This window comes from Rhodanobacter sp. C03 (genome assembly GCF_002001175.1).
In the GTDB taxonomy this organism is placed as follows: Bacteria; Pseudomonadota; Gammaproteobacteria; order Xanthomonadales; family Rhodanobacteraceae; genus Rhodanobacter.
The window spans coordinates 57672-105655 of sequence record NZ_MUNT01000016.1; the positions used below are offsets into that span (position 1 = coordinate 57672).

Below are 47984 nucleotides of genomic sequence, written 5' to 3' on the forward strand. Positions count from 1 at the left end.
GTGGCACGCGCAAGGCACGGCAGAATGTGGCGATCTACCGGCAGCAGGCGATCGGAACGAATCGAGTAATCATGCGTTGGCTGCCGCATCGTGGGGGTGCGCTGGACTATGCCGACTGGGTTGCCTCGCATCCGGAGCGCCCATTCCCTGTGCTGGTGGCGGTCGGGGCTGATCCGGCGACAATGCTGGCGGCGGTGGCGCCGGTGCCAGACACGTTGTCTGAATTCGAATTCGCCGGTTTGCTACGTGGCCAGCGCACCCGCGTATGGCGCAGCGAGCTGACCGGCCTTGATGCGCCGGCCGGTGCCGAAATACTGTTGGAGGGTTTCATCTACCCGGGCGACACCGCGTTGGAGGGGCCGTTCGGTGACCACACGGGCTACTACAACGCGCAAGATCACTTTCCCGTATTCACGATCGAACGCATGCGCTTGCGCCGGGACGCGATCTACCATGGTAGTTATATGGGACGCGCGCCGTACGATGAGCCATCTGTGCTATCGATGGCGTTGAACGATATCTTCGTGCCGATTCTGCAGAAGGTATTTCCGGAGATCGTCGATTTCTTCCTGCCGCCGGAAGCATGTTCCTATCGCATCGCGGTGGTCAGCATCCGCAAACAGTACGCTGGTCACGCACGGCGAGTGATGATGGGCGTGTGGTCCTATCTGCGCCAGTTTACGTATACCAAGTTCGTGATCATCACTGACGACGACATCGACGTACGCGACTGGTCGGCCGTGATCTGGGCAATTTCCACCCGTGTCGATCCAGCACGCGACACGATGCTGGTCGAGAATACTCCGATCGACTATCTGGATTTTTCGAGCCCTTCCGCCGGCATCGGCTCGAAACTCGGTCTCGATGCGACCAACAAATGGCCGTCCGAAACGGTGCGTACATGGAGTAGGCCGATCGTGCCGGATGCCGCCGTTGCACAGCGCATTGACGTGATGTGGGCCGCAATGCAGGCCACCCGCGTGGCCGGTTAGGCGTCGCAGGCTTCCAGCTCAAGGGCTCGCAGTGGGCGTAGCGGTCCGCGAGCTCGACCTGCATTGTGCGGTAGGGTGCTTCCACTGGCCATGGCGGAGTGCCAACCATGCCCACTGTGAAAGTACCGACTGTGCCGAACCGCAGCGATGTCGGCGAGCATGAGTTTCACCAAGCCAACTACCCTATCTGATGACCATGCCCGATTTGACGCACATCAAGGCAACTGCTACCTGCACGCGCCATGATGCGGTCTGTTCGATTTCCCAAGGTGCGTGCGTATGCAACTGGTCTGTCCCGCAGGCAATTTGCCGGCATTGCAGGCGGCAATTGATGCCGGTGCGGATGCGGTCTACGCGGGCTTTCGCGATCAGACCAACGCGCGTGCCTTCCCTGGTCTCAATTTTAGTGACGAAGAGCTGAGTGCAGGGATCGACTACGCGCATGCGCGTAGTCGCAAGGTCTATCTGGCGCTCAACACCTATCCAGATAGCGTACGGCTGGCGCACTGGCAGGCGGCTGTGGACAAGGCGGCGGAATTTGGTTGCGATGCGATCATTGCGGCTGAGATGGCGGTGCTCGACTACGCCACACGTACCCATCCAGGGCTGGCGCGACATCTATCGGTGCAGGGTTCGGCTACCACTGCGCCCGCGTTGCACTACATGTACGAGCGCTTTGGCATCAGTCGTGCCGTATTGCCACGGGTACTTTCTATCCAGCAGGTGGAGCGACTGTGCATGAATTCGCCGGTGCCTTTGGAAGTCTTCGGATTCGGCAGTCTATGCATCATGGTTGAGGGGCGCTGTCAGCTGTCGAGCTATGTCACTGGTGCTTCGCCGAACCGTCACGGCGTGTGTTCGCCGGCCAGCTTTGTACGCTGGGAGGAGGAGCAAGACGGCCGACGCAGTGTCCGCCTGAACAAGGTGCTGATTGACCGATTTGAGCCCGCGGAGCCAGCGGGCTACCCCACAGTGTGCAAAGGACGCTTTGACGTCGGCGGTGAGGTATTTCACGCACTTGAGGAGCCGACCAGTCTCAATACCTTGGAGTTGCTTCCTCGGCTCGCTCAGGCAGGGGTGACGGCTCTGAAGATCGAGGGCCGCCAACGCGGTGTGGCCTACGTGAGTTCGGTCACTCGCACTTGGCGTGATGCACTGGATCGTTACCACAGATCACCGCAGGACTGGCAGCTGCAAGCGGACTGGCAACGCTCGCTGTCAGCACATGCCGAGGGTCACCAGACCACGCTCGGCCCCTATCACCGTCATTGGCACTGAACCGATGAATACGATGAAACTAAGCTTGGGACCATTACAGTATTTTTGGCCCCGCGAGCGCACTTTGGCCTTTTACCGTGAGGCAGCGCAATGGCCCATTGATATCATCTATCTCGGTGAGACCGTATGTAGCAAACGGCGAGAGATGAGCACTGGGGGCTGGATCGCACTGGCTGCGGAACTTAGCGAGAGCGGTAAGCAAGTCGTGTTGTCATCATTGGCACTGATCGAAGCCGAATCTGAACTCGGCGCACTAAAACGGTTGGTCAGTGACGGTAACTGCTGGATCGAGGCGAACGATCTCTCCGCAGTGCAGTTGTGCCGCGAGCGTGGCGTGCCCTTCGTTGCCGGTCCATCGCTCAATGTCTACAACCATCGAGCACTCGCATTACTGATGGAAGATGGTCTGCATCGCTGGGTTCCTGGCGTGGAGCAGGGCGAAGTGCTGTTGCGTGAGCTTCGCGCGGCGATGCTCGCTGAGAACCTCACGATGCCGGAACTTGAGGTGATAGCGTTTGGTCGACTGCCACTGGCTTACTCAGCGCGCTGCTTCACCGCGCGTGCCCTAGATGTTGGCAAAGATCAATGCGATTTTCGTTGTATTGAATACCCCGATGGCATGCCGCTTGCCACTCGCGAGGGTAGACCGTTCCTACGCATCAACGGCATCCAGATCCAGGGCGAGGAAGTCACCGATCTCGGTCCCCAGTTGCCTGCACTTCGCGAACTTGGCGTCGACGTGCTTCGTTTATATCCGCAAGTTAGTGGCATGGCCGATGTCGTGGCGCACTTTCACCTTGCGCGTCGCTCGCCAGTGGCGCCGCCGCGGATCGGTATACGCAACGGCTACTGGCACGGCGAGCCGGGAATGCAGATGCTCCACACCGCTGTCTGAGGGCAGCGGTGTGGGCAGGCGCAATCTTCTCGTCGATCAAAACGCGTAAAGCAGCACTGCAAAGAAATGGCATGTTGTGCCGGCAAGGACAAACAGATGCCAGATGAAATGGCTGTATCGAATCCTACCGTCTAGCACGAAGAACACCACGCCCAGGGTATAAGCCAAACCGCCAGCTCCGAGCCAAAGCAGTCCATTTGCCGACATGTGTAGCCACAGCGGCCGGATGGCGATCATCACCACCCATCCCATGGCGACGTACATAAGGGTGGACACGCGTGGAAATCGCGGACCTACCATGGCCTTGAACACCAGCCCCGCCAGAGCCAGGCTCCAGATTACGCCGAGCATGGTCCAACCCCAGCCTCCGTGAAGCACGCCCAAGGTGATTGGCGTATAGGTTCCAGCGATCAGCAAATAGATGGCTGCGTGATCCAGCGCTCGGAAGATGGCCTTGAGCCGTTGGTGTGAGATTGCGTGGTAGAGGGTTGAAGCAAGATAGAGCAGGACGGCGCTGCTGCCGAATATCGCCGCTCCCACGATCGCCGAGATGCCACCCACGTGCTGCGCATGAATGACCAGGATGGGTAGGGCGGCGATAGCCAGCAACAAGCCAAATCCGTGACTGAGACTGTTGGCGATTTCCTCGCCGAGGGTTTGGTGCCGCGTGATGGCGCTGACTGACGTTCGTGGCATGTGATATTGGCCCTTGCTATGAATTTCAAAATGAATCTATTTGTGCGGCACGGAAGGGACAGATCTGATATCAGAGTCCCTGTCATCAGCCGGGTTTGGAGCGCAGCTCATCGGCTCGACTGAGCTGCCGCCACCGTAGCGATCGCCAGATTTCAGCAAATGCAAATGGTAGGGATAGTCTTGCAAGGGGTGACACGTGGGTGCCCCCGCCCAGGCAGCTGATAGCTGTCAAACCCGCGCAAATACCAAGCTAGCGTTGGTGCCACCGAAGCCGAAGCTGTTGGACATCACGGTGTTCAACGTCGCCTGACGCGTCTCTCGCAGGATGGGAAATCCCTCGACGCGCGGATCAAGCTCGACGATGTTGGCGGACCCTGCCATAAAGCCATCCCTGAGCATCAATAGGCTGTAAATTGCCTCATGCACGCTCGCCGCGCCGAGCGAGTGCCCCGTCAAAGCCTTGGTTGAGGAGATTGCCGGTACGGATTCTCCGAATACCTCGCGGACAGCCCTCAATTCCACAATGTCGCCCATCTGGGTGGCGGTGCCGTGGGTGTTGAGGTAGTCGATTGGCAACGTCACGCCCTGCATTGCCATCCTCATGCAACGCACTGCGCCTTCGCCTGATGGCGACACCATATCGGCTCCGTCCGAGGTCACCCCATAGCCGACCAGTTCGGCATGGATGCATGCTCCCCGCGCCTTTGCATGCTCGTATTCCTCCAGCACCAGCATGCCGCCACCGCTGGCGATGACGAAGCCGTCGCGACCCGCATCGTAGGGGCGCGATGCGGTTTGCGGCTCGTCGTTATAGTTACTGGACAAAGCGCCCATCGCATCGAACTGCGCGGTCATACCCCAGTTCAGTTCTTCGCCGCCACCAGCAAACATTACATCCTGCGCACCATGACGGATCAGGTCTGCTGCCGCGCCAATGCAATGGCCCGAGGTGGCACATGCCGCGGCGATCGAGTAGCTCAGGCCGAGAATGCCGAAAGCGGTGGCGAGTGTTGCTGACACTGTGGAACACATCGTGCGGGGTACCATGTATGGACCGATCTTACGTACACCCTTCTCGCGCAGAAGGTCAGCAGTCTCAATCTGCCACTGTGCTGAGCCACCGCCGGAGCCGGCGATCACACCGCTGCGCGGATGGCATATCTGTTCGATGGCAAGACCAGCATCGGCAATGGCCGCTCGCATCGCCACGTACGCATTGGCCGCTGCATCACCCATGAAGCGTTTCAACTTACGGTCTATCACCGCATTGAGATCGATCTGCGGCACGCCGGCGATTTGGCTGCGTAAGCCGCGAACGGCATATTCTGGAACGGCGCGAATTCCGCTGCGTGCTTCGCTCAGTGCGCAAGAGACAGCATCCGCGGCGTTGCCAAGGCAAGACACGATGCCCATGCCGGTTACCACTACGCGGCGCATCAGAAGCCCTCCGTCGACTGGAACAGGCCAACTCGCATGTCGGTGGCTACGTATATAAGCCGGTCATCGACATACGTTTTGCCATCTGCAATCACCATGGACAGCTTTCCACGTAGCACTCGGCGGATATCGATCTCATAGCGGATTAACTTTGCACTCGGCAATACCTGTCCGGAAAACTTCACTTGGCCCACGCCAAGCGCCCGACCGCGACCGGGCTCACCCAGCCATGGCAGGAAGAACCCACTGAGTTGCCACATCGCGTCCAAGCCAAGACAGCCTGGCATCACAGGGTCACCGTCGAAATGGCAGCCGAAAAACCACAGGTCAGGCCGGACATCCAGCTCTGCAAGGATGACGCCCTTGCCGGAAGCGCCACCATGTTCATCAATACGGGTGATGCGGTCGAACATCAGCATGGGTGGCGACGGTAGACGAGCGTTGCCGGGACCAAAAAATTCACCGCGGGCACAGGCAAGCAGTTGAGCGTAGTCGAACGAAGAAGGTCGGTTCATGGCCATGTTTGCAGAGGAAGACCTAACCAGTCTGCGAGGCTTTCCACCCGGGCACCATGACGCTGGTCAAGGGGGTGCAAACATACGCCAGCGTCTGTTTTAGGCGTGCGGCACAATCGCGCAGTCAAGCTGGCATGACGGCATCGGTGCGATAGTGAGCCCCGAGACTGTGAGTGCGCGATAGGGCTGCCTCAAGCACCCGTTGTGCGAGGCGAGCCTGCCAACCTTCATCGGCCCAAGCCAGACATGCCTTCAGCGCGTTCTGCAAGCCAGTTGCCTCACGTTCCGGTCCTGCGGTCTGCCATAGCAACATGCGCAGAGCTTCCAGCCGCGACTGTGGCAGGCTCGCGGCACGCCCAACCCAGCGATATGGACCGCTGCTTGCTGCTCGCAAATCCATGGTGGCCAACATCAAACCCAGGCGTTGACCACACAGCACGCCTTCGAGCAGCGAGTTGCTGGCCAGTCGGTTAGCGCCATGCACGCCGCTGCAGGCTACCTCACCGACGGCATACAAACCGGGCACACCTGTACGGCCATCTGCATCTGCCGCAATTCCGCCCATATGGAAATGAGCCACTGGCGTCACCGGTATCGGCTGCAGTCGTGGATCGATGCCTTCGGCAAGACATGCCGCCAAGACGGTGGGAAAGCGCCGCTCCCACTCACCATCCACTTCGCGTGCATCCAACCATGCGGAGCCGTCATCGCGGCATGCCTGCCACACGCGACGGGCCACCACATCGCGCGGTGCCAAATCACCCAGCGGATGTTGATCGGCCATCAACAGCTGACCGGTAGCGCCGTACAGACGCGCGCCGGCACCGCGCAGGGCCTCGGTGATCAGCGGCAAACAATGGACGCCCGCAACGTTAAGCGCGGTCGGATGAAATTGAACGAACTCGAGGTCGCGAGTTCGCGCGCCGGCGGACATGCCTAGCGCCAAACCGCTGCCGTCTGCACCGGGAGGATTACTGGTGCGCGCATACAACGCACCGATACCACCGGTGGCCAGCACAACTGCGGCGGCCTCCATTTCATGCCGATGGCCGCGCGTATCGTGGGTACACACGCCGCAGACAGCATCGCCGCGCAGCAGTAGTCCATCCACGTCCATATCGCCGCGCCACTGGATATGGGATGACTGTTGCGCGCGTTGACGTAACGCCTGAACTAGCGCCACACCACTGGCATCACCGCCTGCATGCACGATCCGTGCGGCAAGATGTCCGCCTTCGCGGCCAAGGTGCAGATGTCCGTCCGCATCTCGGTCGAATGCAACGCCCTGCGCCTGCAGCCAGCCGATGGCCGCCGGTGCCTGCGAGCAAAGCCACTGCACCATCGCAGCATTATTGTGGTGCGCCCCGGCGGTGAGTGTGTCGAGGGCATGCATGGCGGGGCTGTCACTTGGATCAAGAGCGGCAGCGATACCGCCTTGCGCCAGCGCGCTGGCCGTGCCGCTGCCATCATGTGCGCGGCAAAGCAGGCGTACCGGCGTTGGCGCCAACGCCAGCGCTGTGGTCAGTCCGGCTACACCACCACCCACCACCACTACAGGTGGCCTTGCGCGCGTCATATCGTTTCCTGCCGGCCTATCGCAAGCATCCGCATCAGTGCCGTCCTGGCCCGTACAGCGATGTCAGTGGGCACCCTGACCTCATGCCGCAGGTCGCGCAGACAGGTGTAGATTTTCTGCAGGGTGATTCGCTGCATGTGCGGGCAGAGGTTGCATGGCTTGATGAATTCGGTGGCTGGGAACTGTGCACGCAAGTTGTCCGCCATTGAACATTCAGTGATCAGTGCCACGCGTTCCGGCCTTTCCTTAGCCAGCCAGCGAACCATCGCGCTGGTAGAGCCGACGAAATCGGCCTCAGCCCATACCTCTGGGGGGCACTCGGGGTGTGCTATCAGTTTGGCGTGGAAGTATTCGCGTGCGTGCCGAGCCTGTTGTGCAGTAAATTTTTCGTGTACCTCGCAGCGGCCGGTCCACAGCAACAGCTCCACCTTGGTCTTGCTCGCGACGTAATTTCCAAGGAAGCGGTCGGGCAGGAAGATCACCTGGTTCGTTCCCATCGCCTCTACTACTTCAACCGCATTGGCCGAAGTGCAGCAGGCATCAGACTCAGCCTTCACTTCAGCCGAAGTGTTGACATAGCTAACTACGGGTACTCCAGGATATTTCGCTCGCAAGGCGCGCACGTCAGCAGCGGTGATCGACGCAGCTAGTGAACAACCGGCCTCTAGATCAGGTATCAAGACCGTCTTTTCCGGGGCCAGGATCTTTGCGCTCTCAGCCATGAAATGGACTCCGCACAGCACAATCAGGCGGCCCTCACAGTCCGCCGCCGCCTGTGCCAGTGCGAGCGAGTCGCCGGTGACGTCTGCCACGCCGTGAAAGATCTCAGCTGACTGATAGCTGTGCGCCATGATCACGGCGCCACGCTGTTTCTTCAGCCGGTTGATAGCCTCGATCCAGGGTAGGTGAAATGGCCATTCAAGGCAGGGCACCAAGTGTTCGAGGCGTGCACCGAGTTCGGCATATTCATGCTCAAGTGCGTCACGCCAGATAGGCAATGGCAACGTGTCGGGGTCGGTCATGGCGATCCGCAGAGGGAATGTAGGAGAAACACGTGCCGCAGCAACCTGTCAGGCTGCCTCACGTCGATGCGCCGCCCGGGCGGCGCGCGTGAAGCGGGCGCTCCGGTTCAGCAAAATGCGCAGGCCGAGCGGTATCGCCTCCCACGGTAGCCGGTCGAGCATATTGCGCGCCGTAAGACCAAGCTCCGTGTCGCCAGTGAGTACCAGCCGGCGTTGGAAGAAGAGCGTGTCGGCGTCTTCCAGCCGGCAGGCCAGTAACAACAAGTCCGCGACGCTACCGCGCACACTGGCCTCTGGCGCGTCATTGGTCACACGCAAACGTCCTTCACGTAACTCCAGCACCCAGCGGATACGCAGGTCGCTCACCTCGATGGCTAGTCGTCGTCCAAGCATGAAGTCGAGTGCGCCCACGCGCAAAGGAGTGGCAAGTACATGCGCCATCCCTGCCTCGAGTAAAGTGTGCTGCCAGCGCGATGGCGCGACATGCAGCAGCGGAGCTATCCTCTGTGGTGGCGGCAACAGGCGCAGCAGACGTGGAACAAGGGAGGATAAATGTGGGGGGCTAGGCATAGTGGACGCCATTATTGAAGCAGAGTCGCGAGCACCGCTCTGATCCACGTCAACAATCAATCCTTGCTGGCGACAAGCATCGCCGATGGCCAGGTCCAGTAGATCCTCTGCGGTGGACGATGGCAGATTGAGTCGCGCTGCTAGTTTCTGCGCACGGTCGCGTACCCGACGCTCCCGCGCCGGATCGCGCAGTGGTACTCCCGCACGTGGCTTGAGAGCCGCCACCACGTGCACCATCCGACGGCGTGCGGCCAGCAGAAGAATTAAGCCGTCATCGACACGATCAATCACGGCGCGCGCCCGCGACAGGGCGAAATGCTCAGGAAGATGTCGATACATCGACCGTCTCCCCGGTGGCGGCCGCTGGCAGCGCTAACAGCGCTCGTGCTGCCGGAAGCACCTTGTCCAGATAGACGCGTCGTGCTTCGGTGGCATCGAAATCGGCATGCTGGCGTTTCTTTACGCCATAGTCGGACAGAACTAGATGTGTGTCGGCCACCACGCCCGCGTTGGTCAGACAGGCCGAGGCACATTTTAGTATGCAGCCGTCGAGCGCGAGGATGCGTCGCCCGCTTTGTGCGGTGCGGACCAGTCCAGTCACGCCGCCACCAACGCCGGCGATGCACGACATCTCCGCGACGCCTGCGCGGTCCAGTTGCAGTGCGAGGTGATTGGCCATCTGTGCCGCACTGGAACAGCCAGAGCAGGAATAGACGAGCGGCGGCCTACCAGTCATGGATGATCCTCCATATTAAGCAGAAAGCGGTTTGCGCGTCGGCGCACGCCATCAAGAGTTAGCCAAAGGCAAAGCCATGCCAGTAGCATCGCCAGCCCGGCTGAACGCGCCAGCCAAAGGCGTGGCCACAACACAGCCGCTGGTAGCAGAAATGCCTGCGGCAGTTGCGCCAGCAGCACACGGGCCTTGTCCAATTCAGGCAGAAGCCGTTGTATGCCGGGTATCCGCACGCCACGACTGACACGACGGTGTAAGGCGATCCAGCCGAGAAAGGCCACAATCTCCAGCAACATACCGTTCACCAGCAATGGCAGGGCGATACACAGCCCCAATGCGCCAGCCAATAATTCGTTCCGTGTATCCCAGAGAAGGATAAGCGCGGTAATCGCTAGTGCGCCCAGTCCGGCCTGCCAACTCCAAAGCAAGGGTCCTCGCCGTGACCGCGGCGCCCGCCATTGCAGCCACAGTGCAGAGCAAGTAAACAGCAGTGCATGGATAGCTAGTGCTAAGCGTAGCCATGAGGCATCGTCGCGTAGCAGCCGTAGCCACGCCCCAGCGAGCAACGCCAACAGCAGGCTCATCAGCCATGCAGCTTGTGCCGCCGCCGGTACCACGGAAGTTCCCTGGAACATGGGCATCACTACGCGCGCCACGCTGGCGATCAGCAGTACGGTCCACCCCAGTAATCCCCAGCTTGCATGCACGTCGACCAGCGCAGCTAGCGGTATCTCCAACCAGCCACCAAGACCCAGTGCCAGGCAACCGCCAAGCAATGCTGTAGACAAAGCAAACACCAGTGATACGCCAATACCTGCCCGCAAAAGACGTTGGCCAACAGCCGAGAGCGTGCCCGGCAAAGTCATCGCGCATAGCAGCACGAATGTTGTCGGAAGCAGCACGCCAGCAGCCAGAAGGCCGAGGCGCCAACCAGCAAGCAGTCCCGTCATCAGCAGGGCTAGGCCGAGATTGAACAGTACGTGCAACCAAGGCCCGAGCGATGTACTGCCACGCACGTGTACGCCAGCCGCTGCCGGCAGGAATTGCAACACGCTGCCGAACATCGCATTGCCGAGAACACCGAGAGTAAATGCGTGCACCAGCGCTAGAGTTTCCGGCAGCCAACGCGTGCGCAGAAGTGCATCACCGTCGACGACTAGAAGTATGCCTGCGAACATTCCCCACAGCGGTACGCTGAGCAGGAAACGGCGCGGCAACGCCGTCGGCGGTGCCTTCTCAAGCGCCAGCTGTACCATCGTGATCGGGTCGGGAAATCAACACACGCATGCCACCGGAAGCCAGTGCGTACACTCTGGTCTGAAGGCCGCGTGCGTCCAGAACTTCAAGCAGTGGCGTTGGCCACAGTGGGGTGAGTACACACACGCTCTCCCCCGGCTCCAACGCGTCGGAAAATTCGAGTGCACGTTGCATCGGTTCGGGGCAGGGACGCCCTCTCAGGTCGTATTCAGGCCACTTCACGTCAGTGGCAACCTGCTGAATGGGACGGCTAACGTGATGCATAATCGGTATTGCAGCACACGTATCACGTTGACGCGCTGATCTGGATCAAACGACATCCAATTGTCGTGTCGACGAGACGTTCGACCTTCGGTCAGAGAGCGTTATCCAGTACTCCCTAACCACGCCATTCGGCTCAGTGCGAAACTTTGTAGTATCAATCGGGGCTGACGATTTGCGTATTTGGGCCCAGCGAGATCCAGGAGCCTTGGGCGCCTGTGACACTTTGCCATTCGTGCCGGTGCGTGCCAGTTGACAAAGGTCAATATGATTGATTACGTCAAGGCCTAGCATGAGCGCCATGGAAGGCTTGTCTTGGCAGGTTCACGTGATTCTCGGCGACGATAAGCGTTGACCTTCCATTTTTCGCCACAGGGAAGTGTGAAGTTCGACGTGAAGGCCGCTATTGCAAGATGTACGAGCCTCGCGTTCGTCTTCCTTCTCGTCGGCTGTGGGGACCATCAATCCCTACCACCCCAGAGGCCCGTGGCCATTTTGAAAGATGACGTTTGCGAGATATGCGGAATGTATATCGAAGCATCATCCGGACCTCGCAGTGAGGCCTGTTTGAAGAGCAGCGATAAACCATTGAAGTTTGATTCGACGCGATATTTCCCTGCCTATGTGCTACGGCCGGGAAATGAACTGCGACTGGAGCACTTTTTTTGCAGGAGAGTGAGGGTATTGACTGGAATCATCCGTCGAACGCCACCGAGGGGAAAAGTGATGCAGCTGTCAACGGCCTGTAGCGGGTTCCATATCACGTGGATAAAGTTACAGACCGCGCTGTCATGTTGCTAAAAAGTGGATTGATGGACCTCCCATCGGGGTGAACGCAGTCTCGTCGAAGTATTGAAATCAACCGCATCGCGCATTTAGCGCTGCAAGTTGTGAGGTGATCTATGTTTGGTCTTGATAGTATCTGGCACTGGGTGTTGGTGCTTGTCATCGTCCTGGTGTTCTTTGGCACCGGAAAGTTACGCAATGCTGGCGGCGATCTTGGCGCGGCCATTCGTGATTTCAAAAAAGGTATGAAGGGTGGTGTTGAAACCGGCCCGTCCGAGCAGCTAAAGGCCGACCCTCCTGTAGATACCTCCGCGCAAGTCAAGAACGCCGAACGCGAACGCGTGTCGTAGCCTTGTGTTTGGAATCGGCTTCAATGAGCTTCTTCTGATTGCCGTGCTGGCGTTGATCGTGCTTGGTCCCGAGCGTCTGCCGGGAGTTGCACGCACCGTCGGTGCGATGGCGCGGCGTGCCCGTTCCGTCTGGGCCGACGTTCAGGCCGATGTCACGCGCGAGCTTGAAATGCAATCGATCAGGGATGACATTGCCAATGTGGCTACCGGTGTCCAGGCGACGGTGACACCACTCGTCGAAGATATTCAGTCGACGGTTGAAAATGTTCGTGCATCGAACACGGTTTTTTGGAATGAGGCCAGCGATATGTCACAAGCCTGGCAGAGCGCGGCAACGGCCAAACTCGCTGCCACCGAGAATGTTATGTCCCCGGTGGTTAAGGATGATGGCATGGCGAAGGAGTATCGCGAGGCTCCGACGGAGCTGGCGCAGGCCTTACGTGAACTTGCCTTCGCCGCGGACGGTATTCGAAATACAACGGTGGACGCCTGCGATGAACTACGTGCAGCCGTGGCTGACGTCCGTTCTGCGGCCATGCGCATCGAATCCCTCAATAGCGCTATCACTGTCCCGGCGACGATCCGATGATCGCCGCATCGCCAATTGGAACCAAGGGCAGGGATGGGTTGATGGCTCACTTGCTAGATCTGCGTGGGCGGCTGCTGAAAGCGATCCTGAGCGTGCTGTTCGTGCTGTTGGTTGTTCTGCCGTTTTCCAAGCACTTGTACGACTGGCTTGCACAACCACTGATGGAACGTCTTCCACATGGTTCGCACATGATTGCGATCGAGGTGGCCAGTGCGTTTCTCACCCCACTTAAATTGGCATTTGTCGTCGCGCTGTTCATGGCAATGCCAGCCGTGCTTTATCAGCTGTGGGCCTTCGTCAGTCCGGGGTTATACCGTCACGAGAAGCGTCTCGCTCTGCCGCTGTTGGCGTCCGCTGTACTGCTCTTTTATGCGGGCTGCGCATTCGCCTATTTCCTGATTCTTCCCGCAGCATTCCACTTCTTAACCATGAGCACTCCGACAGGGGTGTCGATGATGACAGATATTGGGAAGTACCTCGATTTTGTGCTGACCATGTTTTTCGCCTTTGGTCTTTGCTTCGAGGTTCCCGTCGCAGTTGTGCTGCTGGCAGCGTTAGGCATCGTGACACCCGCTAAGCTGCGAGCTGTACGGCGCTACGTCTTCGTCGGTACTTTTGTAGTCGCTGCGGTGCTGGCGCCACCCGACATGTTGTCGATGATCATGCTGGCCATTCCGATGATTCTGTTGTACGAGATTGGCGTTTTCGTCTCGACAGCACTGGTACGTAATCGTGAGGAGAGGCGCCAGCTGAAGTAACCGATGGATCGTTTGATCTAAATCAGTGGTACCGAGCGGGCGGCGGCGTATGTTGAGGTAACTTTCCTCAGTAGGGTGTCAACATCATGTCCTTCGAAGCCTCCACGAATGCTAACGTTCATACTTTTGATGCCCGCGGTGTTGCACGCCGTTTTCGTCACTCGGCGATCTTTGGTGCTATCGGCGTTTTACGTTCCGGTGAAACAATGCGTTTCGTGAACGATCACGATCCGCTCCCGCTCATCGCCCAATTGCGCGAGCGCCTTGGCGATAATTTGACGGTCACCTATCGGCAAAGTAATCCCGATATCACGGTGATTGATTTCGGCATTACCGGTCTGCCGATCGAGTGAGGCGGCAGGCCCACGAACTATCGGCGTTTTGCGGCTAGGAGCCAAAGGCGGTTACTTCGTCTGGGATCTTTGCTATTCAACAATGCCTGTGTTCCTTATTGACGGATCGAGCGGGCGCTCTCCGCGCGTACACTTTATTAGCTAGCTCGCCGAGGTCGTTGCCCATATCAAGTGACTGCAAAGCCGTTCGCTTTTCTTTTGACCGTTCAGCGCTTGAGTAGGGGTAGTTTGTCCGGCACGCCGTCCCATTCGGCGGCATCCTCCATGGCAGCAATCTTGCTGGTGAGTACCGGCCATTCGCGTGCTAGTTCAGCATTGATCGCGAGAAAGCCTCCCTGTCCGGAAGGCATGTCAAATTCAGGAAAGATCGCACCAACCGGGCATTCGTCCACACACAGGGTGCAGTCGATGCATTCGTCGGGATCAATCACCAGAAAATTGGGCCCCTCGTGGAAGCAGTCCACCGGACACACCTCAACGCAATCGGTATGTTTGCAGTTGATACAATTCTCGGTGACAACATGGGTCACGAATTTGGTCCTCGCGGGCTGAAACCCGTTGGTCGGATAGCATCATGCGTGTGATGTGCTGTGGGATAACTGGTGTGATGTAGACGAACAGACCCCCGGCTCGCCATGAGTACCGCACCGAGCCGTCGAGCATGAGCAACCATGGGTCATGGTGTGCAGTTTGCCAAGTGGACTTGAGAGGCGCCTTGATTGAAGTCAAGCATTGAGACGTGTGTAAGGGCTCTCTGGAAACCCATCGAACTCAAGTCAGCGTCCCGATGATGCCTGCGTATAGACCAAGTCCGGCGGTCATCGCCATCATGATGCCCACCACAACGGCATAAGCCCCCTTGAGGCGATATGGTTCCGGTAGTGCCCGTCGGGCCAACGTATAAAGGAAGCCGAGGACGATAGGCAGCAGCAGCGCATTCATGACCTGTACCCCAACGCTGAGTTTTACCAGGTCAACGCCAGAGGTCACTAGAAGGCCTCCCAGGACCAAGGTCACCGTGTACACGCCATAGAACCACCGAGCCTCTTGCGGGCGCTGGGCGAGCGAGTGTTTGTAGCCCATGATTTCGCCGAGGGTGCGCGCTGCCGTAAGGGTGACGACGATGGTCGCGACGAGCGCCGCGCCGATCATGCCTAGCGCAAATAACAGTGTTCCTGTCCGTTCGCCGAGAAAGGGCGTGATCGCCTGCACAATCTTCTGAACTGTATCCAGAGAGTGTCCGGGGTCAACGCGCCCGATGGTTGCAGCGACTGCCACTAGCACGGCAGCCATGATGAGCTGAGTGACAACTGATCCGATCGCTGTATCCCAGCGCGCCGCGGGGAGGTCGGCAGCAACCAGTCCCTTCTCGGCCACTGCTGACTGCTGGTAGAACACCATCCAGGGCATGATCACCGCGCCGATATTTGCGGCGATCAGGTAGAGGTATCGGCTATTGGTGAGCGGCATCTTCAACGCTTCCGTGAGGGCTGCGGTGATATCAGGTTTTGCCTGCCACGCGACATACAAAAACACACATTCAAACAGGCCGACCGCTAGCGCAATGCGTTCCACCGACAGGTACGAGCCGCTATAGGCCATCGACGTGAGTCCGATGATCACAATGGTCATGCTGAGCCAGTTCGGAATGCCTATGAGCGCTCCTACACCAGCGATGCCACTCAATTCAGTGATCAATGCACCGAGACAGGCAAGCAACAGTGTTGAAACTGAAATCCATGCCCAGATGGGCCCGAAGTGTTGCCTGATCGCGTGGCCATGGCCCTGACCGGTGAAGATACCCAGGCGGATCGTGAGTTCCTGTACTACAAACAGGATGGGGATCATGACTGCCTGCAACAGCAGCAACCGATATCCAGATTCCGCACCGCTTTGCGCGGCGGTGATGATGCTCCCCGCGTCGGTATCCGCCAGCATCACGACAATGCCGGGACCTGCCACAACGGCAAAGCGGGTCCAGCGCGATTTCGGACGAATCAGGGCTTCGACGGCTGTAGCTGACATATACGGGACTTCTTCGAGAGGGAAGTTCTGCGCAGAGACGTCGGTGATCACGATGGTTTCGTACCATTGAGTCGTGATATCGATTCGGACTAGCGCACTTCAATACAAATGAGAATCATTATAATTTCAGTGTACTCCTTTCCGTTGGGGGTGGAGCTAATCAATGTGATGGCGAGGGAAGGCAAGGGCAGGGATGGTGGCGCGTTGACGATGGTGCGGTCGGTCATCGCGAGAGCGGCCGAGTGTCGACGTCGGCTCATCACTTGCTGTTCTGGATATCGACTAATCAGCCCATTCCGGGACTCGTGGATTCGCTGTGGATCCAAGGCGTTACCTACCTCAGCTGAACATCTATTCCTGAGGTCCACTGCCTGGAGCGGTTGTAGAAGCAGTTGGCGACGCAGGCATGTCAGCTTCGATTTGGCGTCCGGAAAAGGTGAACGTCCATGTCGATACTCCTGGGAAAACCCGACATGCCTCCGGCAGCAGATGCTGCTTCATAAGCCGAGATTGTTGTGCTCCAACACGCGTTCGGCGCGATAGCTCGAGCGCACCAAGGGCCCCGCAACCGCCTCCAAAAAGCCCTTGCTCAGCGCCAACTCGCGATACTGGAGGAACTGCTCTGGTGTGACGAAACGCTGCACCGGCAAGTGATGTGGACTTGGCCGCATGTATTGGCCCAGCGTGACTACATCGACATGAGCGTCTCGAACATCGTCCAGCGTGCGTTCGATCTCGGCGTCTGTTTCACCCAATCCAAGCATCAAACTGGTCTTGGTCAGAGTATTCGGCGCATGACGCTTGGCAAATGCCAGTACACCCAGCGTCTGGTTATAGCCGGCGCGTTGGTCACGCACTGGATGGGTCAACCGCTCCACCGTCTCTAGGTTTTGCGCGTAGGTGATGAGGCCTGCGTCCAGTACAGTAGCGACTGCACCAAGGTTGCCGGCAAAATCTGGCGTCAGCGCTTCGACGGCCGTCTGAGATGAGTGCTCATGAATCGCCCGTATGCACGCGGCGTAATGCGCAGCTCCACCATCGGCAAGATCATCGCGGTCTACCGAAGTCAGCACGACGTACTCGAGTTTCATCAGCGCAACAGCTTCGGCCACATGTATCGGCTCCAGTGGATCGAGCCAGCCGTGGGGATTGCCGGTACTGACCGCGCAGAACTTGCAAGCGCGCGTGCACACAGATCCCATCAGCATCAGAGTGGCAGTGCCGCGGCCCCAGCATTCAGCTATGTTCGGACATTTCGACTCCGCACATACGGTGTTCAACTTGTTTGTGTGTACGATCTGGCGCACGTCTTCGTAGCGTGCCCCAGCCGGCAGTTTGACGCGTAGCCATGGCGGTTTGCGATCGGCATCCGGCATCGCGCTGGCGGCGTTCGGTTTGATACCGCCCTTGACCGCGGGCGTGCCTTGCGGACTTAGAAACTTGCTGCCATCGGGAATATGTGTGCCCGGTTCAGTGCTCGACATGAGATGGATGGAGCCACGGTGGATGAGCAGTCAGTCTGCACCTCTACCCGCCTCGTCAACACTGATGCATATCAAGCCGCGATCGACAAATGACTCTTCCGAATATTGGATACCACCATCCTGTGGTCATGAGCAAATGACGAAAACGACATGGAGTGATCCACCATGGACGCATCACAAAAGAGGGCCCGCTATTGCGGGCCCTCTTTTGTGGGCGATTCACTCTTACATCAATGATTCTTGATGGCTTTGCCCGCGCTTGATGGCAAGACAGCTAGCTTTCCCGCAGTACGCTGCGCCCACAATTTGGCCATGAAGTCCCAAGCCATCAGCACGGCGCCCATGGCGAATACGACGTCACCAGGCATGCGCATCCATTGCCAGAAGGTAGTCGTGTTGTAGAACTGCATGCTGCGTGCGTAAGCGTAGCCGTGGGTGTAGACAGCTTCCAGCTGTGGCCAGCCGATCGGGTAGAAGTTCAGCACGATCCACATCACCACGCCGATGTTGTAGAGCCAGAACGCCCACACGCCGATTCGATCGCTCCACGGCCGGTCACCGTTGAGATAGCGCAGCACCATGTAGATCAGGCCGATCGCCAACAGGCCGAAGGCGCCGAACATGGATGTGTGTGCATGATTGAGGGTAAGGAAAGTGCCGTGCTCGTAGTAGTTGACCAGTGGTGCATTCAGCGTGCCTCCTCCAAACACGCCGGCACCAACGAAGTTCCAGAACGAAGAGCCGAGGATGTAGAGATAGGCGAGCTTGTACGGAAAGTCCTTTTTCTGCTTGATGTGAAGTTGCTGCTCGATGGCCTCCAGTACCAACAAGACCAGTGGCAGCACCTCGATGAAGGAGAACATGCTGCCGACACCGACCCAGAGTCCAGGCTCGCCAGCCCAATACAGGTGATGACCGGTACCGAGTACACCGCCGATCACGATGAGGACCCACTCGAACAGTACGGCACGCTCGACCATCTGACGCGACACCAAGCCCAGCGCCATCAGGAAATAGCCGGTAACCGCGGCGGTGAATAGTTCAAACGCGAGCTCCACCCAGAGGTGAACCACCCACCAACGCCAGAAGTCGGTGATCGAAAACGAGGGATTGGGTGAGCCCAGCGGAATCATGCCGAACACATAGAACACTGCAACAGTAAGCGTGCTTATCCACAGCAGGTGTTCGATACGGAATAGGCCGTACAGCGAGCCACCGCTCTGCCTAGACAGCGATTTGAGGGTAGGCCAGAACGCGCGCAGCAATACGATGCACCAGACGGCCAAGCCGACGAAGAACAGGATTTGCCAGAAGCGGCCCAACTCCAGATATGAGAGACCCTGGTTGCCGAACCAGAACCAGTTCTTGTCTAGCAGCCCCATGATGCCCAGATAGTCCCCGATCAGGGCGCCAGCCACGATCGTTAACAAGACCCAGAAGATCAGGTTGACGAGCAGTCGCTGCCCCTTGGGCTCGCGTTTGCCGATCAGCGGCGCCAGGAACAGCCCGGCGCCAATCCAGCTCACACCGATCCAGATGATCGGTGCTTGCAGATGCACGCTGCGCAGGAATGCGAACGGCAGCCATTTGCCAACATTGAACCCGTAAAAGCTGGCGCGATCAGTGTAGTAGTGCGCCATGATCGAGCCGGCAAGGATTTGCACCAGAAGAACGCCTGCTACGACCAGGAAGTACTTCCATAGCGCCTTCTGGCTAGGCGTGGGTGCCATGAAAGTGTGCAGGACCGGTTCAAAGGTTTCGTTTGGGGCTTTTGGCTGGATCCACAGACGGAAGATCACCAGCGCCGCGCCGATGGCGAAGAACACCATCGTGAAGGATGCCCACGTCCAAACGAAGGTCGCTGACGTGGGGGCATTGCCGACCAGCGGTTCTGCCGGCCAGTTGGTAGTCCATGAATAATCCTTGCCGGGACGACGTGCGACCGTGGTTAACGACGAATAGAGTAGGAGCTTTGCGGTCTGATCGGCGCTGGATGGGTTCAGCGCGCGCGCACCCGTGTAGCCTTTGGCGAAATCATCAGTGAGCAGCGCCGTGGCGATGCGTGGATGCAGCGTGCCAATCGCCGCGGCCACAGCATCCGGAAGGACGACTTGCTGCTGGCTCAGGTCGATGCCTTGCAACTGCCTGCGCATGGCGTGGGTGATGCCCTCCTGCTCGTCGGCGTCGACGGCATCGAAAGGCTTGCCATAACGCGTCAGGGCGAGGTTGTTCCGGACTTCTTTCGCTAACTGCACCAGATACTCGGCGGTGTAGTCTTCGCCAAAGGCGGAGCCCATGCCATACAGGCTGCCGTAATCCATCAGGTCGGCTTTCTGGAAGCCCGATTTGCCGCCAACGATGTCGGCATAGTCCATGACCGACGTACCATCGCTGGTAACCATTTGCTGAGGTAGTGGAGCGGCCTGCTGATACGTGCTGCGGGTCGCTGCGGCCATGCCCAGCAAGCAGGCAACGGTAACGAACAGCAGCACCCAGATCAGTACCTTGCTGGTACGGTCCTGTGGACCCGCTTGGCCATATGGGAGATTAGTTGTACTCATCGATGCATTCCTGTTTGCGGAAAGGGGCTACGCAAATGCTATGCAACTTGCCTTGGCGCCCAGCTGATCTGGATCAGGAATGGCAACGAAACTGCGTGACTCGTCGCCGCAAATGTCGCAGCGCTTGCCTAGGTACACCGTTACTGACAGGTCGACCAACGCCTTAATGGGTCTCGGGTGGCCGATGGCTATGCATCGAGGTCACGGAGCAATGCAGCCTCTTCAGTCGATTGATCACCCCGATTCCGGGCAGGTGACGCGACCATTCAAGGCATAGCGCTAAGTGTTCGAGGCGAAGGCTGAGTTAAGTGCATTCGGACTTGAATTCGTCACACCACGTGGCGAGGGGAATATGCCGGTGTCGATCGTTGCGCTCCCCGGAATTGCGTGCAGTCAAGGTTTAGCGAGTCCTTTGCATGGGCAGTACGCAATGGTGGGAACGAAAAGCGGCGAGCATTACCCGCCGTTTTCCTTTCCTGGACCGAACTCTCTTGTCACAACCGTTGATCGGAGCCGTCTCGATGGACGCAGCCCGCTACGACCACATGGCGCTTTCAGAGCGTGGTTATTGCAAGTCTTCCATCTTTCTCGACACCGCGGCGGTCATGATCAGAACTTGTAGCTGAGCATCACGCGGTTGTAGGTGAACGACCCATTGCCGGGATTCAGGTTGCCCGTACCGCCGGAAGAGAGTTCCCACCGATCGCGCAGCTGGAGGCCTTTGAGGTAGCCGTCGAAGTTGTAGATGATGTCGAAATAGGTATCGTGGCTGTCGCCGAAGAGATCAGTCGTGTACTTGGCGTAAGCGGCAACCAGTTGCAGTTTGCTTCCAAAAAAATCATACGCCGCCTTGGCCTTCCATGCGTGCCCAGGACCCGCTTCCCCCAGGCCGCGGATCATCGAGGTGGTGTAGAGCGGATCGGTGGACCAACCCACTGTATACGGCGAGATGATGGCGCCATCGCCAACGGCATCGTCCTCCTGCGACAGCTTGTTGTAGTACACATCAAAGCGGCCGTTCGGTATGACCAGGCCGAGATCGGCACCCCAAGCACGGCTCTTCACGTCATCGCCGGCTACACCCAGCAATTTGGCCTGGGTATCCACCAGCGTGTTGTCCGATCCACCTGTTTCGGTCAACAGCTGAGCGCCGATAACGGGATTGAAACCGGTGCCGGTATTGAACACATAGCTGCCGTCGGCATAACCCATGTGCGCGAAATCCATGAAGTCGTAGTACCAGCCCTGTACCTTCAGCCCACCGTTGACGTAGGTGGAGCCCAACGCCCAAGTACCAGGAGCCGAAGGTGCCGTGGCCGGCAGCGGTGCGTTACCGGCGTACAGGGAGTCGCCATGATAGGTGGTGGGGTAGTAGAGGTTGTCATCGAAATAATTGTCCGACGTACGGCTCTTCCAGCCGAAGGTGCGCAGCGCAACGATGTCCCAGCCTGCGAGAGGCTTGAAGTCAGCGGTCAATGCGTCATACGAGGCAGGAATCACTCGCCCATCCATACTGCCCAGCCACGGCGTATCGATGTACTGATAGCCACCTTTCAGCAGCACCCAGCTGTTCTGGTACTGCAGATAGGCCTGACTCAGCGCGGTGAGGGAGTTGCCGGGACCCATCAGCGTGCTATCGATTTTTTTCACGTTGTCCGATTGCGTCTCGAACGAATTGGCGCTCACCAGCGAAGCGCCGAGACTGAAACCGTACAACGAGGCAGTCTTCGCGTTGAGCAGGATCGCAGCGGAAAATGCCTGGGCATTCGGCTTCGCTGCGGTCTGCACGCCGTAGTCGCGATTGAAATCATATACGCGAAGTTGGCCGTCCACCGTGCCTTGAGTAAACAGATCGCTGAGGGTATCGGCGTGCGCGCCGAAACTGAGTGTGCAGAAAAGGGCTGCGATAGTTGCGGTGGCGAGTTTGTTGCGCATGATGATGGGCTCTCGTGATGGGTGTGCGCAGTTTCGTAGCGCGCAGTGGCACGCGATCTGATTCGCGTCAAGTTCGGGCAATCTGGGTATCAACTGTGACAATGTGTCCTGCGTAGGGCATCAATCGGCAGGCACAGACACGCTAGCCCGGCACTAGAAGGCGGCTGCAAACCGGGTTCTCCAACGTACGGCTATCCACGCATCGTCTGCGACAGCGATATGCCTTCCGATGATCAGCGGTATAAGAAACAGCCATGCACCAAACCAGCTAATTCAGTTCAGCTGATCGGTACCCGCAAATGAGCGCTGAGCAGGAAGGCGAGCGGCTACCACTTATCGACGTCGATGTCGTAGAAACCAGCGCGTCGAAAGGGCCCTCGCAATGTCTGAGCTTATGCCGGTCGCATTCGCTGTAGCAGACTCCGTATCCGAGTCATAGGCGATTGACTTCCGTCGCGGTCGCCGGTCAGACCGCTCATCACCATGCGCTTGAACGGCCCAAGGCATGCGCTACCATCCAGCGCCAGTTTGCGCAGCGCCCGTGCCGGGCGGCGATCGTCGGTGTACAACTTGGCCAGCAGTTGCGTCGCCAGATACAGCGGGCGGGTAGCACGACGGTGCTCGCGTTCGTAGCTCTGCAGCAGCTGAGGGTTCCAGATCGGCTCACTGGCGGCTCTCGCCGCACGTAGTTTCCGAGACAGAGTCTCTTGCCCGAGCAATCCGAAGTTGAAGCCATGAGCCGTGACCGGGTGCATTCCGACCGCAGCATCGCCGATCACTGCAAAACGGTCAGCGACGAAGTGTCGAGCGTACACGCCCACCAGTGGGTAAGCGCAGCGCGGGCCGGTCACGTTCATTGCGCCCATGCGTTGTTGGAATCGCGCGGCCATCTCGACGCCCAGTGCGGCATCATCCAGCGCAAGCAGTGCTTGCATTTGCTGTGGTGGTAGCGTCACTACCACGGAGGATGTGTGAGCATCATGCAATGGTAGCAGCGCTAAAGTCTGGCCGAAGGCAAACCACTCCCACGCCGTCTGATCATGCACCCGCTCGTGACGCATTTTGCATACCAGCATGACCTTGCCGAAATCGTGCATGCCGGCAGCGATGCCCGCCTCCCGACGCAAGCTGGAAAATCGACTGTCGGCGGCCACTACTAGCTGTGCTCGCAAGATTTCGCCATTGTCGAGAACGACATCGGCGCCATCGCTGCCGTTGCGTACTGTGGTTACGCTCACGCCAGTTACGATTCGCACCTCAGGCAACTCCGCCGCCGCGGCGTAGGCTGCGCGACGAATCGCATGGTTGGGCAGCAGCCAGCCCATCAGCGATTTCCCCGCTTCTTCGTGGCTGAAAAACAACCCGTCGTGATCATCCCCGTTGAGTACCTTGGCGTCACGTAAGGCGCTGAGCTCCTCCTCGCTCAGCCGTGACCAGAGACCTAATTCAATCAATAGCCGCCGCGAATGATGGGTAATTGCGATTTCGCGACCGTCGTCCAGTGGCGCCCTCAAGGATGCCTCGTCCTGGCGTTCGACCAGCGCGATGCGCAAGCCGCTGCCAGCAAGTGAGCGTACGAAGCACAGCCCGACAGGACCCGCACCCACCACCACGACATCAAACGACATGACTGTCTCTCAATTGCTCAGTGATGCCGTCAAGTTACGCTTCAGCATGCATATGGGCATTGACGTAAATCAAGCCTGCCTGGCTACTGTGACGCAACCGTAACCGAACTAGGTTTAGTCAACGCGGCAGGCGCCGAACGGCCCTCAAGGCGTTAGCGTTTTGCTTCCAAGTCGACAATCGCTCTCACGAAAGCTGGGTCAGGTGCTCCGGAGGCGTCGGTCGTGGCAATTACGCGGCCCTCCGCGTCGAGCAGGGCCACCACCACGTTATGGCTGAAGCCACCACTTGGCAACGGCCGGTAGGCAATGCCCAATACCCCTGCCAGCATGCCTTCATCACCTTCTTCAGGGCGGGCCAGTCGGAACTGCGGCGTTTGCACATGATGTTCGTCCGCCACTTGCCGAAGCATCGCAACGTCGTCGACCGTGGGGTCGAACGTCACCAGTAACACCGGTATTGGTCTTTTCTGCGCGATCGCATGCTCGATGCGTTTCAATGTTTCGATTTCGAGCGGACAGGCCATTTTGCACGAGCCGTAGAACATACCAACGAGACGCGGCTCCCCACGTAGTGAGGCAAACGAGAAGACATCGTTTTGCTGATCTCGCAGTATCAGGGTGGGAATTCCATATATCGAGTCTTTCGGTAGTGGTGTGGCAGCGGGGGGCGAAGCGAATGCCAGCGGTGGAGCAAGCACCAGCCCCATCAGCAGCAGTACATGTAGAGGGAAGCGCATGGTCATTTTCCAGGCAAGTCACGAACACAACGGAAGCCAACGCGCGGTGCGTCATCGGCGGGTTTGAGTGCAGTCAGGGCGGCAACACGCATCATTAGCGCGTATTGGTTCTTGTCTTCAAAGGCCAACGCCGAGCCGCCGCATAGTGCCAATAGGGCGCCGCCGCCAGCAACCCGCGAATCGGCGTTGGGAAACATCGCGGCGTAATCGCCGGTCCACTCCCACAGCAGTTGGTTGAGATCACGTAACCCATAGAAATTGGCGTGATGCTGACCGATCACACCAGGGCGCTCACCGTTACTGGCCAGGATGGCCGACAGCAACGTCTGGTTGCGAGCCTGATCCTGTCTGGCATCACGATGGGTGCCATCAGCGGCACTCACGTATTCCCATTCGTACCAGCTAGGCAGTCGCGCGTGCTCGTTGGCGCAGAAAGCTCGCGCGGCGAACCAACTGACATTGGTCACCGGTTGTTGTTGTGCCGCGGCGCCTAGGATCAGTGGCCCCTGCCACGCTGCTAGGTATTGCGGTCCGGCAAACAGGGGCGACACTCTGCCTCGCTGCCATTGTGGATATTTGCTCACGAAGGTCAGATATTCGGCGTTAGTCACCGGCTCGGCCCGCATCGTGAATGGCTTAATCGCGATACGCGAGGCGCTGCCGTCTATGGCCAAGGCACTTACAAACCGGCCAGCGGGAATGGCCACATAGTCTGCAGCTGTTGCTGCTGGCGATATCGCCAGCAGCAACAGGCATCCGGCGAGCCGGTTTGACACGGATATAGCCTCCTTGGGACGACAGCCGATGGCATCGACACGGTGGTGCGATCGACTCGACCTCAGTTTGGTTTGCCGCCTGCACGGACGGCCTTGACTTCGGCCGGACTGATGCTTCCACCCTTGTTGTTGAAGTTGTTCAACACATAGGTCAATACGTTGGCGATCTCTTCATCGTTGAGGTTCGGACCCTGGGCTGGCATTACCGACTCGTAGCCGGTGCTGTTGACGGTTATCTTTCCACTGAGGCCGTTGAGCACAATGCCGATCGCTCGTTTTGGATCCGCATTGAGGTAATCGGACATCGCCAGTGGCGGGAAAGCCCCAGGCAGACCCATTGCGTTGCCCTGATGGCAGGCGGAGCAGATCTGAGTAAACACACGCTTGCCATCGGCCATGGCCGAGTTTGCATTGGAGACTTCGGCGACTACGGCAACGGGTTCCGCCGCGCCGCTTACCGGACCGCTGGATACTTTATTGTAGATCGCCGGTTGTGGCGGCCCGCTCACCTTGATTTCGCCCAATGCTCCCTGCATGAAGGCACGAGCAATCGAGTGGTCGACCAGCAGCAGGGTCCCCGGTACCGGCGTGCTTAGTTCGACCATAGTGGTGCCACCCGCTGGAACCAGGGTGGTCTGCACGTTATGGTTGATCAAGGTGCCGCCCTCGACATTGGCATTGTCGAAAATGCCGCCGATGACATGGAAGCTAGACACTAAGTTCGGGCCTCCGTTGCCGACAAACAGGCGCACCGTATCGCCCACGTTTGAGGTGAGCGCGTTGGCGCCCGTCAAGGAGCCTTCGCGACCGTTGAACAAAACGTAGGTCGGTTGCTCCAACAGCATTTTCTGCATGTCAAACGATTGCAAGCCGGGTTCGTGGTAGGTGCCAGTGGTATAGAAGTCGCCTTGCGTCACGTAATATTCGTGATCAACCTTGGGCAAACCTTCTGGTGGCTCGACTTCGATCACACCATACATGCCGTTGGCGATGTGCATCGGTACGGGTGCTGTCGCGCAGTGATAGATGAAGGTGCCGGAGCGCAGCGCTTTAAAAGTAAATACGCTCTCATGTCCCGGTGGTGTGACGGTGGAGGCTGCGCCACCACCTGGTCCCATCACGGCATGAAGGTCGATGTTGTGCGCCATGTGCGAATTGGGATCGTTCTTCAGATGCAGCTCCACGGTATCGCCCTGCCGCACGCGGATCAGCGGCCCTGGCGTAGTGCCGTTGAAAGTCCAGAAGTTATAACGCACGCCATCGGCAATTTCCTTGACCACTTCTTGCGTTTCAAGGCGAACGATCACGCGTGCAGGATGATCACGATGAATCGGTGCCGGTACGCCCGGGGGAGCGACCAGCTTCTCCTCGATGGGCGGTCCTTGGGGAGGTCCGAAATCCCCTGTGACTGTTGTGGACCCATTGATCGATCCAGCGGAGTGTGCCGCGTAAGCGGATGAACCGATGTAAGCAGTGATCGCCAACAGGCCAGCGGCAGCCAGTAAAGAGGGCAGCAATCGTGACATAAGGTCTCTCCTTTGTGAGTCCTGGCTTAAGCCTAAATCACTATCTTTTTGCCTACTTGATTTGGATCAGTTTCGAAAGCGACAAATGCTTTCTGCGTCAAGCTGCCGCATAATGCTAGCTCGAAAAACGATCGCCGAAATGGCCGTTCACATGTGGAACCAGGTGGCTCCAGTGCGAGAGTAGTGCCAATTTATGACACCACTAGCCTCAGGGCTTTGGGTTTAAGCGCGGATCAAAGAGGCTGGCGCGCTGGGGAAAAATTGCAGATGACGGCATTGCCGCCTGCATGGCCAATTGCTTCAACAGAGAAAGACTGGATGAAGCTTGGGAGCCATCCATGCCATAGCCTGTTTGTCGAATGCGACAGGCTCTTGGTTCGGGCGCACGGTCACCTGAATTTGGACTCGCTCTCTGCGACACCTAGCTCAGTTAGGTAGCAGACTCTGACCTATCCTGCGCAGCTCGGCTGGATTGTTTAGCACCAGTTCGCGCCCTTCGATTTCAATTAACCCGAGGCTGCGGAAGCGACTAAGAACTCGGCTCACTGTCTCGGCGGCTAGACGGAGATAGTTGGCGATATCGCCGCGTGACATGCTTAGTTGAAAGTGAGTGCCAGAAAAGCCTCGCGTGGCATAACGCTCACCTAGATCCACGAGAAACGCTGCCATGCGTTCGTCGGCGCTATGGTCACCCGCGAGTAGGCTGGCGGCACCCAGCTCCTTGCTGAGCATGCGGAAAAGGTGTTGCTGTACGGCTGGGATACGAGCGGCCAACGCGCTCATGGCCGGGAATGAGAAGCGACAGAAATGTCCGTTCTCCAGCACGATTGCATCGCACGGAAAATGATCCGGATAGATGGCGTTTAGGCCGATTACTTCGCCGGGTAGGTAGAAGCCAAGCACCTGTTCGCGCCCGTCGCGATCAACCATGCTGGTCTTTACTGTGCCAGCACGCACCGCAAAGATTGCGCGAAATGGGTCTCCGTTGTGGAAGACATATTCACCGGCTCGAAACGGTCCTACGTGCTCGACCAGACAATGCAGTGCACTTAGGTCGGACTTGCCATAGCCCACTGCGAGACAAACGCTGGCAAACGCACAGGTACGACAGAAATGGTTTTCATCACCATCATCAGCGATCGGACTGGGTGGTTGGGGCAGGCGGCCTATCTGATCGCTGGAACGCATCTGGGAAGCATCTTTGGTGATCGTGCCATTCATATGGTACGCGAGTAGCGTGCCGTGCTCTCTCGGCCGAGATACGCATCAAAGCACATCGCGATACTACGCAACAACAGCTGTCCACGCGACGTTACACGGATGATACGTGAGTCTAAGGTCACCAATTGGTCATCGGCAAGCAATTGCAGCCGGGCCAGTTCAGTAGCGAAATATTCCCCGAAGATTAGACGATGACGCGCACCAAAAGCATACATGTCCAGCTTACCATGGCACATCAGCTCACTTATCGCTTCGCGACGAATCTCATCGTCCTCGTCCAGCAGCAGCCCACGAACAATAGGCAGGCGGGCATTGTCCAGGGCACTGTAGTAGCCGGTTAGATCCCGGGCATTCTGGCTGTAGCTGTTGCCAATACGGCTGATCGCACTCACACCCAAGCCTACGATGTCGCAGTCGCCATGGGTGGAGTAACCCTGAAAATTTCGTTGCAGTGTGCCCGCCCTTTGTGCGCGTACCAGCTCGTCGTCGGGGCGTGCAAAGTGATCCATGCCGACGTAGACGTAGCCGGCCGAACAGAGCCGCTGCAGCGCTTGACCAAATAAGGCTAGCCGCGTCGCCGGATCGGGCAGTTCGGCCGTGTCGATCTGCTGTTGCGCCTTGAACAGGTGCGGCATATGCGCGTAACCGTATACGGCTACACGGTCTGGTTCCAATCCGATCACTTCCGAGAGTGTATGGTCAAATCCCTGCATCGTTTGCCGTGGCAGACCGTATATCAGGTCTACACTGGCCGACACGAAGCCTGCGGCCCGCCCAGCCTGCAATACCTCACGTGTCTGCTCCACACTCTGAATACGATTGACAGCCTGCTGCACCTCCGGATCGAAATCCTGGATGCCTACCGACAGTCGGTTGAAGCCAAGCTCCGCCAGGCCGTGGATGTAGTTGCCATCGGCAAAGCGCGGATCAATCTCGATGCCGTACTCACGCCGGCTCTCGTGTATGAAGCTGAAGTGCTGGGCCAACGACTCCATCAGCTCGGCCATCCGCGGTAGATCGAGAAAGTTCGGCGTGCCACCACCAAAATGTAGTTGACGCACTGGCCGATCACGGTCGAACAGTGGTGCCAAAAGTTCAATCTCGCGGTACAGCCGTTCCAAGTAGCGGTCGGCCTTGCCGATATCGCGGGTAATTACGCGGTTGCATCCACAGTAGAAGCACGGACTGAGGCAAAAGGGTACGTGAACGTAGAGCGACAACGAACGCGGGATTGGCTCTTCGTTGGACGCGCGGATCACTTCGCGTAGCGTGGCTTCGACGAAATCGCGTCGGAACTGCGGTGCTGTGGGATAGCTGGTATAGCGCGGTCCGTCCGTGTCATAGCGGGCGATTGTCGCCGGATCGAATTCAGGTGCAGTGATGGCTCGGCTCATGTGCTTAGTTTGTGCAGCGCGAGTAGTTCGTGCATTGATTCAGGTCAAAAACCGCGACGAAATGCTGCGTTGCTCCTATCCAAGGCGAGCACCACCATCGGAAATCCAGCTTTACGTCGGTTGGAGAGCATCGCGTGCTATTTGTCAGGCCAATCGCTCCGCAAGCTATCCTGTCTAAGCCTAAGAGGGCAAAACATGAGGTTGGGAATCCCATCCACACTTTACGAGGCCGATGATGTGCACCTCCTTGGAGCAACTAGGCAAGAAGTCATACGCCCTTCGACCCGGTCGCGAACCGCAGCCATGATTGCCGATCAATCGGTACGGCCTCCATATGACACAGATCAAGAATGTCGCCCCGAATGGCGGTCAACATGACAGGTCGTTCTCACTTGAGTTGACGCCGTCATGGCTGAATCTCCATCTTCAAGAGTCAAGCCCGCTATGTTCGCGGAGTTGCCAGCCCTGCTGGCGTCGGCGCCGCATCGGCTGCTGTTTCTGGCCGGCACGGTTGCAGTGCTGCTCAGTATGCTTTGGTGGGCGCTGGAACTAACCTGGATGCGCTTCGGGCTGGGTGGCTGGCCGCAGCCATCGATAGCCCCCGGCTGGGCGCATGCAATGCTGATCCAATACGGTTTGTTTCCGCTATTCATCTTTGGCTTTTTACTGACAGTTTTTCCGCGCTGGCTGAATCGACCGGCGTTGCCGCGCGGGCGGTATGTACCGGTCGCTGGCTGCGTATTCGGCGGTTATGTGCTGGCGAACGTGGGGCTGCTCGACTTGCCGTGGCTGCTCAAGCTCGGCTTCATCGTGATGCTGGCGGGTTACGTGATCGGCTTCTGGACACTGGCGACGGTGTTGCATGCGTCGGGTGAGCGCGACAACCATGCGCGTTCGTGTCTTCTGGCGGTGGGTTTGGGCACGCTAGGGCTTCTCGCGTTCCTGGTCTCTCTGTTCGGCGGTCCGTTCGAGTGCGCTACGCTGGCGATCCGGCTGGGGACATTTGGTCTGCTCCTGCCCATTTTCTTTACGGTAACGCACCGAATGCTACCGTTCTTTAGCGGCAATGTGGCAGCCGACTACAGGGTGATCCGTCCGCGCTGGAGCCTTCCGGTTGTGTGGGTGTTGCTGCTAGTACATGCGCTGTTGGATTGGCGCAATGCGTTGGGCTGGCTGTGGCTAACTGATGTTCCGCTGGCGCTGGTGTTCGCTTGGCACGCGCTGGCGTGGCAACCTTGGAAGGCGATGCGGCCAGGTCTGCTTGCTGTGTTGCATCTGGCATTCGCTTGGCTGCCGTTGGCATTCGTGCTGTATGCGCTGCAGGACGTGATTTACGCGGCCAGCGGTCATCTGCTGCTCGGACGTGCACCTCTGCATGCATTGGCGATTGGTTACTTCGGCTCGATGCTGGTCGCAATGGTGACGCGGGTGACCCAAGGCCATTCCGGTCGGCCGCTGCAGATGGGCGCGGTAGCGTGGCTGTGCTTCGGACTGCTGCAGATCGTCGTGTTGCTGCGCATCCGCGCGGAATTGGGCGGCGATATGTACCTATGGCTGGTGGTCGCTGCGTACGGCTGGCTACTGGCTTTTCTGCCATGGGTGCTGCGTTCGGCATGGATCTACCTGACCCCGCGGGTGGACAACAAGCCGGGTTAAGGTGGCGCCGCCGTCGTCTTGCCAACAACTCACACAGGCTCTCGCTTGATCCATATCAGCGCGTCCAGGATGGGCTACGCGCAGACTCGTTCACCCAGTATTGGGAGAAAGTGATGGCTGTCTGGTATCCATGGATAGTGTTGATACATTTGTCTTGCGCGATCCTGTTTGTCGGTTCGGTGGCGTTCGAGGTGTTGGTGATCGAGTCCCTACATCGACACTTCGACGGGGCCATAATGCAGCGTATCGAACAGGCGGTGATGGCGCGGGCACGCCGCTTCATGCCGCTGGTAGTGATTCTGCTGTTCGCCAGTGGCGGCATGTTGTTCGACATTCGTTGTGCTGGCATCAGCTGTATTGGCACGCGCTTCGGCAACTTGTTGCTGCTGAAGATGCTGCTGGCGTTCGGCGTACTCGGCGTGTTTGTTAATGCGATGCGGGCTATGCGGAGCGGCAGGATGAACGTGTGCCGGTTCCGGCATACCCATCGCGTGGTACTCGGCCTGATGATTGGCATCGTTTTCTTGGCCAAGATCATGTTCTATCTGTAGACGGCCTTCTTCTAATAAGGCGCATCATCTCTACAGTCGCATTCAATGATCAGTCGATCAGTATCGACGGCCAGTTTTAGGCAGTGAGTACGACGGCACCGGTGTTTCAGTAGGTCGGTAGCGATTTAGGGAGATGTTCAAGCCCTACGACTGTGAAACCTGAAGGCGCTGAATCACTCATGTGTCGGGTACACCCGACCCTGGAGCTGGCTCCGGGTGATTGGTGAAGCATGGCTCGCGGAGTGCCTCGACCGAGCTGGGGAGCTACTCTCTGGTGATGCCGACTACGGGCACGACAAAGTTATGTGCTCGCTCATGCAGGCCGAGCCACAGCTTGAGGCTGCGGCCGATGTGCTGGGCATACTCCAGCATCAGTACGGCGTTCGCTTCGTCCAGCTCTTGGGCGCAGGTTTCACGCCACAGGGTAAGCCAGCGGTCAAAATGCTCGGCGAGGATCGGGTGCGGTCGGTGTGCGGCCATCAGGTTTCCGCGACAGCTTCCGATGCGTAATGCTACTGATGACCAGAAGGAGGCAAGTAAGCGCTTGTGCTCGTCCCAGTCACGCACTGCGGCATTGAATACTGGGCCCAGTTTCCGATCGCATCGCACCCTTTCGTAAAAGCGGTCGACTAGCGTAGCGATCGCGAATTCGTCAAGGAATGGTGAGTTCATGCGGAACGTGGTGCATCAGGAGTCGGAATACACGAAAGTAGGGGCGTTTGCCCACAGCACGTATCCGGTACCAGCCGGAAACGTGCTGTGGGCGCCACTTATTGGCTCAGGTTCAGCGTGCCCTTCATCAGGGTCGCGTGGCCTGGGAAGGTGCAGAAATATGCGTATTGTTCGCCAGTCTTGAGCTTGGCTACGCTGATGGTCGCGGAGTCGGATTCGCCACCACCGATCAGCTTGGTATGCGCAATGATTCGGGCGTCGCCCGGCTTCTCATAGTTGCTGGCAGCACCTGCCTGCATGCCGTCGGCAATAACGCCGGGCTCGTCGGCATTGTGGGCCAGCACCCAGTTATGGCCCATCGCAGTCTTCGGTAGCGTACCGGTGTGTTTCAAGGTCACCGTAAAGGTCTTGCAGGTCTTCGGCACGGTGATGCTTTTTTGATTGTATTGCATAGCATCATTGGCTTCGACAGTGGTTGCACACTCAGTGGCCAGCAGTGGGGTGGACAACAGGCCGAGCAGGGTGATCGCAATTAGTTTTCGCATTAGTAGAAGCTCCAATGAGGAATGGTGGGGAAGAAGAGTGGCTTCATTTTGGCGTGCTCATGCGCAGTCAGCCTTGATCTGGGTCAGTGCCAGCGGCAAAGTCCTCTGCCTGCGTGGCCCTTTCCGGAGGCGCTTCGCCCGGAGCCAAATCTTCAAGCAGTGGTAGAACTCCCGGGCTGTCCAGATCGTCAAACTGCTGGTGATTGACGGCCCAGAAGAAAATGACTGTCGCGATCAGCACCACCAGCAAGGTTACCGGGATCAGTACAAGCAGGATGTTCATACGCGCATCTCGCGTTGCTTCGCCGTGGGTTCGCTGACACTGTCGCGACCCACGCGCAATGCGTTGAGCACGACTGCCAATGAGCTCAGCGACATCCCGATGGCGGCGAGCCACGGCGGCACGAAGCCGAGCGCGGCGAACGGCACGGCACACAAGTTGTAGACGAGTGACCAGCGCCGGCTCTGAGCAACCACGAGAGCTACCTGGCGCGCGATCGAGCGTGCTTGCACGAGGCCGTCCAGACCTCCATCCAGCAAGAGCAGGTCGGCATGCGCCTGTGCCAACTCGGTTCCACTACCCAGCGCGGCGGAGACGTCCGCGCCCGCCAGTACCGGCGCGTCGTTGCTTCCGTCACCGACGGCCAAGGTGACGTGATCACGCTGGCGGGCTGCCTGCAGCCGCTGCAGCTTGTCGGTGGGCGACTGACGGCCGTAAGCGTCGTGGATGTCCAGACGAGCGGCAAGCGCGGCCACGCGCGATTTACTGTCGCCACTGGCGATTACCAGCGCGATGCCGTCGGCACGCAGCGCGTCGAGCGTGCGGCGGGCATCTTTGCGTGGCTGTTCGTCGAGATGGAAGGCAGCGATCGGTCCGTTCTGATCGGCCAGCAGCAGCGCATTTGAGAGGCTTGCCGATACCATATGTCCGCTCGGCGCCAGCGCGAAATCGGCGCGCCCCAAACGCAGTGGGCGACCATCGACTTCCCCGCTGATGCCTGCGCCGGCACTGACCTCAACTGCCTGCGCCCGCTGTGGCAGGCCACGCTGGCGGGCGGTGCTGGCCAGCGCACGCGCCAGCGGATGCGAGCTTTCATGGGCCAGTGCGGCGGCCAGCTGCAGCACGTCATCGGGATCATCGCCGCGGAGCGGTTCGATCGCGGCGGTTGCCAGTTGCGGCACGCTGAGCGTGCCGGTCTTGTCGAACAACGCGTAATCGACCCGCGCCAGCGTGGCCAGCGCGCTGCTGTCGGTGACGAGCACTCCGTGTCCAGCCAACACGCCGAGAGCGCGGGTCAGCGTGGCCGGTCGAGTCAGTGCGAACGAGCATGGACAGGCGACCACCAGCACCGCCACCGCCGCTTCGAACGCGCGCGCTGGGTCCACCAGCATCCAGCCCAGCGCCGTCAACGCGGTCAGCAGCAGTACGCGGCCGATAAAACGGCCGACTTCGCGTTCGCCCCCGGGCGCGGACACCATGCGCGCCTTGCGCGTACGCGTGCTGAGCGCGCTCAATCGGGCGGCAGCTGTCGCCTCGCCGGTGTGTTCCACGAGCAGCTCGGCAGGGCCGACCAGCAGCATGCTGCCGGCAATCAGCCGCTCCCCGCGCTGACGCTGCACGTGGAGCGATTCGCCCGACAGCAAAGCCTCGTCCACCTCGGCCATGGCGCTCTCCAGCACGCCGTCTGCCGGTACCGTGGTGCCCTCGGCGATGTGCACGTGATCGCCAGCAACCAGCTCGATCGCGGCCACCGTTTCCAGGCTGCCGTCTGCATGCCGACGCTCCGCCAGCAGCGGTGCGGCATCGATCACCGCATCGCCAAGAGCACCACTGCGATGCCGCGCGCGCAACTCCACGTAGCGTGCGGCCAGCAGCAGAAACACAAACATGCTGACCGAATCGAAGTAGATGTCGCCGCTGCCGCGCAAGGTGTTGATCGTGCTTGCGAGAAATACCAGCAGCACCGCGAGCGTCACCGACAGGTTGATGCCCAACTGGTGGCGGCGCAGTTCGCGCAGTGCGCCGACATAGAACGGCTTGGCCGAATAGAACACCACGGGCACGGTGGACAACAGACTCAGCCAGCGGAACAGGCCGCGGGTAGTGAAATCGACGAAGTCGACGACGCCGATGTAGATCACGAACGCATAGGTCATCACCTGCATCGCGAACATGCCGGCGACCAGCAGGCGCTTCAATGCGTCATGCGATTCGCGCGAACGGGCGTCGTCGATGCTGTCATGCCGCAGCGGTTGCGCCCTGCAACGTGCGCCAGTGAACGCCTCGAGCAGAACCGGCAGTGATGTGTGCTGCCTGTCCCACACTACCCGTACGCGCTTGGCCGGTGCGTCGATGGCCACCCGCTGCACGCCGGGCAACCCGTGGATGAGTTGCTCCAGTCGCAATACCTGCTGCGCGTTGTGCAGTCCTTCGACCCGCAGAGCGATCTCGCTATGACCATCTCGGCGTGTACGCAATACCTGCGCAGCCAGTTGCGGCTGGACCCATGCCGCATGGGTACTCATGGTGGAGGGCCGTTGCTGCTATGGCTGCTGCTTGGCACCCCGAACACGGTGTGCGACGTGTCCACCGGGATATCGGCGTGACGGGAGCTCACCACGATCAGCCATACGCACCCGGCCATCGATGCGGCGAAGACCACCACACCAAGCCACAGCACCGGCTGGCGATACCAGCTCGATGCGCTGGATAAATCGCGGGCGTCATGGCGTGGCATCATCGCGGTGCGACAGGTGGTAGACATAGGCGGCCAGCACGTGGATCTGGTCGTCACTGAGGCGGCGGCTCCACGCCGGCATATGGCCCTGCCTGCCGCCACCGATGGTGGCTTCGATATCGGCAACGCTGCCACCGTGCAGCCAGATGTGGTCCGTGAGATTGGGTGCGCCAAGCGCCTGGTTGCCCTTGCCATCCGGGCCGTGACAGGCGGCGCAGGTGACAAACAGCGGCTTGCCGGCCGCCGCCTTGGCAGCATCGTACGGTGAGCCGGACAGACTAAGCACATATTGGGCGAGATTTTTCACGTTGTCCTCGCCCAGACTCGCCCACGGCGGCATGACACCGGCACGACCATCGTGGATGCTTGCGGTGATCGACTTACCGTCGCCGCCGTACAACCAGTCGGCGTCAGTGAGATCGGGCGCACCAAGTTTTTGATTGCCCTTGGCGGTGCGCCCATGGCAGGCCGCGCAGTCGTCGCCGAACAATTCCTTGCCCATCTGCTGGGCGGCTGGATCGCCAGCGAGTTGCTCGACTGGGTACAGCTCGAAGCGCTTCATCTCCTCGGCGAACGCGACATTGTTGCTGGCCACGTTGCGCGCCAGTTCGCCATGCGAGGTCCAGCCCAGTAAACCCTTGAAGTTGCCGAAGCCAGGGAACAACGCCAGATACGTGAAGCCGGCGATGAACATGCTGGCCGACATCAGCAACCACCAACGCGGCAGTCGTCGCACACCCTCGCGCAGCGCACCGTGTGCCCAGATGTGGCCACTGGTGCCGTCGGGCAACGTCGGTATTTTTACCCACGGTCCCCACAGGAACAGGAACAATGTAATGCCCAGGTTGAACACCACCAGGAACATGACCCACAACGACCAGCCTGTGCTCATGGACGACTCTCCCGTGTGCCTGCCTGCGTGTCGGCAGGTTGTTCTTCCGTATCTTCCTGCATCGGCAACTGGGCCATCTGGTCAAACACTTTCTTGTGGCGCTTGCGCCAAGCCCAGATCCAGATACCAATGAAGGTGATCATCATGGCCAGGATGAAAGCGCCCGCGATCTGTCCCCATACCGGACTCATGGTTGGCCTCCATCGCTGGCTTCCGCCGAGGTTGTCTTCGTCGGCTCATTTTTAATACCCAAGCCCTGCAGATAGGTAATCAGCGCGTCCATCTCGGTCTTGCCGTTCACCGCCGCTGGCGCGCCGGCGATGTCCGCGTCGCTGTACGGATCGCCCAATCGGCGCAGCGTGCGCATGCTGGCCTGGATCTCCGCCGCATCGAGTTTCTTGTCGGCCAGCCAGGGGAAACCTGGCATGTTTGATGGCGGCACCACCTGCCGGGGGTTCATTAGGTGCATGCGCTGCCAGTCATCCGAGTATTTGCCTCCGACACGAGCTAGATCCGGTCCGATACGTTTGGAACCCCACAGGAACGGACGGTCGTAGACCGATTCGTCGGCGGTGGAGTAGTGACCGTAGCGCTCCGTCTCGAAACGCAGCGCGCGGATCATCTGCGAATGGCACAGATAACAGCCCTCTCGTACGTAGATGTCCCTGCCAGCCAGGCGCAGCGGGTCGTACGGTTTGACCCCGGACGGCGCCTTGATCGTATGTGCCTCGATGAACAGCGGTGTGATTTCAGCGAGGCCGCCGAGCGAGACCATGATAGCGATCAGGATGCCAAGCAGGCCGACGTTTTTCTCGATGATTTCAAAATGCTTGTATGCCATGTCGTGATCCTCAACCGGCAGCCGGCAAGGGGGCCGGTACCTGATTGGGCACCGGCTCCGGGATCGGCACGGGAATCGGTTTGATCAGTCGGGCACGGGCGTCTGCTGCGGTGTGCCACAGATTCCAGGCCATCACCACCATGCCAGACAGGATCAGCAGGCCACCGGCCCAGCGGATCAAATACATCGGCTTGATCGCAATCAGACTGTCGAGGAAGGAATAAGTGAGCGACCCATCCGGGTTGGTGGCGCGCCACATCATGCCTTCGGTGATGCCGGCGGCCCACATCGAGCAGATGTACATCAGCGTACCCATCATGTGCAGCCAGAAATGCGCTTCCATCGCGCGATGCGAGTGCATGGCGGGTCGACCTAGCGCACGAGGCGCCATCGCGTAAAGCGAGCCGATGGTGATCATCGCGACCCAGCCGAGCGCACCCGAATGTACGTGGGCGATTGTCCAGTCGGTGTAGTGCGACAACGAATTCACCGTCTTGATCGCCATCATCGAACCTTCGAAGGTGGCCGCGGCGTAGAACACCAGCGACATCACCATGAACTTGGCGGCCGGGTCGGTCTTCAGTCGCCACCACGAGCCGTTGAAGGTGAGTAGCCCGTTAGCTGCGGAGCCCCAGCTGGGCATCAACAGGATCAGCGAAAATGCCATACCCACCGACTGCACCCAGTCGGGCAGGGCGGTGTACATAAGGTGGTGCGCGCCTGCCCACATGTAGACCGAGATCAGCGCCCAGAAATTGACGATCGAGAAGCGATAGCTCCACAGCGGCTGCTGGGCCTGCCGCGGGACGAAGTAATACATCATGCCGAGGAAGCCGGCCGTGAGAAAAAACGCTACCGCGTTATGGCCGTACCACCACTCCACCATGGCATCGACCACGCCCGAATAGATCGGGTACGACTTCCACATCGACACCGGCAGCACGAGACCGTTGACGATATGCAACAGGCCGACCGCGATGATGAAGGCGCCGTAGTACCAATTCGCGACATAGATATGGCGGATGCGCCGGCGCGTCAGGCTGGCGAAGAACACCACGCCGAAGCTGACCCATACCACGGCGATGAGAATGGCGACGATCCACTCGGGCTCGGCATATTCCTTGCCGCGGGTCGCGCCCAGCGGCATCGACACCATGGCCAGCACGCAAATCAGTTGCCAACCCCAGAATGTGAACTCGGCAAGCCGGCCCAGCGCCAGCCGCGCCTGACCGGTACGTTGCACCACGTAATAGCAGGTGCCCATCAACGCGCAGCCGCCAAAGCCGAAGATCACCCCGAAGGTGTGGTCAGGACGGATGCGACTGAAGGTCAGCCATGGGATATCAAAATTCAGCGCGGGCCACATCAGCTCCGCGGCGGCGTAGACGCCTACCGACATGCCGATGATTCCCCATACCGCGGCGCCGAGCAGAAACTGGCGCACGACCTTGTCGTTGTAGTACTCGGTATTTGGCATGGCACCCCCTAACTATGGTTGGAGGTATTCTGACAACGCTGTTCAGCCGACTATTGATCTAGATCAAGTCGCTTCGGCTCCCTGTTACGCAGGATCGGAACCAATTCCTCATCATTGTGTTAGGCAACGCTCAATGGGTTCGCCGCACCGCTTCAGATGGCACGCGATTCGTTGACCGTCTACAGTGATGCCATTGCACCAACCTCACGTTGAACGGGGCAGTCTCAATGTTGGTAAGGGAAGGAAACGCGCGAAGCAGCGATGTCGATCGTCGCCTTGCCTGCACCCTGGCCGCGATTGCCGGAGCGCTGAACACGGCTGCTTTTCACGCAGTAGGTTTTTTCTCCGCCAACATGACTGGGAACGTTTCGGCGCTCTCCGATCACGCCGCACTGGGAGAGTGGTTGCTAGGCATGTTCTATTTGTCGATTGTCTTGGCTTTCGTGCTGGGCGCTGCGGTGTCGACCTTGCTTATTAATGCGGGCAAGCGTCGACGCATTCGTAGTATCTACGCTGTCAGCATCCTCGCAGAGGCAGTTTTGATGGCGTTGCTTGGATGTGCCTGTCTCTGGCTTCCTCAGGCTAACCGTGGGCCTACATTGATCCTGGGGTTGAGTTTTCTTATGGGTCTGCAGAATGCGGTCGTCACCACGATTTCTGGTGCGCGTGTGCGAACAACCCATGTTTCCGGTATGTCGACGGATATTGGCATCGAGTTGAGCATGCTGTTCGACATCGCTCGTGGCCGCGAGCTTGGGGTGGATGCTGCGCCCTATCAGCTGAAGCTTCGGCTTCATGCACAGACGGTGCTTTCCTTCCTGGTGGGCGGGATCATCGGTGTAATGGTCTATCAGGCGATCGGCGGACGTCTTCTCTTCGCCACGGCGTCGGTTCTTCTGGCCCTCTCGCTACTAGGTATCTGGCAGGCGCTTCGGGGCGACGTGTCGGTGCCACAAGCCTGATACGACGATCATGCGTGCATGGGATCTCAATGTCGACGCTTACGAGATAGAACCACGATCCGCTGCAAATAGCGGATCGGGGGCATGCAAGACTATGCCGTAGAACGACAATACCGCTCCCAGTCGTTCATCAACTTGGCGCGCCGAGTCAGCAAGTCACCACGTTGATAGGCTGCTTCTGAGGCATCTTTGAGGAGATGCGCCAATGCCTTCTCAATAACCTCGCGCGAGTGCTTCGTAGTCTCTGCTGCCCAGTCACGAAAGCTGGATCGAAAGCCATGGGGTACGCAAGGCCTCTTTTCCCTCGGATCCATGTGTCCGGTGCCTCCCTTGGCAATATCTGAAGCGTGCATGCCTTTTATCAGCTTCTCGCCCGCGGCTGTGGTTAGGGGTTGACCTTTGACGCTAGGGAACACATGGCCGGATGGAACGACCAGCTTGCCCTTCACTTTCGGTATCAACGAACGTAGCAACTCGATTGCTGCAGGTGATAGGGGCACTCGATGTTCCTTTTCCGCCTTCATTCGTTCAGCCGGAATGATCCAAAGGGCTTTTGCTAGGTCGATCTCATCCCATTGCGCACCTGCAGATTCGCCTGGCCGCGTAGCCGTCAGAATTTGCAGCTCCAGCACGCGAGCGGATAACCCTTGGTGCTGGCGAAGCTTTGACATAAATGCAGGAATCTCAGCGTAGGGCAAAGCGGGCCTGGGTTTGACCTTTTGTACTTCACTGCGTTTAGGCAGAAGGTGATCCAGATGGTTACGCCACGCCGCGGGGTTGTCACCGGTTCGGAGTTTGCGAACCGTTGCCCACGCCAGCACCGACTCGATCCGCCCCCGTAATCGGCTTGCTGTCTCGGTCTTTGTTGTCCAAATGGGGTTTAGACAGAGCATAACGAGCTCCGTATCGACCCTATCGACCGGCACATCCCAGATCGGTTTGCAGTAAGTCGCGAGCGTGCTTTCCCACTGAGCAGCATGCTTGGCATTCTTCCAGCCGCTGCGATGCGCTTCGATATACAGACCGGCACAGCGACCGAACGCCACCGTTCGCGCCTCGGTTAGTCGTTTCTGCTGCTGGGCCGATTTGCGATCGTCAATGGGGTCGATGCCATCGGTGACCATCTGCCGGCATTTCATGGCGCGCTTTCTAGCGTCACTCAGCCCAAAAGAATGGAAGGCACCTAAGCCCATCTCTCGGGCGCGACCGTTGATCTGGTAACGAAATACCCATGACTTGGAGAGGGAAGCAGAAATCTGGAGATAGAGGCCGCCGCCATCGCCCAAGTACCCGGGTGTTTTGGCTTTGCGAACCTTCAGGTCGGACAGTTTTTCGAGTGCGCGAGCCATTGGCTACCCCTGTTTCTACCCATGATCATACACTGGATTTGGTTGAACGCCTTTGGGCGTGTTTGGACATATTCACGCTGTAAACGGCTTGGTTAAGCCATTTGTGAGGACTTGTTTGGACAGGACTGGACTACAGGCTGACGGACTCTCTCTCCGCCAAACAGACAAGCCGCAGAGAACATTCTCTGCGGCTTTTTTGTGTCCAAAATTCGGTTCAGGGTCAGAAGACTGCGCGCACCCAACAGGCATCACAGAACCAAGCTTCGATGATCACGTCACCATCTTTTCAACGCGCGAATAGCAACTAGGCGATCCCCTTTGCATCATGGTCGAATGCGCGCCGTTGCCCGTCGACGCCCTCGACGGTAATCAGGGCCTCGTCGCCGCGATGCTTTACCTTCCGGGCTGCGCCGACGGCAAACCTGATTGCGTCAACGCGGGTTTTGAATTCCGGATGGCCACCGTTGCTCACTTGCACGAGCCACATACCTTTCGCGGGCGAATAGGGAACGTCAAAGATGATCATGCCTATAACCTGACAACGTCTCAGTGAGCAGGCCGTAAAAGTCGGCGCAGCATCATTGTCAATGTTCACATTTTAGAATGATGGATCCCAGCCAGCTCGTCAGAATTGATGAGTGGTTCCTCGTTGACTTCACTCGCCTCATTCTTTCATTTAAATACTGTAGGCAGAAATGAACGATATAGATCCTTTTCCCTTTCTGGGTGGTGGTTCCAAACTCGGCGAACTGATCCGAGCCTTCGACTGGAAGAAAACCGCCTTGGGAGAGCTGAGCCAGTGGCCTGGATGCTTGCGAGCGGCTACATCTCTGGTTCTGCGTTCCGACGCGCCGATGACCCTTCAGTGGGGAACTGAAGGCTGGATGCTCTACAACGACGCCTACTGCGACATCGCCGGCGCTCGTCATCCCGGCTTGCTTGGCCAGAAGGTCAGCGACAGCTGGTCGGAAATAGCGGACTTCAGGACACAAGTAGTGAAGGATGTACTTGATGGAAACACCGTCAATTACCGCGATAAACACGTGGTGTTGCTACGTCATGGCGAGCCTGAGGACGTCTGGCTCGACATCAACTACAGCCCAGTGGTTGATGAGGCTGGAACACCCGTCGGAGTGTTTGCGGTCGTCAAGAATGCCACTGAGCGATTTCAAGCAGAGCAGCGCCTTCGCATGGCCCAAGAAGCTGGCGGAGTGGGCACGTTTGAATGGTATCCGGACTCCGGCCGCCTTGATGTTTCTGATCAATATCGACGCATATGGGGATTGAGCGCCGACGTCGAAGTGACAGATGGTTTGCTGGCCATGCTTGCACACCCTGATGATCGACATGCCGTCGTGGGGCCTCAACGCTACGACTTGCCCAATCCCATCGCTTATTCGGAATGCCGGCGCATCGATCCGATCACGGGTGAGATTCGATGGATCGCGCGCCGAGGCGAGGTGGTTTCTTTGGATGGTGTGAACCAGCGTTACGTCGGTATCGTCATGGATGTTACCGACCGAAAAAGGTCTGAGGACGCCTTGGCCGAGAGCGAAGCTCGTTGGCAGCGCCTAGTCGAACAGATGGATATCAAAGAGGTTCGGCATCGTAATGTTCGCATTCTCGTGAAGAAGCTCGAGCTCGAAGCAAACCGCGGCGGAAAGTACGCTGGGGGCCTGACGATGTTGGCCGAGATGCTCGGCAAGTCAATAGCACAGGTCAGCCGATTTGCGGCCCAAAAGCCCAGCGCGCACATCGGAGATCGGATCGCCCGCGAAATTGAACAGGCCTTTGGAAAAGAACGTGGGTGGCTGGACCATGTGCAATGGTGCGCAGATTTGGCTGATGTTGAGTCCGATCAGTAAATCTCGTCCATCTGACTCGCTCAACGTTTAGCCTGATCGATCGACGATTTCAGGGCTATCAAGGAGCAGGGTAGGGCCTTTCTTTAAGTTGTGCGGCGAAGTGGACGGCGTTGGAAGCCAGCGTCTTGATGGTGCTTGCAAGCTTCTTCGGGGTTCGATCAAGATCTATGTAGTTGATGCTTCCCACCGCGTTCCCAACCCAGTAAGCGGAACTTCCTCCTGGGATGGCAAAGCCAATATCAGCGAGTGCCTGATAGAGCTCCGCCGTCACATGATGCGCGCTATGCTCATTGCCAACCATCAGGCCGGAGGCTCGTCGTCTCCCAAGTAGTCGAGCATGTCCAGTGCATTGGACGTGGCATGGCCCAGTGCAGTGTTGTCGAAGATGCACCAGCGCTGGGCGGTGTGCGACGCGGGTCGCCGCAGCTTGAGGGAAATCCGGTGCAGAGTCGCCTCAGGGTAGCTGTCGTAATAAATCCGCGGCGACCCGTGCAGACGCAGATATTGCAAGGCCGGATCACCCGCGGGCACCGCCGCCCTCGGCAGGGGCGCGGGATCGGCGGCGACGCGGCTAATGTCGTGGTCTATCAGCTGGCGATCCACTGCGTGCGCGAACCAGGAGACATGGCGAGGCTCACATGCCACAGGGCCAAGATGCAGACGACGCAGCATCTCGAAAAACGGCAGCGCTACCGACGCCGTGTACGCGAGACCTGGCGGCAGCTGCAGAAGCAGGCAACCGAGTTTTGAACCGAGCTGGTGAACCTCGCTCAAAAAGGCGTGCAATGTTGTACTGCATTCGAACAATCGTGCTTGGTGGCTGATGGTGCGTGGCATCTTCACTGCGAAGCGGAAATCGCCTGGTACCGAGGACGCCCAGCGCGCGTAGGTGGCGGGCTGGTGCGAACGGTAGAATGACGAGTTGATTTCCACCCCGTTGAACACCTGCGCGTATCGTTGCAGGTGGCTACCGTCCTCTGGAAATCGTTCTGACGAAGCCTTCGGAATGGCCCACCCCGCACAGCCGATGTAGAGCTGCGGCCGAATCGTTGGTCGCATGCTGGCTTGTTGTAGTGATAGTGGGTGTTCTTCGGTCAAGGCGAATGTCAGCGGCTGCGTGCTGGAAACATGGTGACAACGTGGTGAGGTGTACGTGAATCGATTTGCCTAACGACCAGATCGTTGATTAAAGGGGTGGTACCGGCGGGACCGACATCCCTTGGATGGCGCTTGCGATGAAAGAAGATGTACTGACGGATCCAATACCGGTAGGCCTCTTCTGTGCGTCGGCTTAGGTGCCGTCGGCGGCAAACAATTGAGACCTGGTCCATAAGACGAGGTGTGGCTGGTGCAGGGACTTGCTCACCCCATGAGGGTCACTCCAGTGGGGGTAAAGGGTGACACCCTAGCGCTTAGTGTGTGACGATCTCAATCGGGGTTTGCGTTGGTTGTATAGCCCGACTCAGGGTGAGGAACGTCAAGCGCATCAGCGGGATAGAGGTTCTGGTCCTGGGTGACGCGAGATGTATAACCCGACCCAGGTCGGTCTATTAGGTAGTTAGGGCTCAACTGAATGGACGAGGCTGCACATACTTTTCGAAAGTCACGCATCGACTTGCTAAAGTTTTTTGCATCAGCCGAGAAGCAACGCAATTTTCAAAGTGAGGTCTGTCGCAGCGACGGCTATGCCTTTGACGAGTTCGTTTGTTGGTGGGTTGATGACTTTCATCCAGAGAGCAATCTCTTTTCTTCTGCCTTCAACGCCAAAGAAGTAGCTGTACTGGCCAGCTTCAATGTTACGTTTGAGCATGCGCTTTCGAAAATCGGAGACCGCGTAGCCAATGTCGATCGCCTTCTTTCGTTACCAGCTTGGCAGGTTGTTATGGCAGCCGCACTAGTAGCCTATGCCGCGCTTGAGCCCTAACATCTCGTTCAAGGCGGACGGCTTCGCCGCCGCTTAACTCCAGCGTTAGTCGGTTGCTCATGTTGGTCTTTCGTAGCGTGTGTTTCGCCCAGCTTCGCGGCAACTTGCAATGTTTCGCTTCGGCAGTTTTTTCCTTAGCGTTGCGGCAAGCCATCGGCCTTCAGAGCTGGTAGTTTTGGGGCAGTCGGTTGCTCAAGGTTCTGCGCTCATCCAAGCCCAGTTGGCTCAAGCGCAACTCGTCGCAACCGTCTAACATCTCATTCAAGGCGGACGGCTTCGCCGCCGCTTAATTCCAGCGTTAGGTCGCAATGACACAAACCGAATCGCGCATCTGGAAGAGCTTGTGGTGGGCCTACTTCGTTGTAGTTGCCCTCACAACAGTTTCGTCGTGGTTTGGCATTCACTCGCTGCTGGATGCGTTGTTAGCTGTCTTCAACGCTTACGCACTTGTAGGTCTGTGGGGCTACTTGCGTCGCATCTCTATAGGCTGGCGCAAATTTTGGATCGTATATTCCTTCCTGTTCGCAGTGCAGGCTGTGTACGGCGTTGGCCTAGTTGCTTGGCTCGCGTGGCAGTCGCATGCTGCCATGTACTACTACATGCTTGTTGCGGCAATTTTGTTGTGCATTCCTCAGTGCTTGGCGCTTTGGCGTTACGGGTTCCGTAGTTCCTCTATCTGGCAGGCTGCGCAAGTTGCGGCCTAACATTTCGTTCAAGGCGGACGGCTACGCCGCCGCTTAACTCAAGCGTTAGGCGGTTGCTCGTGTTAGTTCTTCGTGTCGTGTGTTTCGCCCAGCTTCACGGCAACTTGTAGCGCTTCGCTTTGGCAATATCTTTCCTTAGCGTTGCGGCAAGTCTTCAGCCTTCAGAGCTGGTAGTTTTGGGGTAGCCGGTTGCTCATGTTCTGCGCTCGTTCTGGCCACAAGTCATCGCTCAAGCGCGTCGTGTCGCACCCGTCTAACATTTCGTTCAAGGCGGACGGCTTCGCCGCCGCTTAACTCTAGCGTTAGGTGCCCAAGGTGAAACTCCGCACTTTGACAAAGGTTTTCATCTTCCTTGTAGGCGTGTGCATCGCCTTGCTCGGAGTAACCTGGGTCTTCGTAGCGGCATCGGGCGCGGTCAAAACCGATCCTGTCGCTGGCTATGTTGCTGGTGCTGGGTTTTTGTTGGCTGCAGCACCACTTCTGGCATTTCCATTTTCTGTCGGTGTCGCCAAGTCCTTGCTTGTTCTTGTCATGTTCGTTCTTGCATTCGGCATGCTTTGGTTTGCTTTCCAGCCCAACTCACCTGCCAGTCATCCAGCGCTTGTCCAAGTGGCTGCTATTGCATTTGCTGTAATGTTGCTCGCACGTGTTGTGCTGGTTCTGCGCCGTAAACGTTCCGCGTTGGGCACCTAACCATTCGTTCAAGGCGGACGGCTACGCCGCCGCTTAACTCCAGCGTTAGGCCGCATGAGCAACCTCCTTACTGACGCACTCCTTTTCGCTACGCTGGCCTTCTTTGGCGTTCACGTCGTGCTCGTAGGAATCCTCACGCCAAGACTGCCTGCGGCGTCACAACAGGTTCTTTGCGCGTGGGCCAGCGTTCGCGGCGGCCAAGTCCTCTCTCTCAAGTTCAAATATCTGCTGCCTTGGGTTTCCTTGCCGCCGCTCTCAAGAGGTCAATTTTTGCTTCTAAGGTCGGCTCAAGCATCCGCTTCAATTGCTATGCTGGCGCTGCTCGCCATGATTCTGTCGGCCATTTCAATGGCGTAGTACCATCGGCTGCGCGCGGTGCGGCCTAACAATTCGTTCAAGGCGGACGGCTTCGCCGCCGCTTAACTCCAGCGTTAGGGGGCTTGTGTGGATTGGTCGCAACTCGACGACAAGCAACTGCTAGGCGCTTACTGCTCGTTGATGTCCGCGCTAAGAGACCGCGGCATTGTGCGCAGCTCAAACAACCCCGTGGCTGACTACACCGAGACTCTTGTATCTCGCGTTCTAGGGCTTTCGCTTGAGTCGCAATCGCAAGCTGGCTATGACGCTCGTGGCACTGATGGCACCAGGTATCAAATCAAGGGCCGCAGACTCACGCCGCACAACAAATCAACCCAGCTCAGTGCGCTTCGTAACTTGGCACTACGCCCATTTGATACTCTGGCGGCGGTCGTCTACGCGACAGATCTATCCGTTCTCTATGGCGCTCTGATCCCAATTGAGGTCGTCGCAGAGCTAAGTCGCTTCTCAACGCACAGCAATAGTCATATCTTCTTGTTCCGGCGCAACGTCCTAGAGGATTCTCGCGTCACAGACATCACTGCTGCGCTGTCCGCCCCCTAACAATTCGTTCAAGGCGGACGGCTCCGCCGCCGCTTAACTCCAGCGTTAGCCTTTATGACCCCAGAGCAAGAGGTCGCCCGAAAAAAGCAGCTCGTTTCTGCTGCCAAAGCTCTGCTGTCCTTGCAAGTAGGCATCAGTGTCGGCTGCGTGCGTATAAACAGGGTTCTCCTCCAGCTGGCTCTTCAAGGCGATGAACGGTATCGAATCTTTCATCAATTCAATCGGGCAACTCTTGGCCTGCCTATTGGCAACGAGCGCCTGCTTTGGGCACATCCGGCGCTGTTGGAGCATGATGCGAAGCTCGCGAAAGTCGAGGCGGAGTTCAGGCCAAAGCTTCTTAGTGCTTGCATCGCTATCATCGGCGAGTATGGCTAACAACTCGTTCAAGGCGGACGGCTTCGCCGCCGCTTAACTCCAGCGTTAGAGGGCACATGATCCTTCTGTCGGCACTGCTAGCAATTGTCTTCGGCGCCCTCGCACTTTTTGGAGTTGTGCCAGGAATCGGGTCGCCGCTTGTCGGAGCAATCTTTGGCGCAAATGCGCTTATTCGGCTTCGTCGTCCAGGTGCAAAGCCATCGAGGCAAGCGTCCTACGCTGCGTGGTTTGGCATTGCTCTCTGCGGTATTGCCATAGTCGTTCTAGTCGCGGGGGTGTCTCGGGGTGCCCTCTAACCATTCGTTCAAGGCGGACGCCTCCGGCGCCGCTTAACTCCAGCGTTAGGCATCTTGAGGACAGTATGCAGCGAGTCACCATCCCCTTAAGCAAGTCAAAACTCTTGTTTCTTTTGTTGGTCTCTTGCGCTTTTGTGGTGGGCGGCTATTGGATGTTCACCATGGACG

The 47984-nt window shown here is 58.4% G+C and carries 49 protein-coding genes (1 of these 49 only partly in view); 15 read left to right on the forward strand and 34 right to left on the reverse strand.

Annotation, left to right across the window (positions count from 1 at the left end; all coding sequences use genetic code 11):
- The 3 genes from B0E48_RS17090 to B0E48_RS17100 form a co-directional block, all read left to right on the forward strand.
- On the forward strand, window positions 1-992 hold the 3' portion of the coding sequence (locus B0E48_RS17090) for a UbiD family decarboxylase (protein WP_077439596.1). Its footprint begins 490 nt before the window's first position; only the last 992 of its 1482 coding nucleotides appear in the window; the start codon falls outside the window, past its left edge; its stop codon occupies window positions 990-992.
- 279 nt (window positions 993-1271) lie between these two features.
- Window positions 1272-2270 (forward strand): peptidase U32 family protein, encoded by a 999-nt coding sequence (locus B0E48_RS17095; RefSeq protein WP_077445413.1) that lies wholly within the window; start codon window positions 1272-1274, stop codon window positions 2268-2270.
- Between the two features lie 4 nt (window positions 2271-2274).
- Complete coding sequence (locus tag B0E48_RS17100; protein WP_077439598.1) at window positions 2275-3165, forward strand: U32 family peptidase; 891 nt, start codon at window positions 2275-2277, stop codon at window positions 3163-3165.
- Between the two features lie 36 nt (window positions 3166-3201).
- Here the strand turns inward: B0E48_RS17100 and B0E48_RS17105 are convergent, their stop codons facing one another.
- The 9 genes from B0E48_RS17105 to B0E48_RS17145 all read right to left on the reverse strand — a co-directional run bounded on the left by B0E48_RS17105 (window position 3202) and on the right by B0E48_RS17145 (window position 11235).
- On the reverse strand, window positions 3202-3861 hold the full coding sequence (locus B0E48_RS17105; RefSeq protein ID WP_077439599.1) for a hemolysin III family protein: 660 nt from the start codon (window positions 3859-3861) through the stop codon (window positions 3202-3204).
- Window positions 3862-4089: 228 nt separating this feature from the next.
- Entirely contained in the window at window positions 4090-5298 is a 1209-nt protein-coding gene (fabB, locus tag B0E48_RS17110; protein ID WP_077439600.1) for a beta-ketoacyl-ACP synthase I, read from the reverse strand.
- A complete protein-coding gene (gene fabA / locus B0E48_RS17115; protein WP_077445554.1) occupies window positions 5298-5813 on the reverse strand; it encodes a 3-hydroxyacyl-[acyl-carrier-protein] dehydratase FabA in 516 nt (171 codons plus the stop codon). Before fabA ends, fabB begins: the two co-directional genes overlap by 1 nt.
- A gap of 124 nt (window positions 5814-5937) precedes the next feature.
- A complete protein-coding gene (locus B0E48_RS17120) occupies window positions 5938-7389 on the reverse strand; it encodes an FAD-dependent oxidoreductase (protein ID WP_077439602.1) in 1452 nt (483 codons plus the stop codon).
- The gene (nadA, locus tag B0E48_RS17125) at window positions 7386-8411 is read right to left on the reverse strand and encodes a quinolinate synthase NadA (protein WP_077439603.1); all 1026 of its coding nucleotides are present in this window, start codon (window positions 8409-8411) and stop codon (window positions 7386-7388) included. Before nadA ends, B0E48_RS17120 begins: the two co-directional genes overlap by 4 nt.
- 48 nt (window positions 8412-8459) lie before the next feature.
- Window positions 8460-9320 carry a chorismate mutase gene (locus B0E48_RS17130; RefSeq protein ID WP_077519326.1) on the reverse strand — a complete coding sequence of 287 codons (861 nt, stop codon included), beginning with the start codon at window positions 9318-9320 and terminating at the stop codon, window positions 8460-8462.
- On the reverse strand, window positions 9301-9717 hold the full coding sequence (locus B0E48_RS17135) for a putative zinc-binding protein (protein ID WP_077439605.1): 417 nt from the start codon (window positions 9715-9717) through the stop codon (window positions 9301-9303). The genes B0E48_RS17130 and B0E48_RS17135 overlap by 20 nt, the downstream gene beginning before the upstream one ends.
- Entirely contained in the window at window positions 9714-10970 is a 1257-nt protein-coding gene (locus B0E48_RS17140; RefSeq protein ID WP_077439606.1) for a hypothetical protein, read from the reverse strand. The genes B0E48_RS17135 and B0E48_RS17140 overlap by 4 nt, the downstream gene beginning before the upstream one ends.
- A complete protein-coding gene (locus B0E48_RS17145) occupies window positions 10951-11235 on the reverse strand; it encodes a DUF2249 domain-containing protein (protein ID WP_077439607.1) in 285 nt (94 codons plus the stop codon). The genes B0E48_RS17140 and B0E48_RS17145 overlap by 20 nt, the downstream gene beginning before the upstream one ends.
- 899 nt (window positions 11236-12134) lie before the next feature.
- Here B0E48_RS17145 and tatA point away from each other — a divergent pair.
- The 4 genes from tatA (at window position 12135) to B0E48_RS17170 (ending at window position 14068) form a co-directional block, all read left to right on the forward strand.
- Window positions 12135-12368 carry a twin-arginine translocase TatA/TatE family subunit gene (gene tatA / locus B0E48_RS17155; protein ID WP_077439609.1) on the forward strand — a complete coding sequence of 78 codons (234 nt, stop codon included), beginning with the start codon at window positions 12135-12137 and terminating at the stop codon, window positions 12366-12368.
- A gap of 4 nt (window positions 12369-12372) precedes the next feature.
- Window positions 12373-12957 (forward strand): Sec-independent protein translocase protein TatB, encoded by a 585-nt coding sequence (tatB, locus tag B0E48_RS17160; RefSeq protein ID WP_168170403.1) that lies wholly within the window; start codon window positions 12373-12375, stop codon window positions 12955-12957.
- A gap of 41 nt (window positions 12958-12998) precedes the next feature.
- A complete protein-coding gene (gene tatC, locus B0E48_RS17165) occupies window positions 12999-13715 on the forward strand; it encodes a twin-arginine translocase subunit TatC (RefSeq protein ID WP_254424016.1) in 717 nt (238 codons plus the stop codon).
- Window positions 13716-13801: 86 nt separating this feature from the next.
- Window positions 13802-14068 (forward strand): DUF2249 domain-containing protein, encoded by a 267-nt coding sequence (locus B0E48_RS17170; protein WP_077439612.1) that lies wholly within the window; start codon window positions 13802-13804, stop codon window positions 14066-14068.
- Between the two features lie 206 nt (window positions 14069-14274).
- Here B0E48_RS17170 and fdxA read toward each other — a convergent pair whose 3' ends face one another.
- The 11 genes from fdxA to hemN form a co-directional block, all read right to left on the reverse strand.
- Window positions 14275-14598, reverse strand: coding sequence for a ferredoxin FdxA (gene fdxA, locus B0E48_RS17175; RefSeq protein ID WP_077439613.1), 324 nt, complete (start codon window positions 14596-14598; stop codon window positions 14275-14277).
- A gap of 241 nt (window positions 14599-14839) precedes the next feature.
- Window positions 14840-16144, reverse strand: coding sequence for a divalent metal cation transporter (locus B0E48_RS17180; protein ID WP_254424017.1), 1305 nt, complete (start codon window positions 16142-16144; stop codon window positions 14840-14842).
- A 446-nt stretch (window positions 16145-16590) separates the two neighbouring features.
- Complete coding sequence (lipA, locus tag B0E48_RS17185) at window positions 16591-17577, reverse strand: lipoyl synthase (RefSeq protein ID WP_077439614.1); 987 nt, start codon at window positions 17575-17577, stop codon at window positions 16591-16593.
- A gap of 230 nt (window positions 17578-17807) precedes the next feature.
- A complete protein-coding gene (locus tag B0E48_RS17190; RefSeq protein ID WP_077519327.1) occupies window positions 17808-20138 on the reverse strand; it encodes a cbb3-type cytochrome c oxidase subunit I in 2331 nt (776 codons plus the stop codon).
- Window positions 20139-20747: 609 nt separating this feature from the next.
- Window positions 20748-22073, reverse strand: a complete 1326-nt coding sequence (locus B0E48_RS17195; protein ID WP_077445404.1) for a hypothetical protein — start codon at window positions 22071-22073, stop codon at window positions 20748-20750.
- A gap of 392 nt (window positions 22074-22465) precedes the next feature.
- The gene (gene ubiM / locus B0E48_RS17200; protein WP_077439617.1) at window positions 22466-23701 is read right to left on the reverse strand and encodes a 5-demethoxyubiquinol-8 5-hydroxylase UbiM; all 1236 of its coding nucleotides are present in this window, start codon (window positions 23699-23701) and stop codon (window positions 22466-22468) included.
- A 152-nt stretch (window positions 23702-23853) separates the two neighbouring features.
- Window positions 23854-24438, reverse strand: a complete 585-nt coding sequence (locus B0E48_RS17205) for an SCO family protein (RefSeq protein WP_168170404.1) — start codon at window positions 24436-24438, stop codon at window positions 23854-23856.
- A 2-nt stretch (window positions 24439-24440) separates the two neighbouring features.
- Window positions 24441-25214: a formylglycine-generating enzyme family protein gene (locus B0E48_RS17210; protein ID WP_254424018.1), complete on the reverse strand. Its 774-nt coding sequence runs from the start codon at window positions 25212-25214 to the stop codon at window positions 24441-24443.
- A gap of 62 nt (window positions 25215-25276) precedes the next feature.
- A complete protein-coding gene (gene nirK, locus B0E48_RS17215) occupies window positions 25277-26740 on the reverse strand; it encodes a copper-containing nitrite reductase (protein WP_077439619.1) in 1464 nt (487 codons plus the stop codon).
- A 426-nt stretch (window positions 26741-27166) separates the two neighbouring features.
- Window positions 27167-27928: a helix-turn-helix domain-containing protein gene (locus B0E48_RS17220; RefSeq protein WP_077439620.1), complete on the reverse strand. Its 762-nt coding sequence runs from the start codon at window positions 27926-27928 to the stop codon at window positions 27167-27169.
- 29 nt (window positions 27929-27957) lie between these two features.
- Window positions 27958-29355, reverse strand: coding sequence for an oxygen-independent coproporphyrinogen III oxidase (gene hemN, locus B0E48_RS17225; RefSeq protein ID WP_077439621.1), 1398 nt, complete (start codon window positions 29353-29355; stop codon window positions 27958-27960).
- A gap of 408 nt (window positions 29356-29763) precedes the next feature.
- Between hemN and B0E48_RS17230 the strand changes: the two genes are divergently transcribed.
- Together B0E48_RS17230 and B0E48_RS17235 are read left to right on the forward strand one after the other, a co-directional pair.
- A complete protein-coding gene (locus tag B0E48_RS17230) occupies window positions 29764-31011 on the forward strand; it encodes an NnrS family protein (RefSeq protein WP_077439622.1) in 1248 nt (415 codons plus the stop codon).
- Window positions 30969-31562, forward strand: a complete 594-nt coding sequence (locus B0E48_RS17235; RefSeq protein WP_254424019.1) for a hypothetical protein — start codon at window positions 30969-30971, stop codon at window positions 31560-31562. The genes B0E48_RS17230 and B0E48_RS17235 overlap by 43 nt, the downstream gene beginning before the upstream one ends.
- A 264-nt stretch (window positions 31563-31826) precedes the next feature.
- Here B0E48_RS17235 and B0E48_RS17240 read toward each other — a convergent pair whose 3' ends face one another.
- The 9 genes from B0E48_RS17240 to ccoN form a co-directional block, all read right to left on the reverse strand.
- Entirely contained in the window at window positions 31827-32234 is a 408-nt protein-coding gene (locus tag B0E48_RS17240) for a group III truncated hemoglobin (protein WP_077439624.1), read from the reverse strand.
- Between the two features lie 98 nt (window positions 32235-32332).
- The gene (azu, locus tag B0E48_RS17245; RefSeq protein WP_077439625.1) at window positions 32333-32779 is read right to left on the reverse strand and encodes an azurin; all 447 of its coding nucleotides are present in this window, start codon (window positions 32777-32779) and stop codon (window positions 32333-32335) included.
- 67 nt (window positions 32780-32846) lie between these two features.
- Window positions 32847-33062, reverse strand: coding sequence for a cbb3-type cytochrome oxidase assembly protein CcoS (ccoS, locus tag B0E48_RS17250; protein WP_077439626.1), 216 nt, complete (start codon window positions 33060-33062; stop codon window positions 32847-32849).
- Entirely contained in the window at window positions 33059-35305 is a 2247-nt protein-coding gene (locus B0E48_RS17255; RefSeq protein WP_077519328.1) for a heavy metal translocating P-type ATPase, read from the reverse strand. Before B0E48_RS17255 ends, ccoS begins: the two co-directional genes overlap by 4 nt.
- Window positions 35302-35520 (reverse strand): hypothetical protein, encoded by a 219-nt coding sequence (locus B0E48_RS17260; protein WP_254424020.1) that lies wholly within the window; start codon window positions 35518-35520, stop codon window positions 35302-35304. Before B0E48_RS17260 ends, B0E48_RS17255 begins: the two co-directional genes overlap by 4 nt.
- Entirely contained in the window at window positions 35504-36409 is a 906-nt protein-coding gene (gene ccoP, locus B0E48_RS17265) for a cytochrome-c oxidase, cbb3-type subunit III (protein WP_077439628.1), read from the reverse strand. Before ccoP ends, B0E48_RS17260 begins: the two co-directional genes overlap by 17 nt.
- Window positions 36406-36600: a cbb3-type cytochrome c oxidase subunit 3 gene (locus tag B0E48_RS17270; RefSeq protein WP_077439629.1), complete on the reverse strand. Its 195-nt coding sequence runs from the start codon at window positions 36598-36600 to the stop codon at window positions 36406-36408. The genes ccoP and B0E48_RS17270 overlap by 4 nt, the downstream gene beginning before the upstream one ends.
- Complete coding sequence (ccoO, locus tag B0E48_RS17275; RefSeq protein ID WP_077445398.1) at window positions 36597-37250, reverse strand: cytochrome-c oxidase, cbb3-type subunit II; 654 nt, start codon at window positions 37248-37250, stop codon at window positions 36597-36599. The genes B0E48_RS17270 and ccoO overlap by 4 nt, the downstream gene beginning before the upstream one ends.
- Window positions 37251-37260: 10 nt before the next feature.
- On the reverse strand, window positions 37261-38727 hold the full coding sequence (gene ccoN / locus B0E48_RS17280; protein WP_077439631.1) for a cytochrome-c oxidase, cbb3-type subunit I: 1467 nt from the start codon (window positions 38725-38727) through the stop codon (window positions 37261-37263).
- Between the two features lie 227 nt (window positions 38728-38954).
- Between ccoN and B0E48_RS17285 the strand changes: the two genes are divergently transcribed.
- Window positions 38955-39689, forward strand: a complete 735-nt coding sequence (locus tag B0E48_RS17285) for a YoaK family protein (protein ID WP_077439632.1) — start codon at window positions 38955-38957, stop codon at window positions 39687-39689.
- Window positions 39690-39781: 92 nt separating this feature from the next.
- On the opposite strand, the gene B0E48_RS17290 is transcribed toward B0E48_RS17285, so the two are convergent.
- Window positions 39782-41038: a site-specific integrase gene (locus tag B0E48_RS17290; protein ID WP_077439633.1), complete on the reverse strand. Its 1257-nt coding sequence runs from the start codon at window positions 41036-41038 to the stop codon at window positions 39782-39784.
- A 304-nt stretch (window positions 41039-41342) separates the two neighbouring features.
- Window positions 41343-41564 (reverse strand): hypothetical protein, encoded by a 222-nt coding sequence (locus B0E48_RS17295; RefSeq protein WP_139350350.1) that lies wholly within the window; start codon window positions 41562-41564, stop codon window positions 41343-41345.
- A gap of 169 nt (window positions 41565-41733) precedes the next feature.
- Here B0E48_RS17295 and B0E48_RS17300 point away from each other — a divergent pair, with 169 nt between their 5' ends.
- Window positions 41734-42903 carry a PAS domain S-box protein gene (locus B0E48_RS17300; RefSeq protein WP_077519330.1) on the forward strand — a complete coding sequence of 390 codons (1170 nt, stop codon included), beginning with the start codon at window positions 41734-41736 and terminating at the stop codon, window positions 42901-42903.
- Window positions 42904-42961: 58 nt separating this feature from the next.
- Here the strand turns inward: B0E48_RS17300 and B0E48_RS17305 are convergent, their stop codons facing one another.
- Together B0E48_RS17305 and B0E48_RS17310 are read right to left on the reverse strand one after the other, a co-directional pair.
- The gene (locus tag B0E48_RS17305; protein WP_077519331.1) at window positions 42962-43204 is read right to left on the reverse strand and encodes a hypothetical protein; all 243 of its coding nucleotides are present in this window, start codon (window positions 43202-43204) and stop codon (window positions 42962-42964) included.
- Window positions 43204-43962 carry a DUF72 domain-containing protein gene (locus tag B0E48_RS17310; protein WP_077519332.1) on the reverse strand — a complete coding sequence of 253 codons (759 nt, stop codon included), beginning with the start codon at window positions 43960-43962 and terminating at the stop codon, window positions 43204-43206. The genes B0E48_RS17305 and B0E48_RS17310 overlap by 1 nt, the downstream gene beginning before the upstream one ends.
- Window positions 43963-44476: 514 nt before the next feature.
- Between B0E48_RS17310 and B0E48_RS17695 the strand changes: the two genes are divergently transcribed.
- From B0E48_RS17695 to B0E48_RS17325, 4 genes are all read left to right on the forward strand, one after another.
- Complete coding sequence (locus B0E48_RS17695) at window positions 44477-44827, forward strand: hypothetical protein (RefSeq protein ID WP_139350351.1); 351 nt, start codon at window positions 44477-44479, stop codon at window positions 44825-44827.
- Between the two features lie 308 nt (window positions 44828-45135).
- The gene (locus B0E48_RS17320; RefSeq protein WP_077519334.1) at window positions 45136-45531 is read left to right on the forward strand and encodes a hypothetical protein; all 396 of its coding nucleotides are present in this window, start codon (window positions 45136-45138) and stop codon (window positions 45529-45531) included.
- Window positions 45532-45846: 315 nt separating this feature from the next.
- Window positions 45847-46224, forward strand: a complete 378-nt coding sequence (locus tag B0E48_RS17700) for a hypothetical protein (protein ID WP_139350352.1) — start codon at window positions 45847-45849, stop codon at window positions 46222-46224.
- Window positions 46225-46278: 54 nt separating this feature from the next.
- Window positions 46279-46581: a hypothetical protein gene (locus B0E48_RS17325; RefSeq protein ID WP_077519335.1), complete on the forward strand. Its 303-nt coding sequence runs from the start codon at window positions 46279-46281 to the stop codon at window positions 46579-46581.
- A gap of 609 nt (window positions 46582-47190) precedes the next feature.
- Here B0E48_RS17325 and B0E48_RS18135 read toward each other — a convergent pair.
- Window positions 47191-47532 (reverse strand): hypothetical protein, encoded by a 342-nt coding sequence (locus B0E48_RS18135; RefSeq protein WP_254424021.1) that lies wholly within the window; start codon window positions 47530-47532, stop codon window positions 47191-47193.
- Window positions 47533-47984: the final 452 nt, after the last annotated feature.

Bases quoted from the DNA above. Each gene is read 5' to 3' on its own strand.
- B0E48_RS17220 (WP_077439620.1), bottom strand. From the start codon at position 27,928: ATGCGTTCCAGCGATCAGATAGGCCGCCTGCCCCAACCACCCAGTCCG.
- B0E48_RS17270 (WP_077439629.1), bottom strand. From the start codon at position 36,600: ATGAGTCCGGTATGGGGACAGATCGCGGGCGCTTTCATCCTGGCCATG.
- B0E48_RS17255 (WP_077519328.1), bottom strand. From the start codon at position 35,305: ATGAGTACCCATGCGGCATGGGTCCAGCCGCAACTGGCTGCGCAGGTA.
- tatC (WP_254424016.1), top strand. From the start codon at position 12,999: ATGGCTCACTTGCTAGATCTGCGTGGGCGGCTGCTGAAAGCGATCCTG.
- B0E48_RS17140 (WP_077439606.1), bottom strand. From the start codon at position 10,970: ATGGTACAGCTGGCGCTTGAGAAGGCACCGCCGACGGCGTTGCCGCGC.
- B0E48_RS17310 (WP_077519332.1), bottom strand. From the start codon at position 43,962: ATGCGACCAACGATTCGGCCGCAGCTCTACATCGGCTGTGCGGGGTGG.
- fabA (WP_077445554.1), bottom strand. From the start codon at position 5,813: ATGAACCGACCTTCTTCGTTCGACTACGCTCAACTGCTTGCCTGTGCC.
- B0E48_RS17325 (WP_077519335.1), top strand. From the start codon at position 46,279: ATGAGCAACCTCCTTACTGACGCACTCCTTTTCGCTACGCTGGCCTTC.
- B0E48_RS17240 (WP_077439624.1), bottom strand. From the start codon at position 32,234: ATGAACTCACCATTCCTTGACGAATTCGCGATCGCTACGCTAGTCGAC.
- lipA (WP_077439614.1), bottom strand. From the start codon at position 17,577: ATGTCGAGCACTGAACCGGGCACACATATTCCCGATGGCAGCAAGTTT.
- ccoO (WP_077445398.1), bottom strand. From the start codon at position 37,250: ATGGCATACAAGCATTTTGAAATCATCGAGAAAAACGTCGGCCTGCTT.
- azu (WP_077439625.1), bottom strand. From the start codon at position 32,779: ATGCGAAAACTAATTGCGATCACCCTGCTCGGCCTGTTGTCCACCCCA.
- B0E48_RS17300 (WP_077519330.1), top strand. From the start codon at position 41,734: ATGAACGATATAGATCCTTTTCCCTTTCTGGGTGGTGGTTCCAAACTC.
- ubiM (WP_077439617.1), bottom strand. From the start codon at position 23,701: ATGTCGTTTGATGTCGTGGTGGTGGGTGCGGGTCCTGTCGGGCTGTGC.
- B0E48_RS17145 (WP_077439607.1), bottom strand. From the start codon at position 11,235: ATGCATCACGTTAGCCGTCCCATTCAGCAGGTTGCCACTGACGTGAAG.
- ccoP (WP_077439628.1), bottom strand. From the start codon at position 36,409: ATGAGCACAGGCTGGTCGTTGTGGGTCATGTTCCTGGTGGTGTTCAAC.
- B0E48_RS17230 (WP_077439622.1), top strand. From the start codon at position 29,764: ATGGCTGAATCTCCATCTTCAAGAGTCAAGCCCGCTATGTTCGCGGAG.
- B0E48_RS17305 (WP_077519331.1), bottom strand. From the start codon at position 43,204: ATGGTTGGCAATGAGCATAGCGCGCATCATGTGACGGCGGAGCTCTAT.
- B0E48_RS17260 (WP_254424020.1), bottom strand. From the start codon at position 35,520: ATGATGCCACGCCATGACGCCCGCGATTTATCCAGCGCATCGAGCTGG.
- B0E48_RS17095 (WP_077445413.1), top strand. From the start codon at position 1,272: ATGCAACTGGTCTGTCCCGCAGGCAATTTGCCGGCATTGCAGGCGGCA.
- B0E48_RS17320 (WP_077519334.1), top strand. From the start codon at position 45,136: ATGACACAAACCGAATCGCGCATCTGGAAGAGCTTGTGGTGGGCCTAC.
- B0E48_RS17100 (WP_077439598.1), top strand. From the start codon at position 2,275: ATGAATACGATGAAACTAAGCTTGGGACCATTACAGTATTTTTGGCCC.
- tatA (WP_077439609.1), top strand. From the start codon at position 12,135: ATGTTTGGTCTTGATAGTATCTGGCACTGGGTGTTGGTGCTTGTCATC.
- fabB (WP_077439600.1), bottom strand. From the start codon at position 5,298: ATGCGCCGCGTAGTGGTAACCGGCATGGGCATCGTGTCTTGCCTTGGC.
- B0E48_RS17695 (WP_139350351.1), top strand. From the start codon at position 44,477: ATGGACGAGGCTGCACATACTTTTCGAAAGTCACGCATCGACTTGCTA.
- B0E48_RS17105 (WP_077439599.1), bottom strand. From the start codon at position 3,861: ATGCCACGAACGTCAGTCAGCGCCATCACGCGGCACCAAACCCTCGGC.
- B0E48_RS17135 (WP_077439605.1), bottom strand. From the start codon at position 9,717: ATGACTGGTAGGCCGCCGCTCGTCTATTCCTGCTCTGGCTGTTCCAGT.
- nadA (WP_077439603.1), bottom strand. From the start codon at position 8,411: ATGACCGACCCCGACACGTTGCCATTGCCTATCTGGCGTGACGCACTT.
- B0E48_RS17290 (WP_077439633.1), bottom strand. From the start codon at position 41,038: ATGGCTCGCGCACTCGAAAAACTGTCCGACCTGAAGGTTCGCAAAGCC.
- B0E48_RS17190 (WP_077519327.1), bottom strand. From the start codon at position 20,138: ATGAGTACAACTAATCTCCCATATGGCCAAGCGGGTCCACAGGACCGT.
- B0E48_RS17295 (WP_139350350.1), bottom strand. From the start codon at position 41,564: ATGATCATCTTTGACGTTCCCTATTCGCCCGCGAAAGGTATGTGGCTC.
- hemN (WP_077439621.1), bottom strand. From the start codon at position 29,355: ATGAGCCGAGCCATCACTGCACCTGAATTCGATCCGGCGACAATCGCC.
- ccoS (WP_077439626.1), bottom strand. From the start codon at position 33,062: ATGAACATCCTGCTTGTACTGATCCCGGTAACCTTGCTGGTGGTGCTG.
- B0E48_RS17285 (WP_077439632.1), top strand. From the start codon at position 38,955: ATGTTGGTAAGGGAAGGAAACGCGCGAAGCAGCGATGTCGATCGTCGC.
- B0E48_RS17170 (WP_077439612.1), top strand. From the start codon at position 13,802: ATGTCCTTCGAAGCCTCCACGAATGCTAACGTTCATACTTTTGATGCC.
- B0E48_RS17205 (WP_168170404.1), bottom strand. From the start codon at position 24,438: ATGCGCTTCCCTCTACATGTACTGCTGCTGATGGGGCTGGTGCTTGCT.
- B0E48_RS17130 (WP_077519326.1), bottom strand. From the start codon at position 9,320: ATGTATCGACATCTTCCTGAGCATTTCGCCCTGTCGCGGGCGCGCGCC.
- B0E48_RS17120 (WP_077439602.1), bottom strand. From the start codon at position 7,389: ATGACGCGCGCAAGGCCACCTGTAGTGGTGGTGGGTGGTGGTGTAGCC.
- ccoN (WP_077439631.1), bottom strand. From the start codon at position 38,727: ATGCCAAATACCGAGTACTACAACGACAAGGTCGTGCGCCAGTTTCTG.
- nirK (WP_077439619.1), bottom strand. From the start codon at position 26,740: ATGTCACGATTGCTGCCCTCTTTACTGGCTGCCGCTGGCCTGTTGGCG.
- B0E48_RS17195 (WP_077445404.1), bottom strand. From the start codon at position 22,073: ATGCGCAACAAACTCGCCACCGCAACTATCGCAGCCCTTTTCTGCACA.
- B0E48_RS17235 (WP_254424019.1), top strand. From the start codon at position 30,969: ATGGATCTACCTGACCCCGCGGGTGGACAACAAGCCGGGTTAAGGTGG.